Here is a 54,759-nt window from a genome sequence, read left to right as displayed (position 1 = left end):
CGGCGATATCTTCCGGCGCGGTGAGCGCATTCTTTTCGCCCACGATGGCAGAGAAACGTTCGATCAGAGCGGTATCCAGCATAGTCTGTCTCTTGAATTCAAAGGGAGGATCAGCGCGGGGCCGCCGCGCGTTTCAAACGGTCGTTGATGGCCTCTCCGAGACCTTCAAAAGGGATGGGTTCGACGGCAATCGTTGCAGCGCCCGTTGCATCAAGCCTGCGCATGAAGTCGAACAGATTGGCCGCCGCTTCGCGGAGATCGCCTGTCTCGCTGAGGTTCAGAACTACCGCCGCCCGGTCGCTCCCTGCAACCCGGTGCGGGCCGAAGGAGAGAAGCGCCTCGCCCGGCTTCACATCGCGCACGGCAAGCCGCATGGCCGCATCAGGCGCATAATGCGACGCCATCATGCCCGGCGCCTGAATTGCCGACATGTGGTCGGCTCGCACGAGCTTCTCGCCGATGACTGCCTCGATTTCTTCCGCAGCCAGCCCGCCCGGACGCAGCAGATGCACTTTATTGCCGTCAACCTTGACGATGGTGGATTCAACCCCAACACCGCACGGACCGGCATCGAGGATCAGATCAAGCTTGCTGCCCAGATCGCCCGCTACTGCTGCGGCGCTCGTCGGGCTGATGCGGCCCGACGTATTGGCGCTCGGTGCGGCGACGGGGCTATCCAGCGCAGTGATGACATCGCGCACGCGGCCAAGCGGCATACGGACGGCAAGGGTCGAAAGCCCTGCGGACACAAGAGGATGAATGGGACGCTCGGCATCTTGATGCGCCTTCAGCGGCAGCACTATGGTCAGCGGGCCGGGCCAGAACAGTTCGACAAGCTTGCGCGAAAGGTCGTCGAAAGTGACATAGCGCTCAGCCATGGGAATGCCGCTCACATGCGCAATCAGCGGGTTAAACTGAGGACGCCCCTTGGCTGCGAAGATACCGGCCACGCCCTCGCCGTTCGAAGCGTCGGCGGCAAGGCCATAGACCGTTTCGGTCGGAATGGCGACGAGACCGCCACGCCGCAGCACTTCCACCGCGCGCAGGACTGCCTCATCATCGAAGTTGACTATATCGGACACTGGTTCTCCGCCGCACGGGCGTCCCAAGGTTAAGCCCGTTCTGCCTACACAAGCTCAAGCCCCGGTGCAAGCGATGTGCAAGCAAGCTCGAACCCTATCCCGACACAATCACGGCAAGACGATCATGATTGCGCATGAAAATTGCGTTTTGTTAGGTTTTTCAGGGCATGATGATATTATTCATGCATGAGGTGAATAATGTTATCGCGATTTATCGCTATTTCGCTGACGGCTATCGGATTGCCCGCAATTGCTTCCGCAAACGGGGGCGAGCGAACGCCATCGGCCTATTATCAGGTCGGCTCCATAGATTATATCGGCTATGACGAGATCGGCGCCGACGGACTGCCGGTCTGCGGCCCCTGTGCTGAAAAGCAGGCCGCCGCGACGAAGGCGCAGAAGGAAATCGAAGCCCGCCGCAAGCGCGCCCGCGCCTATATGGCGCGCATGCAGGGCCAGCCAGTCCCCGACGACCTGCTTGAGCCCGCCGCTGCGCCAGCGGAGGATTTTGACCCTGCCAAGCCGGTGCGGGTCGTTGGCGATGCCTGGGCCGTGGCATCGGACGAAACCGACCTCGGTTCTCTCGACCTCAGACCCAGCTTGAAATAAAATAGCGCCTCCGTCGCGGGCCCTCATCCTGAGGAGGCCCGCAGGACCGTCTCGAAGGATCGAGAAGCCAAAATAGCAGAGTGCGACAAGCGCAGTGCGTTTCCCTCAGCCCTTCGAGACGCCTCCCTTCGACAAGCTCAGGGAAGCTCCTCAGGATGAGGGAAACAGGAGACGCACTCGACTGATTATCAGCCCGCGATTTTCGAGAAATCCGCCACCTTGCCGGTGGCTGTACGGATCAGGTCGAGCAGAGCCAGACGATTGGCGCGGACATTCTCGTCCTCGTCATTGACCAGCACCTTTTCGAAGAACGTATCGACGGGACCGCGCAGCTTGGCAAGCGCCGTCATCGCACCGTTGAAATCTTCGCGGGCGATCGCTTCCTCGGCATCCTTCGAAGCCAGAGTGACGGCTTCAAACAGCGCCTTTTCTTCCGCTTCACGGAGAAGGGAAGCGTCTACGCTGTCAGCAACCCTGGTGCCCTTCTTTTCTTCGGCGGCGAGAATATTGGCAGCGCGCTTGGTGCCTGCCAGAAGGTTCTTGCCGTCTTCCTCGTTGATGAAGACGATCAGCGCTTCCAGACGGCGGGCGACCAGCAGCAGATTGTCGGCCTCCGGCGTCAATACGGCATCAATGGCGTCGTAGCGTGCACCTTCGTCTTTCAGATGCACCTTGAAGCGGTCATGAAGGAAGGACAAAAGATCAGCCAGCAGCGGCTCGGACGATGCTTCCGCCTCGGCGCGAGCCTGCTTTTCATAGCTGGCCAATGCGTTGTCGACATCCTGTTCGCCGTCGATATCACCGGAGTTTTCTGCAGCAAGCTTGGCTTCAAATTCGCGTAGCTTGCGCTGGACCTGACCTTCTTTCAGCGCGGCAAAGGCCGACCGGAAGAGCGGAAGCAGCGGGAATTTCCACTCCTGCGACAGCAGGAGACGGATCACGCCCAATGCTGCACGGCGCAGCGCATAAGGGTCCTTCGACCCCGTAGGCTTTTCGTCAATTGCCCAGAAGCCGACCAGCGTATCGAGCTTGTCAGCAAGCGCGACGGCAACCGAAACCGGGTTCTTCGGCACGACATCGGACGGGCCTTGCGGCTTGTAGTGTTCTTCGATTGCAGCGGCGACGGCTTCGTCTTCGCCTTGAAGCAACGCATATTTGCGGCCCATTGCGCCCTGAAGCTCGGGGAACTCTCCGACAACTTCGGTCTGGAGATCGGCTTTGGCGAGAACGGCTGCGCGGGTGGCAAGCTTCGGATCGGCGCCGACCAACCGTGCGATCTGTGCAGCCAGTTCGCGAATGCGTTCAACACGAGCGCCTTGCGTGCCAAGCTTGGCATGGAAGGTCACATTCAGTGCATCCAGACGCGCCATGCGCTGATCGAGCGGCTTTTTCAGGTCAAGACCGAACTTTTCCGCCGAGGCGGCAAGCTTGTCGAGGTCGGGCAGGTCATGCTGATCGGTGTGCCAGAAATAGAGCGCATCCGACAGACGTGCGCGCACCACCTTGCCGTTACCGTAAGCGATTTCCGTGCCGCCATCGCGAGCCGCAACATTGGAGACAAGGATGAACTTGTTGGAAAGCGCTTGTATCTCCTCATGCTGAGGAGCTGGCGAAGCCAGCCTCGAAGCATCGCCTTGCTTGCGGGTGACAAAACACTTCTGGTTGGCGCGGATGGTGAGACGAATGACTTCCGGCGGAATGGCCAGAAACTCTTCCTCGAACTCGCCCATCAGCACGACCGGCCATTCGACCAGACCGGATACTTCTTCCAGAAGCCCATCGTCTTCGACCAGTTCAAGGCCGGAAGCGAAGGCGAGATTATGCGCGTCCTGCGAAATGATTTCCTTGCGGCGCTCTGCATCCAGAACCACGAAAGCCTTTTCAAGTTTTTCGACATAATCCTCGAAGCGGCGCACCTTGATTGCCTGACCGTCGCTCAGGAAACGATGGCCATAAGTGACATTGCCCGACTTGATACCATCGATATCGAAGTCGATGACCACGGTTTCCTCGGTTTCGGGACCGAAGGTGCAGAGGATCGACTGCAGCGGGCGCACCCAGCGTAATGCACCCGGCTTGGCCGAAGCCGCGCCCCAGCGCATGGATTTCGGCCACGGGAAATTGCGGATCGTCTGAGGCACCAGTTCAGCGACAATTTCTTCCGCAGCACGGCCCGGCTTGGTCAGATGGGCAACATAGAAATCACCCTTCTTCGGATCAGAATGCACATGCGCCTGCGTGACATCGGTGAGACCAGCCTTGCGCAGAAAACCCTGAATGGCCTGTTCGGGTGCAGTAACCGCCGGACCCTTGATGTCTTCATGAACGTCCTTGGAGCGTACTGTCAGACCACGAATGTCGAGCGTCAGACGACGCGGCGTCCAATAGGCGGTTGCGGCTTCATAGGTCAGGCCAGCATCAACCAGACCATCGGTGATCATCTTTTTCAGATCGCCTGCGGCCTTGCGCTGCATGCGGGCTGGAATTTCCTCGGAAAAGAGTTCGAGCAGTAGATCAGGCATCAGCGTGCGCCTCCGGCTTCCGCATTTTTATCATTGCCCGTCCTCGCTTCGCTGCGGTCGGACGGCAGCGCCTCACGCTTGAAATTGAAACCACCGGCATCCGTCAAAAGGAATGCCTCGCCGCACTGACGCGCAAGATTGCGCACGCGTAGAATATAGCTCTGGCGCTCGGTGACCGAGATCACGCCGCGCGCATCCATCAGATTGAAGACGTGGGACGCCTTGATGCACTGGTCGTAGGCCGGGAAGACACATTTATGGACGTTCCCTGTCGTGCCTTCGGCACTCCCCGCCTCTTGTGGAGCGCCAGCCTTCAGAATGGCTTCGCATTCACGCTCGGCATCGATAAAGTGCTGGTGCAGCATCTCCGTATTCGCAATTTCGAAATTGTAGCGGGAATATTCCTGCTCCGCCTGCAGGAATACATCGCCATAGGTGACCTTCTCGTCGCCTTCGAGGCCGTTGAAATTCAGTTCATAGACATTGTCTACACCCTGCACATACATGGCGAGGCGTTCAAGACCATAGGTCAGTTCACCGGAAACCGGCGAGCATTCGATGCCGCAGACCTGCTGGAAATAGGTAAACTGCGACACTTCCATGCCGTCGCACCAGCATTCCCAGCCAAGGCCCCACGAACCCGTCGTCGGGTTTTCCCAATCATCCTCGACAAAGCGCACGTCGTGAAGGTTCATATCGATGCCGATGGCCTTCAGCGAACCGAGATAGAGTTCCTGCAGATTGGGCGGGCTTGGCTTCAGAAGAACCTGATACTGGTAATAGTGCTGGAGACGGTTCGGGTTTTCACCATAGCGACCATCCTTCGGGCGACGCGATGGCTGAACATAGGCCACATTCCACGGGCGCGGTCCGAGCGCCCGCAAAGTCGTCGCCGGGTGCAACGTACCCGCGCCTACTTCCATGTCATAAGGCTGCAGAATGGCGCAACCTCGCTCCGCCCAATAGTTATGGAGCGTCAGGATCAAACCCTGAAAGGAACGGGTGGGATGCATATGTGCGGGCAACGTACTGGACACGGGGGTCAGGCCTTGTAATTGAAATGATGGCCCGGTCTAATTTGTCCGCCCCACATGGTCAAGCATGACATTTGATCGCTGAAAGCTCCGGCGGACAAATAATGCAGTCGGCGGCAGAGAAAAATACATGAGTTTACTGGAATAGAGCAATATTCTTTATCGCTAAACAGTAAATTAGATATATCAATTAACTATTACATGTACACTTAGTTTGACTTTCCTCAATTTTTTGCTATATGGCTTTCTATATTTTATATCTAATAGGTTTATATTATGAGCTGGAACGCGCCTGTAGCAATAAAAGTGAATGACTTATTATACAGTATACGGTCTACCCATAATGCCGAGTGGTTTATGCTTCAGCATTGGCCCTTGTTCGGCCATTCGGATCTGGAAGATGCGATATTGTCCTGTCTGTTGAGCTGGCCGGACAATGCCGCAGCAGAGCACCACGCAAGGGTAAAATTCATTCACGCTTGCGCCAACGCAGGCATCCTGATCATGACCGACCATGATTTGCGCCGCGATGACACCCAACAGCGAATAGCCGCAACGAGGCGCAAGAGGACTGTGGCCCGTAAATCGGAGCTGCCGCAGCCTCCGGCCCAGGTCTTTGAAGAACTGCGCTGACCATACCGGTAGCGCAGAATCTCTCAATCCTCAGCAGGCTTGTTGTCGACGGGTTTTTCCGCCTTGACCGATGATTGGCCTGGAACATCGGGAAGGCCCTTCTTCAGCTTTTCCTCGATCTTGACCAGATCTTCCGGTTCGGGCTTGCCTGCAATGGCATGGTTCCACTGGAACGTCGCTTCCAGAAGGCGCCCCACACGCCAATAGGCATCGCCCATATGATCGTTGATCGTCGGGTCTTCCGGACGAAGCTTGACCGCTTTTTCCAGTTCGACCACCGCCTCATCATAGCGGCCCAGCATATAATAGGCCCAGCCCAGCGAGTCGACGATATAGCCGTCCTGCGGGCGAAGCTCGACCGCTTTCTTGATCATGCGCAGCGCTTCATCGAGATTTTCACCTCGGTCCACCCATGAATACCCCAGATAGTTCAGCACCTGCGGCTGATCCGGATAAAGCTCCAGCGCCTTGCGGAAATTCGGTTCGGCCTTGTCCCATTGCTTCAGGCGTTCATAGGCAATGCCGCGCTGGTAGAAGACCGGCCAGTCCTTGCGTTCCGGCGACTTGATCTGTTCGACCGCAGCATCATAAATCTTCGCCGCATCGGCAAAATTCTTGTCCTGCGCATAGACGCCGCCAAGCGCCAGATAGGTGCGCATGTCGGTCTTGTCGCGGTCGAGCAGAACCTTCAGCTGCTTGACGGCTTCGGCAGACTGGCTGTTTTCCGCCAGATTGAGCGCACGCTGCATTTCCGCATCGCGGCGATAAGGCGATTTCTCCGGCACGCGGCCATAATAGTCGATGGCCTTTTCCGACTGGCGCAACTTGGCGGAAATATCGCCTAGCTGATAAAGCGTCGCGTCATTGTCCGGGCGCAGCGGTAACGACATCTGCAGATAAAGCTTCGCAAAGGCCTCAGCGCCGCTGCGGTTGATCGCTGTGCCAAGCGTATAGAGCGCTTCGGCAGCACCTTCCTGCGCGGTCTTGATCAAGCGGCCATATTTCTCGCCAGCTTCGATCTTTTCGCGCATTTCCGTGATCGTCATGCGGCCGTTCAGAAGCTCGGCTGCATCATTCAGCGTCTTGATCGCGCCTTCTTTGTCACCCTGACGAAGCTTGAAGGAGGCATAAGCCATCACGATGCGTTCATAAGTGTCGGGAGCGGCACTTCCGCCGGGCCGATCATCGATGGCCTGCTGATAGAAATCACGCGCTTCCTGCTTCTGGCCGGCAAGATCAGCTATCAGCGCGGAATTGTAGGTGCGGAACAGACCATACCATTCCGGTCCCTGCATTTTCTGGATATCGGCAAGCGCCTGCTTGGGATTGCCCTGCCCGACCTTCACCCACGCGTTCATGAAGCCCGTCGCAAGGCGATCCATATCGGATTGCAGCGACAGCATCAGAAGCGGCCCGACCTTGCGATATTGCTTGCGGTCGATGGCGTCGATGGCCAGCGCCACGCGCGAAAAACGCTCGATCTCCGGGACGTTCTTCAGTTCTTCCGCCAGAGGCAGCGCGTCCTTAAAGCGGCCTTCCGTCAGCAAGACCAGCAGCAGGTCCTGCTTGATCTGCGTGTTATTCGGATCGAATGCCATGGCTTGACGATAGAAATCGACGGCGGTGGCGAGATTATTGTCGGATTCAGCAGTACGTCCGGCAAGATAGGCCCCGGCAAACGAACCGGCGCGGACAGGGGCCGGTGCGGAATCGGTTGTCGCCTTGGCCAAAGCCCCGCTTGCCGGCATTGCAATTCCCGCTAGAAGCGAGAGCAGCAAACCATAAAGCGGGCGGTATTTCGATCCTTGCCGCATAAAGCCCTATCCTCTTCTCAAATCCCTGTGACAGATACCGGCAAGCAAACCTCAAGTGGCTCAAAAGCCGGGCACGCTGTCTCTTTGCCGGAAAAGGCACCCCAAGCATGGCCTTTTTGGGATGGTGGGGCAAGAAAAGCATCCGTGATGGGGTGCTTTTCCTGCGTATTATTGGCCCACAAGAAATACTGGCCAGCGTTTACGGCTGTTGCCGGGTCAGTTCACGCGGCTGATACAGAAATCGATGACTTCGATCAGCGCGTCCTTCTGAGGCGTTGCTTTCAAAGGCGCCAGAGCATCGCGGGCAATTTCGCCGAAATGCCGTGCGCGCTGCACAGTGTCGGCAATCGCGCCGTGCTTCGTCATCAGGCCGATGGCTTTTTCAAGCGAGGCGTCATCGCTCGCACCGTCTTCAATCGCGTGCTTCCAGAAAGCGCGCTCATCGTCAGTGCCGCGGCGATAGCTCAGAATCACCGGAAGTGTGATCTTGCCTTCGCGGAAATCGTCGCCGGTATTCTTGCCGAGATCGGCAGCCGAACCGCCATAATCGAGCGCGTCATCGACAAGCTGGAAGGCAAGACCGAGATTGAGACCGTAGTCGCGCAGCGCCGCGCGATCCGAACGCTGTGCACCGGCGATGATCGGTCCGACTTCACCGGCAGCCGAGAACAGCGCCGCAGTCTTGGCCTTGATGACCGCCAGATATTCGTCTTCCGTCGTTTCCATGTTCTTGGCTGCTGCAAGCTGCATCACTTCACCTTCGGCGATCACCGACGCTGAGGTGGCCAGAACGTCGAGCGCATCGAGCGAACCGACATCAACCATCATCTTGAAGGCCTGCCCCAGAAGGAAGTCGCCGACGAGAACGCTGGCCTGGTTGCCCCAGATCATGCGCGCCGTGCTTTTTCCGCGACGCAGATCGCTTTCATCGACCACATCGTCATGCAGCAACGTGGCCGTGTGCATGAACTCGACAGCAGTCGCGAGGCGCACATGGCCATCGCCTTCGTAGCCGAACATGCGAGCTGCCGCGAGCGTCATCATGGGACGCAGGCGCTTGCCGCCGGAGGAAATCAGATGATTGGCGACTTCCGGTATCATTTCGACATCGGACCCGGCCCGGGAAAGGATCATCTCGTTCACCCGCGCCATGTCGGCCTTTGTCAGATCGACAAGCGGCTGAACCGATCCTTCCTGTTTCTTTTTACCGTCCAGATTCAGAACCACACCCAATGCCATTTCTCCTAGCTGCCCGGCCACATTATTGAAACGGACCGGATTGCTCAAGACGCAACTGCCCCCAAAGCGCCCTCAAAGCGTTACTCTTCCGACGTCTGTTCACCATTGAAGGAAGCTGTTGTCAATGCGGTGCATTCGCTACAAACTGTTCAAATGATCGAACTTATCCGTACGAATGATTCCGTTCTGCTATCCTTTGCCGAAACCTTGATGAAAGAGGCCGGGATCGCTTATTTCGTTGCCGACACGAATATGAGCATCATCGAGGGCTCGTTGGGTGTATTGCCGCGCCGCCTTCTGGTCAGCGAAGAACAGCTTGAAGAGGCACGGCAGATTCTGATCGATGCCCAGATTGAACATGAACTGCGTGATCAATGAATTCGGAAACAAGTTCGGAAACTGAAGGTGAAGCCGGAGAAACACTCGACGTGTTTCATCGTGGGGCGTTTCATCTCGTCCAGCCTGCATTTAAAGGCCATCGCTCCGGTGTGGATGCAATGATTCTGGCAAGTGCCGTTCCAAACGGCTTTGTGGGACGTGTTGCCGATCTTGGCAGCGGTGCAGGCGCTGCCGGGCTTGCAGTCGCTTCCCGATGCCCTGACACCAATATCACCCTTGTGGAACGTTCTGCCTTCATGGCTGGCTTTGCCCGTAAAAGCATTGCGCATCCGCTGAATGCCGCTCTGGCAGGCCGTATCAGCGTGATTGAAGCCGACGTCGCCCTGAGAGGCAAGGCGCGCATCGCCGCCGGACTTGTCGATAACAGTTTCGATTTTGCCATCATGAATCCGCCCTTCAACGAAGCGCGCGATCGCAGCACACCCGATCCGTTGAAGGCGGAAGCGCATGTCATGCCCGAAGGCATGTTCGAACAATGGGTGCGCACTGCGGCAGCCATTGTGAAGCCCGGCGGCGACATTGCCATCATTGCCCGGCCCAGCTCCCTTTCTCCCGTCCTCGAAGCCCTGTCGGGACGGTTCGGCGGCCTGAAGATCATTCCCGTTCAGCCTCGCCCCGATGCGGCAGCTATCCGCATTGTCCTGACAGGCACACGCGGGAGCCGTGCCGGTCTTTCGCTGATGCCAGCGCTTGTTCTCCACGGCAGCGAGGGCCATGGCTTCACTCCACACGCCAACGACATCAATAACGGGCTCGATGCTCTGATCTAGAAACGTTGCTGTGCCAGCACAACCAAGTTGCGGTCCAGATCGTATAATCTCAGGATCATCATATAGAGCGCCGTGCGTCCATTCGGACGCACAAAGGTCGCTCTAACTTATTGAATCTACGCATCGTTCTTTCCAAAATCGATTCTGGTTTTTGGGCCGATGCTGTAGTCGGCGGCTTCGACATTTCCGGGGCGAAAATAGGTGTAAGCACCATCGCGGTCTCCTCCCGGATCGGATAGCATGGCAGCATTTCAGAAGTTCCGGCGATTCAATCGTATCGATTTCAGGCCGCACAGGTAATTTTTATTGAAACCCTGTGGTCGAGCCAATATTCCTAAATCGCAATTTTCGTTCTGCGGCTCCCCGCCGCCCTTTTCCGAAAAAGCGCAAACAACAAACGACAAGAACAGGCAACGGGAACCGATGAACCACAGCCCAAACAAAAGCCGTCCCGTATCGGTCATGCGGCGCTTCCTCGATAGCGAATCTGCTGGCGGCATCAGTCTTATGGTCGCGGCGGCGCTTGCGCTCATCGTGGCCAATTCGTCCTTTTCACAAATCTATTTCGAGACGCTGCGCGCCCATATCGGCCCGCTGAGCCTGACGGACTGGATCAATGATGCCTTGATGGCGGTGTTCTTTCTGCTCGTGGGGCTGGAAATCAAACGCGAGTTCCTCGACGGGCAGCTGGCAAGCTGGCCGAACCGCATGCTGCCCGGCATTGCTGCCGCGGGCGGCGTCATCCTGCCAGCCATCATCTTCACCCTGTTCAACTGGCACGATCCGGCCAAGCTGCGCGGCTGGGCTGTGCCATCGGCAACCGACATCGCCTTTGCGCTCGGCGTGCTGTCGCTTCTGGGGTCGCGGGTTCCCTCCAGCCTCAAGGTGTTTCTGGCGACGCTCGCCATTCTGGACGATCTCGCCGCCGTCGTCATCATCGCCATTTTCTATACGGCTGAAATCTCCATGCCATATCTTGGTGGAGCTTTTGCTGCCGCTATCGTTCTGTTCGCCATGAACCGGATGGGCGTGATGAAGCTCCTTCCCTACCTGATCGGCGGAGCGGCGCTCTGGTTTTTCGTGCTGAATTCCGGCGTTCACGCAACGGTTGCAGGCGTGGTGACCGCGCTGATGATTCCGCTGAAGCCCGCGCCCGGCAAGCCTGACGATATGACCTCGCCGCTGCATGTGCTGGAACATGCATTGGCCAAGCCTGTTGCTTTCATCATCGTGCCCATTTTCGGCTTCGCCAATGCAGGCATATCGTTCGCCGGTCTCGACGCCTCGGTGATGAGCGACACGCTCACCCTCGGCATCATGCTTGGCCTCTTCATCGGCAAGCAGCTCGGCGTTTTCGGCGCGGCCTGGCTCGCGATCAAGACCGGCCTTGCGCAAAAGCCGCTCGGGGCCACATGGATTCAGCTTTACGGCGTGGCGGTCCTGTGCGGGATCGGCTTTACGATGAGCATCTTCATCGGCCTCCTCTCCTTCCCGTCCGAACTCATGCAAGCGGAAACCAAGATCGGCGTGCTGGCCGGTTCGGGCCTGTCGGCCATTTGCGGCTATATTCTGCTGCGGTTGGTCACAAAGCCGAAAAAATCCTGACGGAAACGACACACCGCCCGGAAAACAAAATTTCCGGGCGGTTTTCTTTGTGTTTCCCATATCGCTTCCTACATTTGGCTGGAATCATTTCTACACGCAGGAGTTCACCTTGCCCGGTTTATTGACGCGCCTTGTTCCACGCCGCTTCCGCCCGGTTTCCATCGAGATACCTGTCGTGCGACTGCATGGCGCCATCATGTCCGGTGGGTCTGCCTTCCGTCCGATGCTTTCACTGGCGTCGACGGCGGCAGTTCTTGAAAAGGCATTCAACGACAAGGAAGCGCCTGCCGTCGCCATTTCACTCAACTCACCCGGCGGTTCACCAGTACAGTCCCGACTGATCTACCGGCGTATCCGCGATCTCGCCGCCGAGCATCAGAAGAAGGTCTTTATCTTCGTTGAAGATGTTGCCGCCTCGGGTGGCTATATGATTGCGCTGGCCGGTGACGAAATCATCGCCGATCCTTCATCCATCGTGGGCTCCATCGGCGTTGTGTCGGCCTCGTTCGGTTTTCCCGAGCTTTTGAAGAAGATCGGGGTCGAGCGCCGTGTCTATACGGCAGGCTCCAACAAGGTGACGCTTGACCCGTTCCAGCCGGAGAAGAAGGCCGACATCGAGCGACTGAAATCATTGCAGCTTGAAATCCATGAAACCTTCATCGACATGGTGAAGGAACGGCGCGGAACCAAGCTTGCGGAAGACAAGGATCTGTTTACCGGCCTGTTCTGGACCGGCATCAAGGCGCAACGGCTTGGCTTGATTGATGGGCTTGGCGATATGCGCAGCTTCCTGCGCAAGACCTATGGCGACAAGGTCAAGCTCAAGCTCGTCGAACAGAAGCGCGGCCTTCTGGGACGCAAAATGCCCGGCGTAGATATGGCACTCGGTAATCTTGAACCGGCTTCCATTGCCGCAAATCTCGGCGAAGGGCTGCTTTCGGTAGCTGAAGAAAAGGCACTTTGGGGCCGTTATGGCCTCTAAAGGCCGAGCAGAGGCAAAATCAGCATCGATTTTCGCACCAATGCTTTGAATTCCTTCGTTTCACCATGATATGGTGTCAGAAAGTGGGGCGGGCCGCTTCCCGCCCCTTCATGAACATCCGGCGTTTCGACCGTTGCGATCCGGCAATCCGAAGTGCAACCCTTAAGGATTTGAGGCCATGCCCCAGCTCATCTTTCTGCTGCTGATCATCGCCGCCGCCTGGTACGGCTACCGCTCGTTCAAGCGTGAAGCCTCGCGCGTGTCCCAGCGTGTGCGCCAGGCGGAAAAGGAAGCGCAGAACCGGGCCCACGGTACGCTCGTGCAGGACCCTAAAACCGGCGAATATTACGTCAAGAAGGACTGACCTTTTCCGCAGGAAAGGTTGCCGACGAAGCGGCTTGGCCGCTCGCCGCAACCGAACCGTCTGCTTTCTCCATTCGCAGCCTCAACCGAAATGACCCTTTCCCCGAAAACCGAAACATCCGCACAGGCCGAGGATGCGCAGGCGGTGACACGCCTGGCTCCGGCCAAGATCAATCTGGCACTGCATGTGACGGGGCGTCGTGACGATGGCTACCATCTGCTCGACATGCTGGTGGTCTTTGCGCGCTATGGCGACATCATTCGCGTCAGCCCTGCCGATGAGGACGGTTTCACGGTCGGCGGTCCTTTTGCAAAGGGCATACCGCTCGATGGCGGCAATCTGGTGCTCAAGGCCCGCAACGCCTTGCGCGACCATGCGCAAAGGGTCTTGCCGCCCGTTACCATCCATCTGGAAAAGAACCTGCCGATTGCCTCGGGCATCGGCGGCGGATCGAGCGATGCTGCAGCAACGCTGCTCGCACTTGATGCGTTGTGGGGCCTCGATCTCGGTTTCGGGCAGCTCGCCGCGATGGGGCTGCATCTTGGCGCCGACCTGCCCATGTGCCTGCACGGCGCATCGAAGGGCACGCCCCTGACCGCGCGCGGCATCGGCGAAGACCTCGCTCCTGTCGCCGGGTTTCCGGCCTTGCCCATGCTGCTCGTCAATGATGGAACCGCTATGGCAACGCCGGATGTCTTTCGCGCGCTCGACAAACGCGATCACCCAGCGTTGAACCTTCCCTCCCATACAGATATCGAACGCCTTTGCGCTTATCTGCAAACAACTCGCAACGATCTTCTTGCCCCAGCGCTGAAACTTGCGCCCCAGATCGGTGACAAGCTTGACCTGCTTCACGCAAGCGGAGCACTCTACGCACAGATGTCGGGTTCAGGCGCAACCTGCTATGCAATCTTTGACGACATGGCAGCCACCGAACAGGCAGCCGCACGCCTTTCAGCCGAGAAGCCTGACTGGTTCGTCATCGCGACCCAAAGCGTCCCTTCCCGAAAATAATCTCTGAACGACCTCCTTTCTGAATGCCCATAAAATCGTCCTATTGTTCACTCTGATTGGACAATATATTCGGACAGACTGTTCGCACTTTTTGAACAAAAAGCCTTCTACAACTGTTTCGTGAATGCCGACACATAAATCAACACATTGATTATATTATATTTTTATTTGAAAATTATCGTCACGCCAAAAAATATGCCGCACAAATGTGTGATCAACAAAACATTTTCGTGACTGGAACTTTCGCTCACTGTCACCCATTTCAGGTACATCGGAACGACGAACAAAACGCCGCTCCACTTTCCAAGGAGATAGGAAAATGAAAAAGATTGTTCTTGCTGCTGCCGCCCTTGCTCTTAGCGCCGGTGCTGCCTTTGCAGAAAACCCGCATGTTGGCGAACCTGCCGATCTTTATGCAAACGACCGCACACCGGTCGCTTCCCAGAAGGTCGACTACACAGCTCCTGCCTCGATCAAAGCTCCTGTCTATCAGGACGGTTCGGCTCATCGCTTTGGCGACGCATCGCCTTCCTCTTACCAGAACTAATTCAGTCAGCATGTCTGGCGAAAAAGGCGGAGTTTCCAGCTTCGCCTTTTCTTTTTGCTCAATCCTCGTCGGGCGGTAGAATGGGATGCTTGAGGCGGACGGTTTTCAGCCGCTGTGGAAGCTGATCAAACGCCACGCCATCGAGCAGCAGCGGCTTTATCACGTCCAACCGAACCAGAAGCCCGGCATCAAGTGTCGCCTTGTGACCGAAGATTTTACGGACCGTGCCGAAGCCGCTATCTTCCGGCAGCGAAAAGCGTGCAACATCGCCATCGCTTTCCATGTGACGCCGGAGGACTTCCTCCCAGCCCTCCTGTGGAACAGCGCCCGGCTTCAGCAACAGCACCCATGGCGTGCGGATCTCATCGAGCGCCGCCTCAATATCCATTTCGGCATAAAAGTCACAGCCTGCACCAAGCGCAACGAGGGCGGTTTCGTCCGATGAGCCGCGATCCACGACCGTAACACGGCGCAGCAACCCCTCCACGACAGCCGGCACCAAAGCCGAAAGCGTGTGGGCCAGCGCTCTTTCTGAATTCAGGGTTTCGATGATGACGGACAGCATGCGCGCTTCATATATCAAGAATGCGTGAACGGAAAGCTGCTGCGCATATGTTCTTGATTTGTTCCGTACCTTGCGATAGGAATAGATTCATCAGAATAGAGTCGCATGGCAGCACGGTGCGCACAACAGAACAGTTTTTCGCTGTTCCGCGTTTGCTTTCACCGTGCCTGTACAACGCCCGATGTTTCCATTCAGGGAGACTAAAATGGAAGTGATCCAGCAGGCAGATATCATCAAGCAGGCCGACAGGGCCGCCTTCGGCAGTGGGCGTGCGGATCACGCCAATGCGGTGATTGGTGAAGCTGGCCTGCGCATCGACCATGCCCGCAGGCGCGGGCGCGGCGCAGGCATCAATCCGACCGGGCGCTTTGAGCCGACGACGCGGCATGAGTTCGATGACGGCTGGACCACGCTTGAGGAACTGCCGCCGTTCAGGACCGACGTACAGATCGAAAAGCCGCGCACGATCATCACACGCAACGATTCACCCGATATCAACTTCGACCGCTCGATCAATCCATATCGGGGTTGCGAGCATGGCTGCATCTATTGCTTTGCCCGACCGACCCATAGTTATATGGGACTTTCAGCTGGTCTCGATTTCGAATCCCGCCTGTTTGCAAAGCCGGATGCCGCACGCCTTCTGGAGCGCGAGCTGGCCAAACCCAATTATCAGCCGAAAACAATAGCCATCGGCACCAATACCGACCCCTATCAGCCGGTCGAGAAGAAATGGCGCATCATGCGCGAAATTCTTGAAGTGTTGGAGGCCGCCAATCATCCGGTCGGCATCGTGACCAAATCCGCCCTGGTCGTGCGTGACATCGATATTCTGAGCCACATGGCCGAGAAAGGGCTGGCCAAGGTCGCCTTGTCGGTCACGACGCTCGACGCTCATCTGGCCCGCACGATGGAGCCGCGCGCCTCGACGCCGACGCTACGGCTTCAGGCCATTCGGAAACTGACCGATGCGGGCATCCCCGCTTCCGTCATGATGGGACCGGTCATTCCGGGTATAAACGATCACGAGATAGAGCGCATTCTGGATGCCGCCTATGCGCAAGGTGCGCGCGAGGCGGGCTATGTTCTGCTGCGCCTGCCGCTCGAAGTCGCGCCTTTGTTCAAGGACTGGCTGCTGCGCAATTATCCGGATCGTTATCGTCATGTCATGTCACTGGTGCGTTCCATGCGCGACGGCAAGGATTATGATGCCGAATGGGGCAAGCGGATGCGCGGCACTGGCCCCTATGCGTGGCAGATCGGACGCCGTTTCGAGATTACCGCACGCAAGCTTGGCTTCAATGCACGCCGCCTTCAGTTACGTACCGACCTGTTCGAACCGGTCGAAAAAGGAGGCAAACAGCTTTCGCTGTTTTAGAGAGTTTCCCAGAGCGGGAAACCGGCCTGATCCGCCCAGCAGCTGCATTTCTGGCGAAACATGTAGTGCAATGATTGATTGAGTTTCCGTCTGATTGTCCCTCAGACGGAGGGGCTACCTGCTTTCACGCCACCGTCCTCGAGCAGGGCCCTTGCGGAGAATCGGAAGCAATGCGAGCATTACCGCCAAATGAAACGCTCGGCTTCTGATTCTCCGCTCCTTTTTGAAATCCCGCTCGCGCCTGACTTTTCCGAAGAGAAAAGACTGCTTTCGCGCGGACTGAAACACATCGTCGGCATCGATGAAGCCGGGCGTGGCCCTCTGGCTGGTCCTGTGGTTGCCGCTGCGGTTGTTCTTGATATTGATGACCTTCCAGACGGTCTGGACGATTCCAAACGGCTCACGACGGCAAAACGCGAGGCGCTTTACGAAATCATTCTGACAAAAGCCATCACCGTTTCGGTTGCAAGCCTCAGCGCACGCAGCATCGATGGGAGCGATATCAGGAAAGCCGCACTGGAAGCCATGCGTCGCGCTTCTGTCGGCCTGACCTTGCGGCCATGCCATGCACTGATCGATGGGCGCGATGTTCCGCCGGGGCTTTCCTGTCCTGGTTCGGCCCTGGTCAAAGGCGATCAGCGCTCTGTCTCCATCGCCGCCGCATCCATCGTAGCCAAGGTGACACGCGACCGCATGATGATCCGTGCGGGAGCGGCACATCCACCTTACGGGCTGGAGGTTCATGCAGGTTACGCGACCGTGAAGCATCGCGCTGCAATCGAAAGCGCGGGGCCGGTTCCCGGTATCCACCGTTACACTTTCGCGCCCATCAAAGGCCGTTATAGCGTTTAAACAGTCGCCAGCTTGGCCGCGAAGCCGAAGAGCAGAGCGGCAAAGCCCCAACGCTGGACCGCTTGTATAGCAGGATAACGTTTGAACAGGTTGCCAAGCGACGACCCCGTCAAAGAGTAGATCGTGTCGAACGACAATCCCACTACAGTCATGATCGCTCCCAGCAATGCAAACTGGAGCGTGATGCTGCCGTGTTCCGGATGAACGAACTGCGGCAGCAAGACCGAACAAAACAACAGGGCTTTCGGGTTGAGCAGATTTGTTAGCAGGCCCTTGCGGGCCGAAGCCAAATAGGAACGGCGTTCGCGCGCGCCGCCGGCTGTATCCACAGTGGGCAATGGGTGGCGCAGAATGCCAATGGCAAGCCAGACCAGATAACAGGCACTTATGATCCGAACGAACTGAAACGCGACAGGGAAAGCATGCAGAAGCGCAGCGAGACCTAGTGCTGCAAGAACCACATGGCAGGCGCGAGCGATTGCAAGCCCTGCTGCCGCCGCCAGCGCATGCGCCCTGCCCTGTGCAGCACCTGTCTGGAGCAGCAGAATCATGTCAGGTCCCGGAATAAGAAATGCAGCAGCCAACGCGCCTGCATATAACCACATCTCGCTCATCGATATTGCCCAGAAAAGAGGATGCCAGCCAAATCGCGACGCAAAGCAGCTGTGCGCCTGAAACTATGCGGAGATCTATGCGCATGTCCTTGCGATTTGTGGCGCGCGATTACGATTTTGTGGTATATTCTGCCAGTATTCAAACCATCATTGTCGGATCATGCCAAAACTTAAACTGGACGCCATCGACCGCAAGATACTGACCGCGCTTCAGCAAGATGCGCGGCTCTCCAATGTGCAGCTGGCGGAGAAAATCGGCCTGTCACCCTCTCCATGCCTGCGGCGTGTCAAGATGCTGGAAAAGGCAGGAGTCATTCAAGGCTATCACGCAGCGCTGGATCGTAACGCGGTCGGGCTTGGATTGACCGTTTTCGTCGGTATCCGCGTAGAGCGGCATCATGAGGAAACTGCAACGGCTTTTCGTATCTCGGTGCAGAATCTCCCGGAAGTCTTCTCCTGCCATCTTGTGTCGGGGGAAGCCGATTTTTTGTTGCAGGTCGTCGTGGCTGATCTCGCTGCCTATGAACGCTTTCTATCCGGCACGCTGTTGCGGCTTCCTGGCGTGATCGACATTCGGAGCAACTTCGCCATTCAGACGGTCAAGTCACAGGGAGAGTTGCCGCTTACACATCTGGCAGACCTCAAGGACTGACCTCACTTCGTACCGCCGGAGGGCCATCATGCCGGATATTGTCAATGCGGTTCTCGTCGGCCCCAAGGGCATTCTTCTTGGGCGCCGCAGCCCAGATCGTCGTGCCTATCCAGATCGGTGGAGTTTACCGGGCGGTCATGTTGAAGCGGGCGAGAGCTTTGAAAGCGCGCTCCAACGGGAAATCCACGAGGAACTCGGATTAACGATCCGGTTGTTCTCGCTCCTTACCACCATAGAGGTCGCAAATCCGGTCGCGTCATTCCACCTCTTTACGGTCACCGCCTGGGACGGCCACCCCACCATTCGCGACCGGGAACACACGGAACTGCGATGGTTCAGGCCGGCGGAAGCCTGCGCATTGGATGACCTTGCTTTGGAGGAATATCGACCGTTGTTTGACAAACTGGGCGGCATGGCTGCCAGCCTCTGATCGGACTGCATTGAAATCGATTTCTCAACCCAAGCCAACAAAAAACGCCGCCCTTTTGAGGCGGCGTTTCTCTGAAACTATATGAGCCGAGATCAATTCAGGTTCGACTTGACCTGTGACAGAGCATCCTTGAACAGGTTGCCTGCGACTTTCGTGTCGACCTTGTCGGCAACGATCTTGCTGGCTGCGGCGACCGCAAGGTCGACTGCCGAAGCGCGGACAGCATTGATGGCATCGACTTCGGCCGTTGCAATCTTCTGCTCGGCGAGTTTGTTGCGGCGAGCAACATATTCTTCCGTCGCACGCTTGGCGTCTTCGAGAAGCGCCTTGGCTTCGCGCTCGGCAGAAGCAACGATGTCGCCTGCTTCCTTCTCGGCTTCCTTGCGCTTGCGATGATATTCGGCCAGCAGCTGCTGGGCTTCTTCACGAAGCGTGCGGGCTTCTTCCAGTTCGTTCTTGATGCGGTCAGCGCGCTCGTCCAGCGAACGACCGATCATGCCCGGTACTTTCAGATAGGCCAGGATTGCCAAAAAGATGATGAGGCCAATCAGTGCCCAGAATGTAGCGTCCATTGTCCTCTCCTCAGGCGTTAGCGGCCTTGACGGCTGCTGTTACCGAAGCCTTGTCAGCCTTGGTGCCCAGAAGCTGTTCGACGATCTCTGCCGTGGTTTCCTCGGCAATGTTGCCGACGTCGTTCATGGCCTTGGCCTTGATCGCGGCGATACGTTCTTCGGCTTCCTTGAGCTTGCCTTCAAGTGCGGCTTCGGCCGTGGCGCGTTCTGCGTCGGCTTCGCCCTTGCCCTTTTCACGCGCGGCTTCGGCGATCGAAGCAGCCTTGGTGCGGGCCTGGGCCAGTTCCTGCTCATAGGCAGCAATAGCGTTGTCGGCATCCTGCTTGAGGCGGGCTGCCTGCTCGAGATCCTGAGCGATACGGTCGCGACGGGTTTCGATCACGCCGCCGATACGCGGCAGAACCACGCGCGACATGAACAGATAGAAAAGCCCGAACGTGATCGCGAGCCACAGGAGCTGCGAAGCGTAATGGGTGGAATCAAACGGCGGGAATACGCCGCTGCCGTGTCCGGCATCGTTGGCGACCCCGGTCTCGGTGTGCACAGCATCGGCTGCGCCGTGCTCGCCAGCAGCAGGTGCCGGCTGCGATTCGGTGGCGGTTTGGGCAAACGCCGTGGACACGAACATCCAGATTTCCCCTTTAATCCAGCACGATCTGATCCAGATGGAGAAGGATCATGCCTTACTCAGACGTCATATGCAAAGGCCAGCCGCGCTGCATTTGAAGATACAGATCGCGGCCAGCCCGTTTCTTGCGACCGTTGATTAGACGGCGAAGAGGAGCAGAAGCGCGATGAGCAGCGAGAAGATGCCCAGAGCTTCCGTAACGGCGAAACCGAACACCAGACGGCCGAACTGGCTGTCAGCAGCGGACGGGTTGCGCAGAGCGCCGGAGAGGTATTGGCCAAAGATATTGCCGAGGCCGAGAGCCGTACCGGCCATACCGAAACAGGCGAGACCGGCGCCGATGTACTTTGCTGCTTCCGCTTCCATGTTAAGCTCCTTCTGGATTGAATATAAGCGCGGATTTCAGTTCTGGCGGTCGCCCGCCGGCTTGAACTCAGTGTCCCGGATGTACTGCGTCGTTGATGTACATGCAGGTGAGAACGGTAAACACGTAGGCTTGCAGGAAGGCTACGAGGAATTCGAGTGCGGTAATCGCGACCGTCATGATCAGCGGCAGGACAGCGCCGCCGATACCGATCGGCCCAAGGGCCGCCAGCGAAACGACGAAGCCCGCAAAGACCTTGAGCGTGATGTGGCCAGCAAGCATGTTCGCAAAAAGACGAACCGAGAGGCTGATCGGACGCGACAGGAACGAGATGATTTCAATGGCGACAACCAGCGGCACGATTATGCCCGGAACACCGCTCGGCACGAACAGCTTGAGGAAGCCGAAACCGTGCTTGAAGAAACCATAGATAATGACCGTTGCGATGACCAGCACGGCGAGCGCGAAGGTCACGATGATCTGGCTGGTGACAGTGTAGAAATACGGGAAGAGACCCAGGAAATTCGCGACCAGCACGAACATGAAGAGCGAGAAGACGAAGGGGAAGAACTTCATGCCCTTCGACCCTGCCGAATCTCTCAAGCTGGTGGCCACGAATTCGTAAGCCATTTCAGACACCGACTGAAGACGGGTCGGGATGAGACCGCGACCCGAAGACGTCAGGTAAAGAAAGCCCGAAGCAAGCACGACGGTTGCGACCATGAAGGCCGAAACATTCGTGAACGAAAGGTCCACGCCGCCTACGTCGATGGGAATCCACCGGGAAACCTGGAACTGATGGATCGGATCGTTCGCCACCTTAACCTCGTCTGTCTTCCCTGCCCGAAGGCAATTTGGCCTGCCCGAAGGCAATTCAACCTGCCTGAAGGCGTTTCAGTCTTGGGCCTGACGGCCCATTGTTCACTTACACTTGAACGAACTTTACCGTGAAGCCCGTCAAGTCCTATTTCTTGTCGCTCTTTTCCGCGCTAGATTTGATGTTACCCTGTTCGGCAACATATCCAGCGGAACGAAGCACGTTGAGGACGCCCGCACCGAAGCCCAGAAGGAGAAATACGATCAATCCCCAGGGCGACGTACCGGCGACACGATCAATGAACCAGCCAATCAGCGCACCAACCACAACCCCCGCGATAAACTCGCTGGAAATCTTCATGGCCTGCGCGACCGAGCTTGCAGTCGCCGATCGTTCCTCTTCGGAAGCCGGTTGCTTGAGCACACCCTTCTTGGCCAGTTCGGCCTCCAGGCGGTTCAAACGCTGATCCAGCTCCCCGGAACCGGGTTCGTCCTTCGCATTCTTGATGGTACCGGATGGCTTTCCGGGTTCAGTCCCGCACGCCATTGGCAGCTCCTTTTTTTCAAGAAATACGAGGATTTCAATCCCATTTCCAAGTTGCGCGCAACATATTGACACGCCGCCCGCTAGTCAAGGCGGTGCGGGCTTTGCTCCAAAAGGTTTTTTATCCAGCAATGTCAATTAGTTAGGTATTGGTGCGACTCATTTTCCGACCAAAGCATCAGATTGGCCACATTATTGGCTAAAAAAACGGAATCGATTTTGGGCGGTCACACCCTGTTCGGCTGAGGATGAAAGTCGACCTTATGCGCCTGTTCGGCCTTTTAGTCCGCTAACAAAAACGTGAGTTGAAGCCAGTCAGTCTCGCCATTGCGCGAGAACGGAGCGATCAGCTCCATCCGCCGCCATAGGTACGGTAGAAAATGTGGAGGCCGATTTTCGCAACCTTCTTCATGGTTGGAGCCCAGAATGGGCGAACATAGGTCGCGTGGTAATGGGTGGCGGAACCGACTTCCGGCAGCCAGATCTGACCGGCGGATACCGTCTTCGCCACCTGCTGCGCCATGCGCCATTGCGGCATTTCGGTCACGCGATGCTTCTGGCCGTCGCAGGCAAACGAAAACTGGCAGGCATTGAGCCAGTCGCGATTCTGGTAAACCACGCCGCAGATCGATCCCGGATAGGCCGGGTTGCGGACCCGGTTGAGAACGACCTGGGCGACGGCAACCTGACCCTTCACCGTTTCGCCGCGCGCTTCATAATAGACGGCTTCGGCAAGGCACTTCTGCTCGCTCTTGCTGAAAGCAGAAGGCGGCAGCGGCGTTGCTGCCCATTCATGGTCCTTCTCGCCGATAGGCGGTACGAAACGACCTTCATCCATCTGCGGCTTCAAAATGCTTTCGAAAGGCGATGTCTTGCCATAATCCGGCGTTGCAGGCGCATAACCAAGGGCCAGCACATCCGGCCGGTCATTGGTAATGAGCTTGGCAAGCTGGGTCGGCATTTCGGCGCGCGGCTTCGGTGGCTTGACCGCATGGAACGCCATGGTAATGGCAACTTCCTTGCCTTCCAGCTTATTGGAGAAGGCCATTTTCGCGTCCGTCTTTTCCGGCGGACGCGTAATCATGCTGATCTTGTCGAACATGCTGCCTGCGGTGAAAGCCTTGGCAGGCGCTTTTGGTTTCACCGAGACGAGACGGCCCGTCTTGTCGGCACGATTGATACGGTTTTCATCCGGGTTCGGATCGTCCGGACCAAGCTTTGCCGTCTTGCGTCCGCCGGAAAGCGCAACACGGCCGATACCCGGCACTTCGATCCCGTTGGTAGCGATGCTGCCTGTGACTGTGGTGGCATCCACGAACGGCATTTCAGCCTGATGCACCGAGCCTACCGGCGCCTTGGCAACAAAGGCAGTCCAGCGGTGCGATCCCAGATCAGCCGACGGCACCAGGCTTGCCATGTCCTGAAAGGCAATCGCATTGGAATTGAAGAGATAGGTCATGGCTGCCAGCATCAGCGGCACCAGACGATGCGGCTTATGAACTGTCTGGCGTGGCTTTGCCCTTACGGCGTAATAGCGCCCCTCTTCCGGGCAATAGCCCGTGACAGGGTAATGCCACACCGGCTCGGCAACGGCCTTCCTTCGACCAAACAGCGCTCGTAAAGATACAAGACGCACCGCACACTCCACTCACACGAACTAAACTGGTGCGGCGATAACGAAGTATTAACCTTGTCCATTGGGTGGAGGACGCGCTTGCAGCCCCCGCTAATACAGTCATTATCAGCAGCGCATTAACCATGAACGAATATGGTTAATGCAGGGTTTAAGCGAATTCAGCTGCGATGAAGGAGGTGCATCATGGATAGGATCACAGGTGGATGCCTGTGCGGCAATGTTCGCTTTGAAGCATCAGGACAGCCATATCGGGTCGGCATCTGCCATTGCCTCGACTGTCGCAAGCATCACGGAGCGCTATTTCATGCTTCGGCGATATTCCCTGAGGCTGCGATTACAGTCCAAGGAGAAACCCGCGACTATGCGGGACGCCATTTTTGTCCACACTGCGGCTCTCCGGTTTTCGGGCGCAGTGCCGATGAAATCGAACTCAATCTCGGTTCGCTCGATGCGCCGGATCAGTTCAAGCCAACCTATGAACTCTGGACGATCCGTCGCGAATCCTGGCTTCCGCCTTTCCCGAACATGAAGGGCTATGAGCGTGACCGCGATGGCTCGAGCCGCTTTGAGGATTAGAGCGCATCCCGAAAAGTGTGAAACGGTTTTCGGAAAAGATGCGCGGTTCAAAACAAAGGATTAGAGCGTCTTTTCTTTCGTGACAGTCGTTCTATTTGCGATAATGATATTGTTCTTCAAAGCTTCGGGGAGGGAATTTATGCGGGGATTGAAGCTCGGGATTATCGGAGTGGTTTTCGGTTCTTTTGCGGCTATTGCCACGGCGCAGGCCGATGACTGCCAGAACGCCAGTTCGCAGGCCGCACTCAATGAATGCTATGGCAAGGCCTACAAGAAATCGGATGCCGAGCTGAACAAGATCTTCAAGACCTTGCAGCGCCGCGCCGACGATGCGGACCTGAAGAAAAAGCTGGTTCAGTCGCAACGGGCCTGGATCGCCTTTCGCGACGCCGAATGCGATATGCAGACAGTTGGCGGCGGCAGCATTTCCGGCATGGCTTATTCGATCTGCCTGTCCGACCTGACGACGGAGCGCGTCAACGATCTCAGGAAATACCTGAAATGCGAGGAAGGCGACAGCAATTGCCCCTTCCCCGCCGCCAGTAACTGATCAGTTCTGGCTCTCATAGGCGGCATCGAAGAATGCCTTTTCCAGTTCGACCGCACGCCGGAAGAACTGCTGGCATTGTTCTGCCGCCTCCGGGCCGACCCGGTTAAGTTCCGAGCGCAGGAAACCCACGAACTCCACGAAATATGGATTATCGTGCAACACAATCCATTCCGCGAAAATGAAATCGTCGGGCAGAGGCTTGGCTGCTTTTTCCGCCCAGTCGAGATAAAGCCATTCGGCAACCGTCAGCACCGACAGGCAGGCCGCATAGGAGCCGGACCGCGCAGCCTCAAGCATCAGTTCCTTGAATGCAGCGGTTGGTGCTGCATCGGGCGTATCGAAACGCTCGGCGTCGGAGACTGCGAGTTTTGCAAAGGCACGTTCGAAATATGAATTCTCGTCGCTGCTGATCATGCCTATGAAACGGCCCAATATCAGCTTGGCTTCCATCCGGTCGCAATTGACGAGCGTTCCGCCCAGCAATGACAGAAAGCAGTCGATAAACCGATGGTCCTGCACCAGATAGCGCGTCATGACATCGGGCGCGACCGTACCCGCATAGATTTCGCGAACGAGGCGATGGCCGACGGCTTGCGACCAGAATGGTTCGGCGCTTTGCCGCAGGCGTTCAGAAAAGGCTTCGACGGTGCTGTCTGACACGATGATCTCCATTTCTTTGAACAGAAAAACTGCTCGGCCAATGTTTACTATTTTACTGCCCAGCGGTCGATATCCGCGCTCTGCCCGATCAATGCGAGCCCGTTGGCGATGGAATCGAACTGGTTCGAGCTGGTCACCACCGCGTCAGGGAAGCGGCTTTCAAACACGGTGCGGATGACCGGCACGAAAGAGGTGCCGCCGGTGAGGAAAACGCGGTCGATAGACGACGTTTCAAGTTCCGCTTTGTCCACCGCCTGCTGCACCGACTGTTCGATCTGACGTACATCGTCCGCGATCCAGTTTTCGAAATCGTTACGCGTGATATCGGAACGGATTTCGAAGTCGTCGGCCTTGAAGTGTAGTTCCGACATGCGCTGTGAGGAGAGGCGTATCTTGAGGTCCGAAACGGCGCGGTAGATTTCATAGCCGTAGTCATTCTCGATCAGGTTGATGAAATGTTCGAGCGGCTTCGGATCAACCGCTTGCCGGGCCAGTTCATCCAGATCGCGAATGGTCGCCGGAGAGTTCATCAGGAACAGCGTGTTCCAGCGCGCGAAATTTGCATAATAATGGTTCGGTATCGTCAGCCTTTTGCCGAAGGACTGGTACTCCGTACCCTTTCCAAGCAGTGGCGACACGGCATTGTCGATGATGCGGTAATCGAATGTGTCGCCCGCGATACCAAGGCCGGTCTGGCTGAGCGGCATGAAGCTGAGGCCATCCTTGCCGACTTCAAACCGCACGATGGAAAAGTCGCTCGTACCGCCGCCAAAATCGGCCACCAGAACAGTCGATGCTGCCTTCAATTCCTGTGCATAGAAATAAGCCGCCGCGACCGGCTCATAGACATAGTGAATATCGGTGAAGCCGAACGCCCGGAATGCCTTTTCATAGCGCTGCATAGCCAATGCTTCATCCGGTGAAGCGCCCGCAAAGATCACCGGCCTGCCAATAACCACGCGATTGCCCTTCGGCGGCAGGCGGTCGCCCAACCGTGCCGCAACCGTTTCGAGAAATGTCTTCAGAATATCCTCGAACTTGAACCGCTTGCCGAAAACCGGTGTGTCGGTGAAGGATTTCGATGCCGCGAATGTCTTGAACGATTGCAACATGCGCGTCGAATGCGGCGCATTGACAAATACATCCATCGCCCAAGGTCCGCTTTCAACGGTGCGCTCGCCAGTTTCGCGATCCTGCCAGAAGCAAAGGATCGAGCGATAACCGGTAATCTCGACTCCATCCTTCGGCACACTCAGAACGGCTGTCGTGCCGTCAGGCGCCGCAACAGAAATAACCGTATTGGTCGTGCCAAAATCGATGCCCAATGTCACGCCGTCAAAACGGCTCTGGTCAGCCTTCGTCATCACTGCACCTTTTTGGAGGAAATCGGAGAGCGGGCGAATTAGCAGCCACACAAGCCAAGCTCAACCTGAAATTACCAAATTAAGTGCTGGTCATGATCACAATCGCGACGTCGCTATGCGGATGAGAAAAATTTCCGGTCGCGCAAATGTTAATGCGTGTTTCCAAAGTTTACATGACCTCTCTCTTCTGCCTGTTAGGTTTCTGCGCCGCATCTGGAGTGGTTCGTCTTTCACTCACACCCCCTGAACTGCTCCGCTTATTTGTTTTCACCGCCTTCGCAATGCCGGATGTTTTCCATCCGGCTTCGCTATGTTCAAGGTCAACCAACAGATGAAAGCGATACTCATGGCGTTTCTCTCACGTACGGTTCTTGCCACTGTCCTGCTTTCGGCGAGTGCGCTTCCCCACGCTGCGTTTGCCCAGGAGACGGCCAGTCAGCCGATAGCAAGCGGTTATCACAGCAGCGGTCAGGCCACCGCAGAAGTGAGCGGTGTCGTAGCAGATGGCGACAAGCTGACCGTCAAGGTCCGCTTCATCAATGCCAGGGAGGGCGGGAGCGTTTCGACGACGCTCTACACCGCGCTGTCGGACAAGGATTACGAGAATGACTATTATCTTCTCGCAGGCGACAAGAAATATCTTCTGCTGAAAGATTCCGAAGGCAAGCCGCTTGCTCCGGCATCGGTTTCCCTGTTCGGCACCGGTCACGTCGTCGGTGTCTGGCACGGCGTCTTTCCCGCTCCACCGAAGGGCCAGAAGGTGACGCTCTATATCAAGGGGGTCGAGCCGCTCGGGCCTTTCGCCGTTCCCGCCGAATAGGGGCTGACCATGACCAATCAGATCATAGGCTGCATCGCATTCGGGCTTGCCGCACTCTGCCTGCCGTCCATAGCGGCGGCACAGAATACGGACAACAGCGCCTATATTCGCGACCTTGTGCCTGAAATCCGCGATCTGGTTTCAGCATCAGGCAGCACCGACGGCAAAGCGCGCGGGCTGTCCGGTGCGGCCCAAGAGATTGTCGAGAAGAGCGGCAATATCACCATGCGGGAAACGGATGACAGCATCGTCCTTTCCGTAACCAGCGATATTCTGTTCGATTTCGACAGCGCCAAACTGACCGGCAAAGCCAAGGCGACGCTGGCCGATATTGCCAGAATATTGGAAAGCATGCCGGATTCTGCCGTTCGTGTTGTGGGGCATACGGATTCCAAAGGGTCCGACAGCTACAACGATAAACTGTCGAAAAACCGCGCCGATGCGGTTACCAGGTTTCTCGTCGGCAATGGTGTTCAATCGGCACGGTTGAAACCGGAAGGGCATGGCGAAAGCGAGCCTGTCGCACCCAACGAAATCAAGGGCAAGGACAATCCCGATGGTCGGGCGCAGAACCGGCGTGTCGAATTTGTGCTGCCTAAGGCGTGATGCCGTCTCACCCCTTCAAACAAAAAAGCCCGGAGCGATCCGGGCTTTTTCTCTCTATGGCGTTTATTTCTTTTTCTTCGCGCGGCCTGCGAACGGATTATCCGAAGTGCGCAATGAAAGCCTTATCGGCACACCCGGCATATCGAAAGTTTCACGCAGACCGTTGATGAGATAGCGCACATAGGATTGCGGCATCGCATCGGGGCGCGAGCAGGACACGACGAAGCCCGGCGGGCGGGTCTTCACCTGCGTCATATATTTCACCTTCAGGCGGCGGCCTGAAACTGCCGGTGGCGGCTGATGCGCGATAACGCCTGCCAGCCAGCGATTGAGACGCCCGGTCGAAACGCGACGGTTCCAGATTTCGTGGGTCTTGACGACATTCTCCATGAGCTTGTCGATGCCCTGCCCGCGCTCGCCGGAAATCGGCACGGCGCGGAGCCCGCGCACCTGCGGCAGCAGGCGGGCCGTTTTTTCGTAAAGATCGGCAAGAACCATCTGGCGGTCCTCAATCAGATCCCATTTGTTGAACGCGATGATCGGCGCGCGGCCTTCACGGATGATGAGATCGGCAATCTGCAGGTCCTGCTTTTCAAACGGGATCGTCGCATCAAGCACGATGATGACGACTTCCGCAAAACGGATCGCACGCAGGCCGTCAGCAACCGAAAGCTTTTCGAGCTTTTCCTGCACGCGCGACTTGCGGCGCAAACCGGCCGTGTCAAACAGCTTGATCTTGCGGTCACGCCATTCCCAATCCACCGAGATCGAGTCACGGGTGATGCCTGCTTCCGGTCCGGTCAGCAGGCGGTCTTCACCAAGCATCGTATTGATGAGCGTCGACTTGCCCGCATTCGGGCGTCCGACAATGGCGATGCGCAACGGCTTGGTCGCATCATAGGCCGGGATTTCTTCTTCATCCGGGTCTTCGATGTCGTCGCCGATCAGTTCACCGACAGCCTTCGGCGTGAAGACCTCGTCTGCAGCTTCCTCTTCCTTCTCATCGGCAAAGACGCGCTCTTCGCCCAGAAGCTCGACAATGGCGTCGCGCAGGTCGGGCATGCCCTGACCGTGTTCGGCAGAGATCGGGCACGGTTCGCCAAGGCCAAGCTGGAAAGCGTCATACATGCCGGATTGCGCGCCGCGTGCTTCCGCCTTGTTGGCGACCAGCACGACCGGCTTGCCCGAACGGCGTACCACTTCGGCAAAGGTGCTGTCGGTCGGCGTCAGGCCGTTCTTGGCATCGACGACGAAAAGGATCACGTCGGCTTCCTGAATGGCAGCCTCGGTTTGCGCGCGCATGCGCGCTTCCAGGCTGTCATTGGCAGCTTCTTCAAGACCTGCCGTATCGATGACCTGAAACTTCAGATCGTAGAGCTTGGCATCGTGGATGCGCCGGTCGCGCGTTACGCCCGGCAGGTCATCGACCAGCGCCAGCTTGCGGCCGACGAGGCGATTGAACAGCGTGGACTTGCCGACATTGGGACGCCCGACGATGGCGACTGTGAAACCCATGGGAGAGGATGACTCCAGAAATTATGATTACGTATTTTGCGCGTCAGGCACCTTGACGCCTGCGCTGCGCATCAGATCGAGCATCGTATTGGAACGCTGGCGGATATTGGCCGGAGCAAGACTGTCATTGGCGATCTGCTGGAACAACTTGACCGCATCGTCGAAACGCTCGGCCTTCCAGGCAGCCAGACCCAAGGCTTCCCGTGCGCTGGAACGCATCGGATTACCGTCGGCGGAAAGCGTCTCGACGCGCTTGGCGACGTCGTCATAGGAACCGCTGTCGACCAGCAGATAGCCGGCACGCAGGCGAGCGACATCGCGAAGCGGTGCAGGCACGGCGTTGTCGGCAGCGACGTCATCGAAAGCCTTCACGGCACCGGCGGCATCGCCCTTGTCCGCGAGAACCGATGCGGCGCGCAGACGTGCCAGCACCGGATAGGAGCCGTAGCCGGTCTTTTCCAGATCGTCGAGCGCGGCCAGCGCTTCGTCGTTCTTGCCTTCCGAGGCGAGATCCAGCGCGGCAAGGAACTTGTCGCCGGAAGCGGAAGCCTTACTGTCGGTCCAGTGCTGATAACCGACCCAGCCAGCCGTGCCCAGAACAATGGCCACAGCGCCGCCGATCAGCAGGGGACCGAAGTTCTGCCAGATCTGCTTTGCCCGTTCCGAACGGATTTCCTCGTTTACCTCGCGAATGAAACTGTCGTCTGCCATGGACCTGCCGCTAAAGCCAAATTGATGTTGGTATTTATTCGTTCTGGCGCTTTTAGTCGTATTTCGCGCCATATGTAAGACCCGTCTGCGAAATAAGCCGAAACACGTGTCACAAAGTGCATTTCGGTCCGACAATAGCCTTATTCAAGGACTAGCCACAGAATTTCTGGAACTGTTCCTCCCCCGCTTCGTTTCGTGATTCATGCGCTTTCTGTCCCCCCGCCCTGTTCTTCTATCCGCTTTCGTTCTGGCCAGTTGCACCGCTCAGGCGGAACCCGTGTCCGCAAAGCCGCAATATGTGCTGATTTCCTTCGACGGCGCGCATGACAATGCGCTGTGGAACCGCTCCCGCACGCTGGCGAAGAAAAACAATGCCCGCTTCACCTATTTCCTTTCCTGCGTCTTCCTGATGACCAAGCAGGATCGGCGCGATTACAAGCCGCCCTATAAGCGGGCGGGATCGTCCAATGTCGGCTTTGCGCTCAGCCGCGATGAAGTCGTCGCCCGCCTTGGCAATATCTGGCAGGCGCATCTGGAAGGAAACGAGATAGCGAGCCATGGCTGCGGCCATTTCGACGGCACCGACTGGTCTACCGCCGACTGGGACAAGGAGATCAAGGAGTTCCGCCGCATTACCGCTGACGCCTACAAGAATAACGGCATCGACGGCGAGCCGGAAGGCTGGCGCGATCTCGCGTTGAAAGGTATCGACGGTTTCCGCGCGCCCTATCTCGCCGCATCGAAGCCGGTGCAGGACGCGCTGAAGGCAAACGGCTTTCGCTATCAGGCGTCCTCGATCACACGCGGCCCCGAAGAGCCGATCCTTTCCGGTCAGTTCGCTTCATTCGGATTGCCGCTTGTTCCGGAAGGCCCGTCACAGCGCCCTATCGTGGCGATGGACTATAATCTCTATGTCCGCCACTCGAAGGGCAAGGAAGCGCCGCAGCAATCGGCAGCTTTCGAGGAGCGAGCCTACAAGGCTTTCCGGGCGGCATTCGACAGGCAATATGCGGGCAAGCGCATTCCGCTGCAGCTCGGCTTTCATTTCGTGCTGATGAATGACGGCGCCTATTGGCGCGCCATGGAACGGCTGGTGTCGGAAGTCTGCACCAAGCCGGACGTCAAATGCACCACTTACAGCGATTATCTGGACAGTCTCGACAAAGATGCCGTCCAAGCAGGCCAGAACAGATCCTGATCCTGTAAGGTTTCAGTCCTGTACCTTTGCAGCGCGTCCCGCCATGATACCGAGGACCGCAACGACCACCAGCGAGAACGCTGCGGCCAGACTTGCCGAAGTGAATGAACCGGACCGCTGCGCCATGAAGCCTGCAACCAGCGGGCCGATGATCTGGCCGATACTGAAGCAGACCGTCATCCGCGCCAAAGCGCGTTTGGGAGAAGCCGGTGCAAGTGTGCGGGCGATCTGCAATCCGAAAGCCGTCAATGCCATGAAGGTGATACCCAGAAGCGCGCCGCCTGCCAGAGGCCCGAGCGGCGGTGCCAGAACCACACTTGCAGCAACGCCGACGGCTTCGAGAATGGCCGCCAGGGCGAATGCGTTGAAGAGGCCGAACGCCTTCGCAGCCGGTGCCCAAAGCCAGATCGAGGGCGCGGCCGCCAAACCGGTCACTACCCACACAAAAGCTTCCATAAGCGGGCCACCATCGGTCGCGCGCACGATTGCAATGAGGAAAGTTGCTGTGATGACATAGCCAAAGCCGAAAATGCCATAGGCCAGCGCCAGCGCATTGAAGGCGAAGCTTTTGGGGAGCGGCGGTTCACGCGTGCCGCTGTTTGCACCCACCGGCCCTTCCCTGACGAAAGCCGCAACCAGAACAACCATCACGATGGTCAGAACCGCAGCACCGATCCAGTCGGCGCGCCAGCCCTGCCCAACAAGGCGGATCAGCGCCACCAGAACGGCAGAAAGTGCAATGCCGCTGCCGACGCCGCCGAAATGCAGCGCTCCAAGCCCGGCTCGTTCTGCCGCAGTGACATGGCTCAGCACGATTGCCGTGCAAAGAATCATCGTCACCGCACTGACGAAACCAGCGGCAAAGCGGATGATGGAGAACAGCCAGACACCGTCAAAGAGCGCCATGGCAGCGCATAATAATCCGCTGACGATCAGGCCTGCGATCACGCTTGCCCGTTCGATACCCGCAGACCAACCGTAGCCGGCGACCACTGCCCCCAGCAGATAGCCGATATAATTTGCCGATGCGATGAAACCTGCATCTGCAGCCGTGAAGCCGACATCAGCCATCATTCCCGGCAGGATCGGCGTATAGATGAAACGCCCTATCCCCATGGCAGCGGCCATGGCCAGAAACCCGCCGAAAGCATAGCGGACGGCGGTGCGATGTTGTGACGATTCAGGCTTGGTGATTTCCAGGGAGGTCATTCACGGGAAAATAAACCTCAACTATCCAAGAACAATTGAATTTTTCTGATCGGATCGATCACACGGATTGAGGTCGAAACCACAGAGTTGGGTTTGAACTCTGCCGCAGCAGACCTACAATAGACAATAGATTGATTGCATTCTCTTGATGGAGGGGCAGGATGAATAGATCAGGACTATCCTTTTGTCTGTTGACCGCCGTTGCGATCACCACGGCAGGGCCAGTTCAGGCGCAGGACCTGAAGACGATGGACGAGGTCGGCAGCGCGCTCAACGCCTGCTGGTCGCCGCCCTCAGGCAGCAAGAATTCTGCCGTTACCCTCAGCTTCAGCTTCAAGCGTGACGGAAGCCTGATCGGCCCACCGCGCCCCAGCGCGATCAATGTCGAGGGCGACGACAAGGTCAAAAAGGCATTCGTGAATGCTGCAATTGAAGCCGTGGAAAAATGCACGCCGCTGAAGCTCGCACCCTCGCTGGCAGAGGGCATAGGCGGCAATGTCTTCACAATGCAGTTTCATTCGGCGGATTGATCATGCCTGACAAGGCAGTCCGCAAATGTCTGCTGGAGGATCACGTCGCACCATACGATGATCCCATCGCCTTCACACAAGGCCAGACAATATCCCTGACTGGAGAAGCCGAAATCTGGGACGGCTATCGGTGGCTATGGGCTGTGGGAGCGGATGGCCGTGCGGGGTGGATTCCCGATAACAGCGTTATGGTCACGGATAACACGGTTGTCACTGTCCGCGACTACTCGGCAATGGAACTGACTTGCAACAGAGGGACCATCCTCCACGTCATCGAAGAAACGCATGGATGGGCATGGTGCAGCGCGCCCAATGGATTTTTCGGTTGGGTGCCGGTGAACAAACTTGCCTGACATTTTCGCCAGTTTTGGGCCAGCGATAAGTTTCCCTTGCGAATCGCATAAGTGCGTGCTTATGTGATTGCATGAATGAGAACGATATATTCAACGATGTATTCAGGGCACTTGCCGACCCGACCCGCCGGATGATTTTCGAAAAGCTGGCAGCGGGCAGCATGAACGCCAGTGCGCTGCGGGAGGGCATGGAAATCAGCCAGCCCGCCATGTCGCAGCATCTGGCCGTGTTGCGCGGTGCAGGACTGGTGCGTGAGGAACGTGAGGGGCGTTTCGTCAATTATGAAGTCGATCCGAACGGACTGACCATCATCGCCAATTGGCTTGCCAAATACCGCGCCTACTGGCCGGAACGCATCGATGCTCTCAAAACCTTGCTGAAGGATATGGACCAATGACCGACCGGCAGGAAGAACCACGCGAAAAAGGCATCGAGCTTGAATATGAGCTGGATGCCGCGCCGCAGAAAGTCTGGCGCGCGATCAGCATTCCGGAGTTTCGCGAAAACTGGCTTCCATCCGAGGCATTGGCTGATCCGGAGCCTGCATCCTGCAAGCCCGGCGAGGAGATCAGCTACCGGATGCGGGAAAGCGAACCGCCCTTTCTGGAAAGCACGGTAACGTTCCGCATTGCACCGGGCATTTCCGGCGGCACCTTTCTGCGCGTCATCCATGAACTGAACGACACGCGCCTGAAGCGCGTCGCAGCGCTTGCCGCCAACAGCAACCGGGCGCCGATGATGCGCGCAGCCTAAACTATCCACCTCCCTGAAGTTCTGGAAAAGAGGAGTTCGCCGATGCGCGAAACGATGCAGCTCGTCCCTATGGTCGTCGAACAGTCGAGTCGCGGCGAAAGGTCGTTCGATATCTATTCGCGGCTGCTGCGCGAAAGGATCATCTTTCTCAATGGCGAAGTGAACGACACCGTATCCGCGCTTATCTGCGCACAATTGCTGTTTCTGGAAGCGGAAAACTCCAAACAGCCGATCAATCTCTATATTAACTCGCCGGGCGGCGTTGTGACCAGCGGTCTCGCGATCTATGACACGATGCGCTATGTCCGTGCGCCGGTGCACACGCTTTGCATGGGAACGGCCCGTTCCATGGGCTCTTTCCTGCTGATGGCGGGTGAGCCCGGCCATCGCGCAGCTCTTCCCAATGCGAACCTGCTTGTCCACCAGCCTTCCGGCGGCTTTCAGGGGCAGGCATCGGACATTTTCATCCATGCCGAGGAAGCCCAGCGAACCAAGCGGCTGATGACGCGTCTTTATGCCGAACATTGCGGACGCACCTATGAAGAGGTGGAACGCGCCCTCGACCGCGATAACTTCATGACTGCCGAACAGGGACTCGAATGGGGATTGATCGACCGCATTCTGGAACGGCGGGAAGTCGCTGAAGCTTGAAGACGAGAAGATATTCTGTCTTCTGCCATCGTTGTATATGTTCGTCAGGAACAGTATCAACGAATGATGGTCGGAAATCACGTAACAATCCCTGACGAAGCGACAAAGGCTCTGACCGTTTTGCGGGAAAGTCTGGGGCAATCTTTGCAGGCCGTGTATCTGCACGGCTCTGCCGTAAATGGCGGCCTTCACCCCAATAGCGATGTCGATCTGCTCGCGGTCTGCGACCAGCCTCCCGCACTGGAAGCCGGCGCGCGTCTCGTTGACAAGCTCATGCAGATATCAGGTCGGCATCCGGCCAAACCCGGCACGCCCAGATGTCTGGAAGTGATGATTTTTCTAGAGCAGGATCTCGCCGCACTCAGCTATCCTGCGCGTTGTACATTCATCTATGGCGAATGGTTGCGCGACGAATTCGAGGCGGGAACCGTACCGCAACCGCACACTGATCCAGAATACACATTGGTGCTCGCGCAAGCCGGTCAGGAAGCCATAAGCCTCCTCGGCCCGGCGCGAGAACACCTTCTGCCACGGGTGCCGCTTGACGATGTGCGACGGGCGATTGCTGACGCCTTGCCCGGCCTGCTTGGCAATCTTCAGGGTGACGAGCGCAATGTGCTGCTGACGCTTGCGCGCATGTGGTACACACTCGAAACCGGGAAATTTACCCCGAAAGATGCAGCTGCCGAATGGGCACTGCCGCTTGTTTCGCCCGAAACCGCAGCAGCCCTTGCGCTCGCGCAGGCGGCCTATCGGGGCGCGGCTGTTGACGACTGGCAGAACCGCCCCAAGCTCGCCCGACAAGCGGCGGATGAGCTGGCGCATCATGTGCGGTCGCTTCTCTGAAAATCGTCAGGCTGCGGCTCCGTCCTGCTTTTGCTGCCGTTTGGGCACGGGAAGACTGTCCGGAATATCAGAATGCAGGAAATGCAAAAGCGTGTCCTGAACTGACGATAGCCGGTGCGCGCAATCACGCCAGCCGAACGGAATGTCCTTTGGCATGGGAGAAATCCGGCTTGGCTCCTGCCCCTCCTCAAGCTCGCAATTGGCAATGACCACCTGCAAGGCTTCCATCAGCCAGGGCGGCGGCGGCGCCTCTTTCTTTCGCAGTGCATTGCCCAGCGCTTCGCCGAACAGCAGCGCCGATGCGTAAAGACGGATGCCGCGCCGGTCATACCGGCCCGCCATTTCCGTAACCTCGCGCGCCACCAGCCGCCCGCGCAGTGACCAGCGCGCATTGCTGCGCGCCAGTGCAATACCGTCGCCCAGTGCGATCACCGCCCGGTGCGCCGATGTGAACTGGTTGATAGCGCTTTGCGCCCGCACCGGGTCCTGTTTTTCGAGCGCTGCAGCCGATTGCTTGAGCCCATTTGCAAGACGATCAAGCAAGCCGCGAACAGCTCTGTCGATCAGAAGTACCGGGCTTGGCGTCATCAATATCTGGCTGAACAGCAGGCCAACACCGGCACCGACGAGAACATCGATCAGCCGCGTCACGCCCGCAACCTGCGGCCCCATAGCAAGAACCAGAATCGCCGAAACGCCCGACTGGATGGCAATTGCCGGAGCCATTCCGAAAGAGGTCGCCAGAACCATCGCAATGAAGGTCACTATGCTTGTGTGGAAGACCGGGACCGTTTCGGGCAAGAGCAGAGAAAGCTCGCCGACCAGCACGCCCGTCGTGACGCCTACCATCACCCCTATTGCCTGCTTGCCATGGTTTGGCAGGTTCGGCGCAAGGCAGATCACGGCCGTGACCATGGCAAAGACAGGTTTCGGCTGCCCCAAAGCCAGCTGGCAGATCAGCCAGGCGACACCACCGGCGAAGGAAGCGATCAGGGAATCGCGCCAGCTCGCAGACCATTGCTGGACAACCTTGTTCGCGCGCTGCCGCATAGACTTCTCCATCTGCTTATCGGCAGCTATCTATGGCAGTACTCCTCCACCTCAAGGCTTGAAGAAGTTTTCGTACTGGTCCGGCTTGAAACCGACCGTCAGCTTTCCATCCTTGTCGAGAACCGGGCGCTTGACCATGGAAGGCTGCGCCAGCATCAGTGCCCGCGCCTTGGCGGCATCGACGTTCTGGCGTTCTTCCTCGGGAAGTTTGCGAAACGTCGTTCCGGCCCGGTTGAGCAATTGCTCCCACGGAATGTCCTTCAGGAAGCGGTCGAGCGTTTCGCCGTCGAGCCCTTCCTTCTTGTAATCGTGAAATGCGTAGTCGATGCCATGGTCTTCAAGCCAGGTGCGCGCCTTCTTCATCGTGTCGCAGTTCTTGATACCGTAGATGGTCACGCTCATATCCGACTCCTTCGATCATTTTGTTGCGATCAAAGGCTATCGAAACCCCGGTTTCAACCTCTATCTGGAATCGTGAAAGATTATGCCCAGCGTATGCCGCTTGCCCGACCTTATGCGGCTGACGCCGTGCCGCATCCTGACGCGATAATCGCCGCGTGTGCCTTGCATCGGGCGGTCATTGACCGCGAAAACCACACCGTCGCCTTGTCGGAGCGGCACGACTTCCGCCCGGCTTTGCATACGGGGACGCTGTTCGGTCAGCACGAACTCCCCGCCCGTAAAATCCCTCTCCGGTTCGGAAAGCAGAATCGCAACCTGCAACGGAAAAGCGATATCGCCGTAAATGTCCTGATGCAGGCAATTATAGTCACCCTCTACATATTGCAGGATGAGCGGTGTCGGGCGGGTCTGGCCCGCCGCGTGGCACCGGTCCAGAAATTCGTCATGGGTCGGTGGAAAACGGATATCCGATCCCAGTCTCTCGCTCCATCGATTGGCGATGGGCGCAAGCTGAAAATAAAGCTTCTGGCGCAGATTCCAAATTAAGGCAGGAATGGGATTTGCGTAATATTTGTATTCTCCGCGCCCAAAACCGTGTTTTCGCATCGAAATAACGGTTCGAAATGCGGCGAAATCACAATAGCCGACGGCTATTTCGCGGCAATCCTGTGGCGAAATTATGTTTTCGAGGATTGAGGCACCGAACTCGTCCAGTTCGGCGCCAATTTTTTGCCAGTCATAGGCAGGGATATTTGCCGCCTGAGAGGGTTCATTTTTGTTCATGCCTGGCTCTCCCGCTTCAGGAGATCGCGCTTGCGCTCGACGCCCCAGCGATAGCCAGAGATGTCGCCATCGTTGCGCACAACCCGGTGGCAAGGAACCGCGACGGCAACCTTGTTGGCCGCGCAGGCCTGCGCCACTGCGCGTACCGCTTTCGGCGCGCCAATGCGTTCGGCAATCTCAGTATAACTTACTGTTTTTCCAACAGGAATTTCACGCAATGCCTGCCAGACACGCTGCTGGAACGCTGTTCCCTGCAGATCAAGCGGCAGGTCGAGCCCGATGCGCGGCGCTTCGACAAACCCGACCACTTCCGCCACCATATCCTCGAACTCACGGTCCGCACCAATGAGATTGGCCTGCGGAAACCGCTTTTCCAGATCGCGGATCAGTTCTTCCGGGTCATCGCCCATCAAAATAGCACAGACGCCCTTGTCGCTTGCAGCCACCAGCACGGCACCGAGTGACGACTGGCCGATGGCGAAACGAATCTCCGCATTCTTGCCGCCCTGCTTGTAAGCCTTTGGAGTCATTCCCAAAATCTTATCCGAAGCCTCATAAAAGCGGCTGCTGGAATTGTAACCGGCATCATAGATCGCGTCGGTTACGCGGATTTCCGGGGCATCGAGCGCCGCCCTCATTTTCCTCGCACGATGCGCATCGGCATAGGCTTTCGGGGTCAGCCCTGTGAACTCTTTGAATACACGATGGAAATGGGCAGGGCTCGCCTTTACGGAAGCCGCTATTTCTTCAAGCGAAGGCACTTCTTCCGCCGTCTCGATGAAGCGGCAGGCGCTCGCGACCATATCAGCATAACGGGTGCTGTTCTGTGTCGCCAATGTCTCTGAGAGATGCGGCTTGCAGCGCATGCATGGCCGGAAACCGGCGCGTTCCGCATCCTCGCAACCCTCGAAGAATTGCACATTTTCGCGCTTTCCACGCCGCGAGGGGCATGATGGGCGACAATAAACGCCTGTGGTGCGCACCGCATAGACAAATGCACCGTCCGACGCCTTGTCGCGATCAAGCACCTTCTGCCAGCGATTTTCGTCAGGGTCGTGGGTCTTCATGGTCATAAGGTTCATGTCCGTATTCCTTCAATATGAGCATGAAGGAAGGCTAATGCCACCGCCTCGAAGCTACACTCCGCTGCTTGCTTTCAAATTCGAAACAGTGCCGTTGCACAGTCTGTTCACAAATAAGGATCATGCAAGCTTCCCGCTTTTATATCATGATGAGAAAGGTAAACAGGGAGAAGACCATGACGACAATCGGCTTCATCATCGATGGCAAGGAAACGGCATCCGCATCGGGTAAGACATTTGATCGAAAAGACCCGGTCACCGGAAAAGTCGCCACCACCGCGCCTGCGGCCAACCTCGCCGATGTCGATGCGGTCGCAAAATCTGCCGCAAAAGCCTTTGAAAGCTGGTCTGAAACCGGACCGAACGAACGTCGTTCGCTTCTGAACAAGGCAGCGGACCTGATGGAAAGCCGGGCCGACGAATTCACCCGTCTCATGCTCGAAGAAACCGGTGCAACCGCCCCATGGTCGGGCTTCAACGTCCATCTTGGGGCCGGTGTGCTGCGCGAAGCCGCAGCGCTCACCACACAGATTACCGGCGAGATCATCCCTTCGGACAAACCCGGCATCGTTTCCATGGCCGTGCGCCAGCCGGTTGGCGTGGTGCTTGGCATGGCGCCATGGAATGCGCCGATCATTCTCGGCGTGCGCGCTATTGCGGCAGCACTTGCCTGCGGTAACACGGTTATCCTGCGTTCGTCCGAATCCTGCCCCGGCGTTCATCACCTGATCGTCAAGACACTCAACGATGCTGGCTTCCCTGCCGGTGTGGTCAATGTCATTTCCAATGCGCCAGAAGATGCGCCGGAAATCGTTGCGGCTCTCGTTGCCCATCCATCCATCCGCCGTATCAATTTCACCGGCTCCACCCATGTCGGCAAGATCATCGCCAAGCAGGCGGCAGAACATCTGAAGCCGGTGCTGCTGGAACTGGGTGGCAAGGCACCTTTCATCGTGCTGGAAGATGCCGATCTGGATCAGGCTGTCGATGCCGCAGCTTTTGGCGCATTCATGAATCAGGGTCAGATCTGCATGTCGACGGAACGCTTCATCGTGCATGAGAAGGTGGCTGACGCCTTCGCGGAAAAGCTTGCCGCCAAGGCAATATCCCTGCCTGCCGGCGACCCGCGCGGCAATGTCGTCCTCGGTTCGCTGGTCGACCTCAAATCAGCCGAGCGCATGGACGCCCTCATCAAGGATGCGGTGGCGAAAGGCGGCAAGGTTCTGGCGGGCGGCAAGCGCGAAGGTTCCATCGTCGAGGCGACGATCATCGATCACGTGACGCCGGACATGGATATCTATACGCAGGAATCCTTCGGGCCGGTAAAACCCATTATCCGCGTCAAGGATGCCGACGAGGCGATCCGCGTGGCCAACGACACCGAATATGGCCTCTCATCGGCGATTTTCAGTCAGGATGTGAAGCGGGCATTGGCGCTTTCGAAAAAGCTTGAAACCGGCATCTGTCATATCAACGGCCCGACGGTTGCCGACGAAGCACAAATGCCTTTCGGCGGGGTGAAGTCTTCCGGCTATGGCCGCTTCGGTGGAAAGGCTGTCATCAACGAGTTTACCGACCTGCGCTGGGTCACCATCGAAGGCCCACAGCATTATCCGTTTTGAAACAGAAAGGGCGGTGTTTTACCCGCCCTTTCGTTAACCGTGCCAGTTCAAGACTTTCGCGCTTCCTTGATCGCCTCGATCAGTTCCGGCTCCTTCATGACGCCGCCATAAAGCTTGGTGCCGATGACGAAGGAAGGCGTGCCGCCGAAATTGAAGGCTTCGCCCTGATCCATATTGCGTTCAAGAATGGCATTGATGCGCTTTGAATCGGCTTTATAGGCTGCGTTGAGCTTTGCCGGATCGAGCCCACCCTTCTTCAGGGCCGCATCCACCTGTTCCGGCGTGAGACGACCCGGCGTTGCCATCAAGGCTTCCATGGCCTTCACATAGTTGCCGGATTTTTCCGCAGCCAGAACGAGACGCGCAGCATAAGCCGACGTGTCGCCGAAGATGATCCAGTCCTTCATGACAAGGCGAACATTGCCGTCATTCTTGACCACACGCATCAGCTCGCCATGCCCCTTCTTGCAATAAGGGCATTGGTAGTCGAAATATTCCACGATGGTCACATTACCGTTCGGGTTGCCCAGAACCGGAATTTCCTTGTCGTAAAGCACTTCCGCAACCGTCGGCACGCGCTGCGCAAGGCTTTCGCCGCCTGAAATCGCAATCGTTGCGGCTCCGGCTGCGGTTGCGGCCAGTATCTGACGACGGTTCATCATGAGCTAACTCCTTTACCCGACTGGGATTTATCCAACACGACGACACGCGCACCGGCGGTAGCGCGCTTGTAGAGATCGAGGATGTCCTGATTGTAGAGACGTATGCAGCCGGACGACGCAGCCTTGCCGACGGACCAGGGCTCGTTGGTGCCATGAATGCGGTAAAGCGTGTCCTTGCCATCCCGATAAAGATAGAGCGCGCGGGCACCGAGCGGATTGCGGATGCCGCCCTCAAGACCTTTCGCGTATTTTGCGTAATGCTCCGGATTGCGCTTGATCATATTGGCTGTCGGCGTCCAGCGCGGCCACTGCGATTTGTAGGCGACCTTTGCATCGCCTGAGAAAGTCAGACCGGCGCGACCAACCCCCACCGAATAGCGGATCGCCTTGCCGCCGGGCTGCACGAGGTAGAGATAGCGCGCATAGGGATCGACCACGATGGTCCCAACCGGTTCCGTCGTGGCATAATCAACTTCCCGGCGCAAATTGCGATCCGCAATCTTGCTGACATCAAGCGCCGGAATAAGATTGCCGCGATCATTGACCGCACCATACATGGCTTCATATTCACTCTTGGCCGTTTGCACTTCTGGCGCCAGTTCGCTGACTGGTTCGACAGCAACAGGCTCCGGTGTAAAGGCCACCGGCTGCGGCATGGTGACGGCAATCGGCCGATCCGCGGATGCAGTCGAGCATGCTGCGGCAGCAAAAGGCAGACAGGCAACCACGGCTACCCGCAACAGCGTTCTGCACGCATTTCGCTTTTCATTCACTACGGTCAAAACCCCAGCCCCCGGTCCATCTTAAAATCCTTACATCTTTATTTCTGGTCGGCGTTCACAAGGTCGACCGAACGTTCGATAGAGGCGGTTGTGACATCGCCCACCAATCTGGTTCCCTCCAGTTCCTTGCTGACGCGATTGAAGAAGATCATTGTCGGCGGACCCGCCACGCCAAGCTTTGCCATCAGATCGGCATTGCCGCTGGTGAGCTGCGAAATATCCGCCTTGACCAATTGATAGCCATCCAGCGCCTTCTTCACGCTCGCGTCGGGCAAAACCCGGCGCTCCACGGTGGAACAGCTTACGCACCAATCCGCCGTGAAATAGATAAGCGTCGGCTTGTCGCCGCGCACACTGCCAAGTTTCTCCTGAAGGGAAGAAACAGTCTCGACCGGCGCAAATTGCAGCGCGGCCAGATTCTGGTTGCCGCCACGGTTAGCGAATGCGGCCAGCGGTTGCAACGGGTCTTTTCCGCCTGAAGCCACGCCGAGCATCAAAATGACACCATAGACGAAAGCTGCCGTGCCGATTGTGCGCGCCACGACGCTGCGCCCCGGAATTCTGAGAAAGGCGAAACTTGCAGCCCCGAAAAGCAGAAGCGCCCACAGCACCATGTCCACACCAGGCGGCAGAAGCGGAGCGGCCATGAAGATTGCGGTCGCCAGAAAACCGAAGCCGAAAATCTGCTTCACCGTTTCCATCCATGCGCCTGCACGCGGAAGCGTGCCCGCGCCGAGTGTGGCAAAAGCAATAAGCGGCAATCCCTTGCCGATGCCGAGCGCAAAGAGCGCGGAAGCGCCCAGCGCGACATTGGCCGTCTGCGCGATATAGAGCAGCGCCCCTGCAAGCGGTGCCGTCACACAAGGGCCGACAATCAGCACCGACGAGAAACCGAGAATGGCAGCCGACCGCTTGGAACCTGTTCGCTGCTGGCCATGGGGGCCAGTGCGCGAAGAAATCGCGCTGACCCATGAATTTGGAAGCTGTATCTGGAACAGGCCGAACATGGAGAGCGCCAGAAGCGCGAATAGTCCGGCCAGCGCAAGCGCCGTCCATTTCGATTGCAGTACCATTTGCAGGTTCTGGCCCGACCAGCCTGCAATTGCGCCCACCAAGGCAAAACCCAGTGCCAGGCTGACGACATAGACAGTGGAAAGCACGAAGCCGCGCTTTGCCGTCAGCTTCTCACCTTCGCGGGCCAGCGTTCCGGCCAGGATGGGATAAATGGGGAAAACGCACGGCGTAAAAGCAAGCAGAACACCGAAAGCCAGAAATGCCGCGATCACCAGCGCGGTGCCGCCCTGATCGAGCAGTCCTTCGACCATGCCCTTTTCAGGCGCAAGGGTGAACGCCGTATTCTGCTCCACGGGTTGCACAGCAGCCGGAGCAAATGCCGATGCCTGGGTCAGTGCCTTGGCCTTCTGCCCCATTTCGCTCGATATGGCGAGGGTGACCGGATCGACGGTTCTGGTTTCCGGACGATAACAGATACCGTCTTCCTGACAGCCCTGATAAGTCAACTCCAGCGGCTGTGCATCTGCTTTCACGCTTGCAGTGGCATGGGTGTAATAAACTTCAAGCCGCCCGAAATTAGGATCGTCCTTGGGCGTGCCGGGCTGCGTATCGACGGCAAGTGCATTCCCCTGCCCGTCCTTTGCTTCTATATGATCGCGATAAAGATAGTAACCGTCAGCGATCTGCCAATCGAGTACGAGACGGCCATCCGTATCCTTCGTGACATTGAGGCGAAACGCCTGATCGACCGGCAGCGGGTTCGCTGCCGATGCCGGACCGAGCGCGAGAAACAAGCTGATGAATAAGCCGGCAAGGCTGGCAAAGAAACGCATTACAATTTTCCGCATAATTCGATTCGGGACAAATTGATCCATGTTGCAAAAGGCGAATGTCCCCGCCACCTTAAGGCAGCCTTAAGCTGGCGCGGTGAAAAGCCCGCGTGCTTCTAATTGTCAAAGAAGGCGGAAACAGGAACTCATGCGCATACTCGTGGTAGAAGACGACACGATCCTCCTCGACGGACTGACTGTAGGGTTGGGGCTTGCCGGTTTTACCGTGGATGCCGTTTCGAATTGCGGCGACGCGGAAGCCGCCCTTGCCGCACAGAAATATCATGCCGTGGTACTCGACCTGATGCTGCCGGACGGCTCCGGCCTCGACATCCTCAAGACGATGCGGCGCGGCCGCGACGAGACGCCGGTCCTCCTGCTGACCGCTCGCGATCAGGTGCCCGAGCGCATTGCAGGACTTGATGCGGGTGCCGATGATTATGTCGGCAAGCCCTTCGATCTGCACGAGCTTGCAGCCCGCGTGCGCGCGGTCGCCCGGCGCGGTGCGGGGCGCGCCAATGCCCTGCTTGAATGGCGCGGCGTCGAACTCGATCCGGCGGAAATGTCGGTCCGTTTCCATGGTGAACCCGTCAGGCTGACCCGGCGCGAATTCTCGATCCTGCGCGCCTTGATGGAACGGCCGACCGCCACCTTCTCCAAATCCTCGCTGGAAGAAGCGCTTTATGGCTGGCAGGAGGAAGTGGAGAGCAATGCGGTGGAAGTTCATATCCACCACCTGCGCTCGAAACTCGGTTCCGATTATATCGAAACGGTGCGCGGGGTCGGCTATCGTCTCGCGGGGGCAAGCACATGAATTCCATTCGCAGCCGCCTTACCGGTATCCTGATCGGCGTCACCTGTCTTGTCTGGCTTTTCGCAGTGGTGTGGATCCACATCAGCACCCAGTCACAGCTTGAAAAAGTGCTCGATGCGCGCCTGATGGAAGCCGCGCGCATGGTCAATTCGCTTTTGACCGAGCATCGCGTGGAGGTTGGGCCGGAAGGAGATGGCGGGCAGTTGTCGCTGAAGCCGATGCCGGATTTTCCGCTCTATGACCGGCAGCTGTTCTGCCAGATATGGGCGCTCGACGGCAAGCTGGTGGGCCGCTCCGAAAGTGCTCCCGGCGTGCGGCTCACCAACGTGGCGAACGGCTTTTCCAATACCGAAGTCGCTGGCGAACGGTGGCGAGTCTTCGCGGTCGAGAATACCCAGCTCGGCCTGCGTGTCATGGTCGGTGACAGTCTGAGTGTTCGTGAAAGGCTGGTGCAGAATGTCGTGACCGGCCTTGTCCTGCCAGCGCTGCTGATGCTGCCTGTTCTGGCGCTTATGATCTGGCTGTGCGTACGACGTGGCCTCGACCCGCTGAGCCGCCTTGCATCCGTGCTTTCCGAGCGTCAGGCGCAGGATTTGCGACCGCTTTCCGAACAGAACCTGCCCAAGGAGATTGCGCCCGCCGTCACCGCGCTGAACGGGCTTTTCCATCGCGTCGAAGAGGCGCGCGAGCGTGAGCGCAACTTTGCTATTTTCGCTGCACATGAACTGAAGACGCCGCTGGCCGGGTTGAAGACGCAGGCGCAGATTGCCGAAGGGGCAAAGGACGAAACAATGCGTGCCAATGCGGTGCGCCAGATTGCGGCGGGCGTCGACCGTACCAGCCGCCTCGTCAACCAGCTTCTCGATCTCGCCGCACTGGAAACCAGTGACGAGATCGAGACGCTCAGGCCCGAGCCCGCCTGCCAGATTCTGCTATCGATCTCCACTGACATGCGGATGCTTGCCGCACATCGCGGCGTTTCCATCGAATTGCCGGAAGCGATGCCGCTTGTGCAATTGCCCTCGCCTCACCTCTTCACGCTTGCTGTCCGCAACCTGATTGAAAATGCCATCAATCACTCGCCCAGGGATGGCATCGTTCGCTGCCGGATCGAAGCCTCAGCGGGCAAAGTCAAGCTCACCGTCGAAGATGATGGACCCGGCATTCCCGAAAGCGAAATGCCGCGTGTGACAGAGCGTTTCTTTCGGGGTGCGCATCGCAACGAGACCGGCAGCGGTCTGGGCCTTGCTATCGTCAGGATGGCCGTGGAACGGCTGGACGGGGAATTGCACCTCGCCAACCGCCAGCAAGGCGGCTTGCGGGCTGAATTCGTTGTTCCAGCCCCTGATAACCCGTCCCGGGACAGCCGGCCCCTGACAGGATGAGCAAGCCGAGGGCGGGACTGTTGGGGTCCCAATTTGTCACAGGTCTTTCCAGCGCTCTTTGATTTAGATCAATGACTCTATGCCGCTTGATGCGGGATAGGAGAGCTATCGCTAATGCTGCCCATCCGGGGCGGCTTTCGTCATGCGCTGCGAGGGGATTTCATGAACTACGCCGCTGGAACAGTCCTTTCCGGTCTGGGAGCACTTTTTGCCGTGCTTCTGGCCGGATTTTCCCATGATGAGCTGTTCAGAACCCATATGTGGATTCTGTTCGCTACACTGGCCATCTTCACCATTCTTCTAATGCGAAATGCCAACTATGGCCTGACGCCGAAAAAGGTCGACCAATCCACCTATATGGATGGTCCGATCCGCTATGGTGTCATCGCAACAGTCTTCTGGGGTGTGATCGGCTTTCTGGTCGGTGTAGTCATTGCCGCACAGCTCGCCTTTCCCGATCTCAACCTGCAGCCTTATCTGAACTTCGGCCGCCTGCGTCCGCTGCACACTTCGGCGGTTATCTTCGCATTCGGCGGCAACGCGCTGATCTGCTCGTCATTCTATGTCGTGCAGCGTACCTGCCGCGCCCGCCTCTTTGGGGGCGATCTTGCCTGGTTCGTGTTCTGGGGCTACCAGCTTTTCATCGTGATGGCCGCAACCGGCTATCTGCTCGGCATCACGCAGAGCCGCGAATATGCCGAACCCGAATGGTATGTCGACATCTGGCTCACCATTGTCTGGGTCGCCTATCTGGTCGTCTTCCTCGGCACGATCCTGAAGCGCAAGGAGCCGCATATCTATGTGGCGAACTGGTTCTACCTGTCCTTCATCATCACCATCGCCATGCTGCACATCGTCAACAACCTGGCGATCCCGGTTTCCTTCCTTGGCGTGAAGAGCTATTCCGCCTTTGCCGGCGTTCAGGATGCGGTGACGCAATGGTGGTACGGCCATAATGCCGTTGCCTTCTTCCTGACAGTGCCGTTCCTGGCCATGATGTACTATTTCGTGCCGAAGCAGGCAGAGCGTCCGATCTATTCCTACCGCCTGTCGATCGTGCACTTCTGGTCGATCATCTTCCTCTATATCTGGGCCGGCCCGCACCATCTGCATTACACGGCTGTTCCCGACTGGGCGCAGACGCTCGGCATGGTGTTCTCGATCATGCTCTGGATGCCATCCTGGGGCGGCATGATCAACGGCCTGATGACGCTTTCGGGCGCATGGGACAAGGTTCGCACCGATCCGATCATCCGCCTGATGGTTGCAGCTATCGCCTTCTACGGCATGGCGACCTTCGAAGGCCCGATGCTGTCGATCAAGGCCGTCAACTCGCTGTCGCATTATACCGACTGGACCATCGGCCACGTTCATGCGGGTGCGCTCGGCTGGAACGGCATGATCTCGTTTGCCGCCGTCTACTATCTGGCGCCGAAGCTGTGGAACCGTCAGCGGCTCTATTCGATCCGCATGGTCAACTGGCACTTCTGGCTGGCGACGCTCGGCATCGTTCTCTACGCGGCTGCCATGTGGGTTGCCGGTATCCAGCAGGGCCTGATGTGGCGCGAATACGACGATCAGGGCTTCCTCGTCTATTCCTTCGCGGAAACCGTGCTCGCCATGTTCCCCTATTACGTCATCCGTACGCTTGGCGGTGTGTTCTATCTCGCTGGCGGACTGCTGATGGCCTGGAACGTCTATCAGACCATTCGCGGCAATCTGCGCAATGAAGCCCCCATGGGCGGTGCGCAGCCTGCAACTGGCGCCACCGTGCAGCCTGCCGAATAAGGAGCGTGTGATTTATGTCGATACTAAAGAACCACTCCAAGCTGGAGAAAAATGCAACGCTGCTGCTGATCGCATCGCTCGCCGTGGTTACGGTTGGTGGCATCGTTGAAATCGCACCGCTCTTCTATCTCGAAAATACCATCGAGAAAGTGGAAGGCATGCGCCCCTATTCGCCGCTGGAACTCGCGGGCCGTGACGTCTATGTGCGTGAAGGCTGCTACCTTTGCCACAGTCAGATGATCCGTCCATTCCGCGACGAAGTGGAACGCTACGGTCACTACAGCCTTGCGGCGGAATCCATGTACGATCATTCGTTCCAATGGGGTTCCAAGCGCACCGGTCCGGACCTTGCGCGCGTCGGCGGACGCTATTCGAACGAGTGGCACGTGCAGCACCTTATCCGCCCGCGCGACGTGGTGCCCGAATCGGTCATGCCGAGCTACGCCTTCCTGAAGGACCGTCCGCTGGACGCCTCCAACATTGCAGGCAATCTGAAAGCCAATGTGGCAGTCGGCGTACCTTACAGCCAGGAAATGATCGACAGCGCGCTTGACGATCTGAAGGCTCAGGCAACGCCTGACGCCGATACATCCGGCGTCGAGGCACGCTATCCCAAGGCCAAGCTCGGCGATTTCGACGGCAATCCGCAGATGATCTCGGAGATGGACGCGCTCATCGCCTATCTCCAGATGCTCGGCACGCTGGTCGATTTCTCGACCTACGACCAGTCCCCCAAAGCGAGATAAAGCGGAGATTTAGCGATGGATTACAACACCATGCGCACTTTCGCCGATAGCTGGGGTCTGCTCGGCATGGCGCTCTTTTTCCTCTTCGTCGTCTTCTACGCCTTCCGGCCAGGCAGCAAGCAGATAGCCGACCACGCGAAGGACATTCCTTTCAAGGATGACGCAAATGACTGACAAGCAAATCGACGATGTCACCGGCGTAGCGACAACCGGCCACGAATGGGATGGCATCAAGGAACTCGACAATCCAATGCCCCGCTGGTGGCTGTGGACATTCTACGCCACCATTTTCTGGGCGATTGCCTATGTCATCGCCTATCCGGCCTGGCCGCTGATCTCCAGTTCCACTGGCGGCATGCTCGGCTGGTCGAGCCGTGGCGCTTTCTGGGAAGAAACGGCCAAGATCGACAGCGAGCGTCAAGGCATCATCGACCAGATCAAGGCCAAGGACGTGCAAGAGATTCTGGCTGACGAAAACCTTCGTCAATATGCGATTGCCGGTGGCGCCGCCGCCTTCCGAGTCAATTGCGTGCAGTGCCACGGTTCCGGCGCTCAAGGTGCCCCCGGTTATCCGAACCTCAATGATGATGACTGGCTGTGGGGCGGCTCCATCGACGACATCCTGACGACCATTCGTCATGGTGTGCGCTCGCAGGATGATGCCGACACCCGCGTTTCCGAAATGCCGGCTTTTGTCGACGTGCTGGAACCGCAGCAGATCCGTGATGTTGCTGCCTATGTGGTCAGCCTCTCCGGTACGCCGCATAATCCGGAATTGGTACCGGAAGGGCAGAAGGTGTTCGCCGAAAACTGTGCTGTCTGCCATGGCGCCGATGCCAAGGGCCTGCGCGAGTTCGGTGCCCCGAACCTGACCGACGCCATCTGGTTCTACGGTTCTGGCGAAGACGCAATCGCGCGCCAGGTCGCGCATCCCAAGCATGGCGTCATGCCCGCATGGGAAACACGCCTCGGCGATGCCACCGTCAAACAGCTTGCCATCTTCGTCCATTCGTTGGGTGGCGGCGAATAGCTGGGGCACAAGCCCCAGCTACAGGGCAGTAAGGCAATAGGGCAGTAAGGCAGTAGGGAAATGAGGAACTAGGGACAGTATTGATCGCGGCCATCACATACTGCCCTATTGCCTCACTGCCCTATTGCCCTCCTCTCCCCAAGGAGCAAAAAAATGTCAGACGATGTCGAACGCATAGACGTTCAGGCAGTCAACTCCCCCAAGACCCGCCAATCGCTTTATGCGGCGCGGGTGAAGATTTTTCCGAAGCGTGTGCAGGGCGAGTTCCGGCGCTTCAAATGGATTGTCATGCTCATTACGCTGGGCATCTACTATCTGACGCCCTGGTTACGCTGGGATCGCGGCCCCTATGCGCCCGATCAGGCGGTGCTGATCGATCTTGCCAACCGCCGCTTCTATTTCTTCTTCGTCGAAATCTGGCCGCAGGAATTCTACTACGTTGCGGGCCTGCTCATCATGGCGGGCCTCGGCCTGTTTCTCGTGACCTCTGTCGCGGGCCGCGCCTGGTGCGGCTACACCTGCCCTCAGACCGTCTGGGTCGATCTCTATCTGGTTGTCGAGCGCGCCATCGAAGGTGACCGCAATGCGCGCATGAAGCTCGACAAGGCCCCATGGACTTTCGACAAGGTCTGGAAGCGGGTTGCCAAACATTCCATCTGGCTCGTTATCGGCGTGCTGACCGGCGGCGCATGGATTTTCTATTTCGCCGACGCGCCGCAGCTGCTCAGGGATTTTGTGACAGGTCATGCCGCGCCCGTCGCCTATTTCACCGTCGCCATCCTTACCGCCACCACCTATATATTCGGCGGACTGATGCGCGAGCAGGTCTGCACCTATATGTGCCCGTGGCCGCGCATCCAGGCCGCGATGCTGGACGAAAATTCGCTCACCGTTACCTATAATGACTGGCGCGGCGAACCGCGTTCACGCCATTCCAAGAAGGCGATTGCCGCAGGGGAAACCGTGGGCGATTGCGTGGATTGCAATGCCTGTGTCGCCGCTTGTCCGATGGGCATCGACATTCGCGACGGTCAGCAGCTCGAATGCATCACCTGCGCGCTGTGCATCGATGCCTGCAATTCGGTGATGGACAAGATCGACAAGCCGCGCGGTCTCATCTCCTATGCGACACTGGCCGATTACAACTCCAACATGGCGCTCGCCACCAATAATGGCACGGCGCCCATCGACCCGACGCGTGTCTATAAGGCGCCGAACAGCTTCTCGGACAAGGTGCAGAACCTCTCCTGGAAGAAGGTGTTGCGCCCGCGCAGCATGTTCTACTTCGCCGTATGGGCGCTGATCGGCCTGACGCTCGTCATTTCGCTCTCGACCCGCCAGCGCATCGGCATCAACGTGCTGCATGACCGCAATCCGCAATATGTGCTTCTGTCGGACGGATCGATCCGCAACGGCTACACGGTCAAGCTGCTCAACATGATCCCGACGCCGCGCACCTTCCGACTTTCCATCGAGGGGCTGCCCGGAGCAACGCTGACCGTTCAGGATGAAACAGCGGATGCAGACGGCAATTACAACGTGCCGGTGGAGCCGGACCGTCTGAAGACGTTGCGTGTCTTCGTCACCATGCCGCATGATGCGATTACCGATCTGCGCCGCGACTATGAAATCGAGGTGCGTGACGCGAACGGCGCAGAACATGCACGCTACAAGGCAACTTTCATGGCACCGGAGGGCAGATAATGTCGATCAAGTCGAAAACCGCAGGCACATTTACCGGCTGGCATATGCTGGGCATCATGCTCGCTTTCTTCGGTGTCATTATCGCGGTCAACCTGACCATGGCCTATAATGCCATCCAAAGCTGGAGCGGGCTTGTCGTCCAGAACACCTATGTCGCCAGCCAGGAGTTCAACGACAAGGCGCAAACCGGCAAGGAGCAGGCCGCCCTGCAATGGCAGTCGAAGCCCGCCTTTGAAAAAGGCATATTCACCTGGCAGCTGGCCGACCGTGAAGGCAAGGCCGTCGCGATGACCGGCGGCACGGTTGAATTCAAACGCCCTGTCGGCGACGTAAATGATACCAAGGTCACGCTGACCGTTCGCGAACCCGGCGTTCTGACTGCGCCGCTGGAACTTGGCGAAGGCGCGTGGATCATGGAAGTGAATGCAGATGCAGGTCTTGAAGACCCCTATCGGCACATCATCCGCGTTCTGGTGAAGGATGGGAGGATGCTATGAGCTGCTGCGTCGAGAATGCACAGATAGCAACTGTCGTTCAGGCCGTTTCGGCAGATGAAATGCAGGTGGCGAGTCGTGCGCTCGGTGACGGCTTTCGCCAGCTCGACCTGTCGGTTCCCGGCGTTCATTGCGGGTTGTGCATCAAGAATATCGAGGAAACGCTTGGCAGGATCGCGGGCGTTGCCTATGTCCGCGTCAACCTGACGGCGCGCCGTGTAACCGTACGCTGGAAAGATGGCGAGACGCCGCCCGATGTTGTCGATCCGCTGCGCTGGCTCGGTTATGAAGCCCATATTTTCGACATGGCGCAGGACAAGGACCCGACCTTCACGCGGCTGCTGATCGCGCTTGGCGTCGCGGCCTTCGCTTCCAGCAATGTGATGCTCCTGTCCGTCGCCGTATGGTCGGGAGCCGATGCCGCGACACGCGACATGTTTCACTGGATTTCCGGTCTCATCGCCCTGCCGACACTGATCTATTCCGGCCGGATTTTCTATGTTTCCGCCTGGAATGCGCTGCGCGCACGACGCGTCAACATGGATGTGCCGATTGCGCTAGCCATCACGCTTGCCTTCGGCATGAGTGTTTATGAAACCCTGAATCATGGCCAGCATGCCTATTTCGATGCATCGGTGACATTGCTCTTCTTCCTGCTGATCGGCCGTACGCTTGATTATATGATGCGCGCCCGCGCCCGTTCCGCCGTGCGCGGCCTGGCACAGCTGGGCTCGCGCGGCGCCGTTGTCATCGGCGAGAATGACGAGCGCAATTACCTGCCGGTCAACGAAATTCGCCCCGGAATGCGTATCATTCTTGCGGCTGGCGAGCGTGTTCCAGTCGATGCCAAGGTGGAAGAAGGCCGTTCGGAACTCGATTGCGCCATTGCATCGGGTGAAAGCGATGCCGTGCCTGTCGGCCCCGGCTCGGATATCCGCGCAGGCACGCTCAATCTTTCCACGCCGCTTGTCATCCGCGCGACGGCGGAAGCCAAGGATTCCTTCCTTGCCGAAATGGTGCGACTGATGGATGTGGCCGAAGGCGGGCGCGCCTATTATCGCCGTCTTGCCGACCGCGCTTCCGAGCTTTACGTGCCGATGGTGCACACGATTGCCTTTGCGGCCTTTGTCGGCTGGATGTTCTACACCGGCGGCGACTGGTATCGCTCCATCTATATCGCGATCTGCACACTCATCATCACCTGCCCCTGCGCGCTCGCCCTTGCGGTGCCGATTGTGCAGGTGGTCGCGGCCCGCCGCCTGTTTGAAAACGGCATCATGATTAAAGACGGCTCCGCCATGGAGCGGATGGCCGAGGTGGACACCGCCATTTTCGACAAGACCGGCACATTAACCCTCGGTCAGCCGAGACTGATCAATGCAGATGCCATTGATCGCCACAATCTCGAAATTGCCGCCGAGCTGTCGCTTTACTCGCGTCATCCGCTGTCGCGGGCGCTTGCGCTGTTCTCGGGCGCAAAACCCGTGACCGCCTTTACCCGTATTGAGGAAGTGCCGGGAGCGGGCATCGAAGCAGAACTGAACGGTTCCATCTATCGGCTCGGCAAGCGTGACTGGGCGGACAGTAGCGCCGCCCTGTCCCATGCCGATGGCCCAGAGACCTGCCTTTCCATCGACGGCAAACTGGTTGAGACCTTCCGCTTCGAAGACCAGCCACGCGAGGACGCTGCCGGAGCGATCGCCACACTGAAGCGCAACGGCCTGAAGCTTGACATCATTTCGGGTGACAGGCTGCCTGCCGTCGAGAGGCTTGCGGGTTATCTTGGTGTTGACAATTTTCAAGCCGAAGTCCTGCCCGCCGACAAGTCGAAGCTGGTGCAGGAACTGTCAGCCGAGGGGCGCAAGGTCCTGATGGTCGGCGACGGCCTCAACGATGCGCCCGCACTCGTCGCAGCCCATGTTTCCATGGCTCCTGCGACCGCTGCCGACATTGGCCGCAACGCTGCGGATTTTGTCTTCCTGCGTGAAAGCCTGTCTGCCGTGCCGCTCGCCTTTGCCGTATCAAAGGAAGCAGGCCGGTTGATAAGCCAGAATTTTGCACTTTCCATCGGCTATAATATCATAGCCGTGCCGATTGCGATTTTCGGCTATGTCACACCGCTGGTGGCCGCACTTTCCATGTCGCTGTCGTCCATCGTGGTCGTCAGCAACGCATTGCGGTTGCAGGCGGGAAAACAAAAGCAACAGACGCAGAAAGCCATCGCGCCTGTTGCCGTCATCAAGGAAGCGCACAAATGAGCGGGCTTATCTTTCTCATTCCCATCGCGCTGTTTCTGGGCCTGCTTGGCCTTGTCGCCTTTCTCTGGTCGTTGAAAAACGGCCAGTATGACGATCTGGATGGAGCGGCAAACCGTATTTTGCTCGATGATGAAACTAGTCCGTTATCAAAATCGCGCGTAGATCATTAACATTGGTGCCCGTTGGTCCCGGCACGAACAGGTCGTCAATGGCGTCGAATGCCGTCCATGCATCATTGGCATTGAGCCGCGCTGCGCCGTCCTCGCCCGCCTGTTGCAAGCGCAAAATGGTGGAACCATCGGCAA

Annotated in this window: 61 protein-coding genes and 1 pseudogene (2 of these 62 only partly in view); 35 read left to right on the top strand and 27 right to left on the bottom strand. The window is 57.8% G+C overall.

Features of this window, described 5'->3' with window-relative positions:
* Positions 1-82, bottom strand: partial view of an FAD-binding oxidoreductase gene (locus tag JNC70_RS07100; RefSeq protein WP_104756455.1) — the start only. The gene continues 1,331 nt to the left of window position 1, outside the view; only the first 82 of its 1,413 coding nucleotides appear in the window; the start codon lies at positions 80-82; its stop codon lies off the left edge, out of view.
* 28 nt (positions 83-110) lie between these two features.
* Entirely contained in the window at positions 111-1,082 is a 972-nt protein-coding gene (locus tag JNC70_RS07095; protein WP_104756456.1) for an L-threonylcarbamoyladenylate synthase, read from the bottom strand.
* A gap of 198 nt (positions 1,083-1,280) precedes the next feature.
* Here JNC70_RS07095 and JNC70_RS07090 point away from each other — a divergent pair, with 198 nt between their 5' ends.
* Positions 1,281-1,691, top strand: coding sequence for a hypothetical protein (locus tag JNC70_RS07090; protein ID WP_104756457.1), 411 nt, complete (start codon positions 1,281-1,283; stop codon positions 1,689-1,691).
* A gap of 188 nt (positions 1,692-1,879) precedes the next feature.
* Here JNC70_RS07090 and glyS read toward each other — a convergent pair whose 3' ends face one another.
* Positions 1,880-4,213 (bottom strand): glycine--tRNA ligase subunit beta, encoded by a 2,334-nt coding sequence (glyS, locus tag JNC70_RS07085; protein ID WP_104756458.1) that lies wholly within the window; start codon positions 4,211-4,213, stop codon positions 1,880-1,882.
* A 71-nt stretch (positions 4,214-4,284) separates the two neighbouring features.
* A pseudogene (locus JNC70_RS07080) lies at positions 4,285-5,226 on the bottom strand (glycine--tRNA ligase subunit alpha); the annotation flags it as partial.
* Between the two features lie 297 nt (positions 5,227-5,523).
* Here JNC70_RS07080 and JNC70_RS07075 point away from each other — a divergent pair.
* Complete coding sequence (locus JNC70_RS07075) at positions 5,524-5,880, top strand: DUF982 domain-containing protein (RefSeq protein ID WP_104756459.1); 357 nt, start codon at positions 5,524-5,526, stop codon at positions 5,878-5,880.
* A 23-nt stretch (positions 5,881-5,903) separates the two neighbouring features.
* Here the strand turns inward: JNC70_RS07075 and JNC70_RS07070 are convergent, their stop codons facing one another.
* Positions 5,904-7,694: a tetratricopeptide repeat protein gene (locus JNC70_RS07070; protein WP_104756460.1), complete on the bottom strand. Its 1,791-nt coding sequence runs from the start codon at positions 7,692-7,694 to the stop codon at positions 5,904-5,906.
* Between the two features lie 216 nt (positions 7,695-7,910).
* Positions 7,911-8,927, bottom strand: coding sequence for a polyprenyl synthetase family protein (locus JNC70_RS07065; RefSeq protein ID WP_010658340.1), 1,017 nt, complete (start codon positions 8,925-8,927; stop codon positions 7,911-7,913).
* 159 nt (positions 8,928-9,086) lie between these two features.
* Here JNC70_RS07065 and JNC70_RS07060 point away from each other — a divergent pair, with 159 nt between their 5' ends.
* The 7 genes from JNC70_RS07060 (at position 9,087) to JNC70_RS07030 (ending at position 14,614) form a co-directional block, all read left to right on the top strand.
* Entirely contained in the window at positions 9,087-9,311 is a 225-nt protein-coding gene (locus JNC70_RS07060) for a putative signal transducing protein (protein ID WP_104756518.1), read from the top strand.
* Positions 9,308-10,102, top strand: a complete 795-nt coding sequence (locus JNC70_RS07055; RefSeq protein WP_104756461.1) for a tRNA1(Val) (adenine(37)-N6)-methyltransferase — start codon at positions 9,308-9,310, stop codon at positions 10,100-10,102. Before JNC70_RS07060 ends, JNC70_RS07055 begins: the two co-directional genes overlap by 4 nt.
* A 423-nt stretch (positions 10,103-10,525) precedes the next feature.
* Positions 10,526-11,707: a Na+/H+ antiporter NhaA gene (gene nhaA, locus JNC70_RS07050; RefSeq protein ID WP_104756462.1), complete on the top strand. Its 1,182-nt coding sequence runs from the start codon at positions 10,526-10,528 to the stop codon at positions 11,705-11,707.
* A gap of 109 nt (positions 11,708-11,816) precedes the next feature.
* Positions 11,817-12,689: a S49 family peptidase gene (locus tag JNC70_RS07045; protein ID WP_104756519.1), complete on the top strand. Its 873-nt coding sequence runs from the start codon at positions 11,817-11,819 to the stop codon at positions 12,687-12,689.
* Positions 12,690-12,867: 178 nt separating this feature from the next.
* Complete coding sequence (locus JNC70_RS07040; protein WP_006466164.1) at positions 12,868-13,053, top strand: membrane protein; 186 nt, start codon at positions 12,868-12,870, stop codon at positions 13,051-13,053.
* Positions 13,054-13,143: 90 nt separating this feature from the next.
* Positions 13,144-14,067, top strand: coding sequence for a 4-(cytidine 5'-diphospho)-2-C-methyl-D-erythritol kinase (locus JNC70_RS07035; RefSeq protein WP_104756520.1), 924 nt, complete (start codon positions 13,144-13,146; stop codon positions 14,065-14,067).
* A 319-nt stretch (positions 14,068-14,386) separates the two neighbouring features.
* Entirely contained in the window at positions 14,387-14,614 is a 228-nt protein-coding gene (locus tag JNC70_RS07030; RefSeq protein ID WP_104755730.1) for a hypothetical protein, read from the top strand.
* A 58-nt stretch (positions 14,615-14,672) separates the two neighbouring features.
* Here the strand turns inward: JNC70_RS07030 and JNC70_RS07025 are convergent, their stop codons facing one another.
* On the bottom strand, positions 14,673-15,179 hold the full coding sequence (locus tag JNC70_RS07025) for a glycosyltransferase family protein (RefSeq protein WP_104756463.1): 507 nt from the start codon (positions 15,177-15,179) through the stop codon (positions 14,673-14,675).
* A 205-nt stretch (positions 15,180-15,384) separates the two neighbouring features.
* Here JNC70_RS07025 and JNC70_RS07020 point away from each other — a divergent pair, with 205 nt between their 5' ends.
* Both JNC70_RS07020 and rnhB read left to right on the top strand, forming a co-directional pair.
* Positions 15,385-16,557, top strand: a complete 1,173-nt coding sequence (locus JNC70_RS07020) for a PA0069 family radical SAM protein (protein ID WP_104756464.1) — start codon at positions 15,385-15,387, stop codon at positions 16,555-16,557.
* 189 nt (positions 16,558-16,746) lie between these two features.
* Entirely contained in the window at positions 16,747-17,409 is a 663-nt protein-coding gene (rnhB, locus tag JNC70_RS07015) for a ribonuclease HII (protein WP_104756465.1), read from the top strand.
* Here the strand turns inward: rnhB and JNC70_RS07010 are convergent.
* Positions 17,406-18,023, bottom strand: a complete 618-nt coding sequence (locus JNC70_RS07010; protein WP_104756466.1) for a LysE family translocator — start codon at positions 18,021-18,023, stop codon at positions 17,406-17,408. The genes rnhB and JNC70_RS07010 overlap by 4 nt on opposite strands.
* A gap of 160 nt (positions 18,024-18,183) precedes the next feature.
* On the opposite strand from JNC70_RS07010, the gene JNC70_RS07005 reads away from it, so the two are divergent.
* Positions 18,184-18,675: an Lrp/AsnC family transcriptional regulator gene (locus JNC70_RS07005; protein ID WP_104756467.1), complete on the top strand. Its 492-nt coding sequence runs from the start codon at positions 18,184-18,186 to the stop codon at positions 18,673-18,675.
* 28 nt (positions 18,676-18,703) lie between these two features.
* On the top strand, positions 18,704-19,105 hold the full coding sequence (locus JNC70_RS07000; protein WP_104756468.1) for an NUDIX domain-containing protein: 402 nt from the start codon (positions 18,704-18,706) through the stop codon (positions 19,103-19,105).
* A gap of 92 nt (positions 19,106-19,197) precedes the next feature.
* Here JNC70_RS07000 and JNC70_RS06995 read toward each other — a convergent pair whose 3' ends face one another.
* The 6 genes from JNC70_RS06995 to JNC70_RS06970 form a co-directional block, all read right to left on the bottom strand.
* Complete coding sequence (locus JNC70_RS06995; RefSeq protein WP_104756469.1) at positions 19,198-19,677, bottom strand: F0F1 ATP synthase subunit B; 480 nt, start codon at positions 19,675-19,677, stop codon at positions 19,198-19,200.
* 10 nt (positions 19,678-19,687) lie between these two features.
* On the bottom strand, positions 19,688-20,305 hold the full coding sequence (locus tag JNC70_RS06990; protein WP_104756470.1) for a F0F1 ATP synthase subunit B: 618 nt from the start codon (positions 20,303-20,305) through the stop codon (positions 19,688-19,690).
* A 138-nt stretch (positions 20,306-20,443) separates the two neighbouring features.
* Positions 20,444-20,671 (bottom strand): F0F1 ATP synthase subunit C, encoded by a 228-nt coding sequence (locus tag JNC70_RS06985; RefSeq protein ID WP_002963544.1) that lies wholly within the window; start codon positions 20,669-20,671, stop codon positions 20,444-20,446.
* 67 nt (positions 20,672-20,738) lie between these two features.
* On the bottom strand, positions 20,739-21,488 hold the full coding sequence (locus tag JNC70_RS06980; protein WP_104756471.1) for a F0F1 ATP synthase subunit A: 750 nt from the start codon (positions 21,486-21,488) through the stop codon (positions 20,739-20,741).
* Between the two features lie 145 nt (positions 21,489-21,633).
* Positions 21,634-22,032 (bottom strand): AtpZ/AtpI family protein, encoded by a 399-nt coding sequence (locus tag JNC70_RS06975; RefSeq protein ID WP_104756472.1) that lies wholly within the window; start codon positions 22,030-22,032, stop codon positions 21,634-21,636.
* Positions 22,033-22,375: 343 nt separating this feature from the next.
* Positions 22,376-23,665 (bottom strand): cell wall hydrolase, encoded by a 1,290-nt coding sequence (locus JNC70_RS06970; protein ID WP_104756473.1) that lies wholly within the window; start codon positions 23,663-23,665, stop codon positions 22,376-22,378.
* A gap of 183 nt (positions 23,666-23,848) precedes the next feature.
* Here JNC70_RS06970 and JNC70_RS06965 point away from each other — a divergent pair, with 183 nt between their 5' ends.
* Together JNC70_RS06965 and JNC70_RS06960 are read left to right on the top strand one after the other, a co-directional pair.
* Positions 23,849-24,241 carry a GFA family protein gene (locus JNC70_RS06965; RefSeq protein WP_104756474.1) on the top strand — a complete coding sequence of 131 codons (393 nt, stop codon included), beginning with the start codon at positions 23,849-23,851 and terminating at the stop codon, positions 24,239-24,241.
* A gap of 139 nt (positions 24,242-24,380) precedes the next feature.
* The gene (locus JNC70_RS06960; protein ID WP_104756475.1) at positions 24,381-24,791 is read left to right on the top strand and encodes a lysozyme inhibitor LprI family protein; all 411 of its coding nucleotides are present in this window, start codon (positions 24,381-24,383) and stop codon (positions 24,789-24,791) included.
* Here JNC70_RS06960 and JNC70_RS06955 read toward each other — a convergent pair whose 3' ends face one another.
* Entirely contained in the window at positions 24,792-25,463 is a 672-nt protein-coding gene (locus JNC70_RS06955) for a TenA family protein (RefSeq protein WP_104756476.1), read from the bottom strand.
* A gap of 35 nt (positions 25,464-25,498) precedes the next feature.
* Positions 25,499-26,815: an Hsp70 family protein gene (locus JNC70_RS06950; protein WP_104756521.1), complete on the bottom strand. Its 1,317-nt coding sequence runs from the start codon at positions 26,813-26,815 to the stop codon at positions 25,499-25,501.
* A gap of 331 nt (positions 26,816-27,146) precedes the next feature.
* Between JNC70_RS06950 and JNC70_RS06945 the strand changes: the two genes are divergently transcribed.
* Together JNC70_RS06945 and JNC70_RS06940 are read left to right on the top strand one after the other, a co-directional pair.
* Positions 27,147-27,635, top strand: coding sequence for a hypothetical protein (locus JNC70_RS06945; RefSeq protein WP_104756522.1), 489 nt, complete (start codon positions 27,147-27,149; stop codon positions 27,633-27,635).
* Between the two features lie 9 nt (positions 27,636-27,644).
* On the top strand, positions 27,645-28,241 hold the full coding sequence (locus JNC70_RS06940) for an OmpA family protein (protein ID WP_104756477.1): 597 nt from the start codon (positions 27,645-27,647) through the stop codon (positions 28,239-28,241).
* Between the two features lie 63 nt (positions 28,242-28,304).
* On the opposite strand, the gene der is transcribed toward JNC70_RS06940, so the two are convergent.
* Entirely contained in the window at positions 28,305-29,756 is a 1,452-nt protein-coding gene (der, locus tag JNC70_RS06935; protein WP_104756478.1) for a ribosome biogenesis GTPase Der, read from the bottom strand.
* 27 nt (positions 29,757-29,783) lie between these two features.
* A complete protein-coding gene (locus JNC70_RS06930) occupies positions 29,784-30,467 on the bottom strand; it encodes a tetratricopeptide repeat protein (RefSeq protein ID WP_104756479.1) in 684 nt (227 codons plus the stop codon).
* Positions 30,468-30,669: 202 nt separating this feature from the next.
* Between JNC70_RS06930 and JNC70_RS06925 the strand changes: the two genes are divergently transcribed.
* Complete coding sequence (locus JNC70_RS06925; RefSeq protein WP_104756480.1) at positions 30,670-31,665, top strand: polysaccharide deacetylase family protein; 996 nt, start codon at positions 30,670-30,672, stop codon at positions 31,663-31,665.
* Between the two features lie 12 nt (positions 31,666-31,677).
* Here JNC70_RS06925 and JNC70_RS06920 read toward each other — a convergent pair whose 3' ends face one another.
* Positions 31,678-32,874, bottom strand: a complete 1,197-nt coding sequence (locus JNC70_RS06920; protein WP_104756481.1) for a YbfB/YjiJ family MFS transporter — start codon at positions 32,872-32,874, stop codon at positions 31,678-31,680.
* A 161-nt stretch (positions 32,875-33,035) separates the two neighbouring features.
* Here JNC70_RS06920 and tolA point away from each other — a divergent pair, with 161 nt between their 5' ends.
* The 6 genes from tolA (at position 33,036) to ant(9)-Ic (ending at position 36,008) form a co-directional block, all read left to right on the top strand.
* The gene (gene tolA / locus JNC70_RS06915; protein ID WP_104756482.1) at positions 33,036-33,404 is read left to right on the top strand and encodes a cell envelope integrity protein TolA; all 369 of its coding nucleotides are present in this window, start codon (positions 33,036-33,038) and stop codon (positions 33,402-33,404) included.
* A gap of 2 nt (positions 33,405-33,406) precedes the next feature.
* The gene (locus tag JNC70_RS06910) at positions 33,407-33,757 is read left to right on the top strand and encodes an SH3 domain-containing protein (protein WP_104756483.1); all 351 of its coding nucleotides are present in this window, start codon (positions 33,407-33,409) and stop codon (positions 33,755-33,757) included.
* A 71-nt stretch (positions 33,758-33,828) separates the two neighbouring features.
* Positions 33,829-34,155 carry an ArsR/SmtB family transcription factor gene (locus JNC70_RS06905; RefSeq protein ID WP_104756484.1) on the top strand — a complete coding sequence of 109 codons (327 nt, stop codon included), beginning with the start codon at positions 33,829-33,831 and terminating at the stop codon, positions 34,153-34,155.
* Positions 34,152-34,511: an SRPBCC family protein gene (locus JNC70_RS06900; protein WP_104756485.1), complete on the top strand. Its 360-nt coding sequence runs from the start codon at positions 34,152-34,154 to the stop codon at positions 34,509-34,511. The genes JNC70_RS06905 and JNC70_RS06900 overlap by 4 nt, the downstream gene beginning before the upstream one ends.
* Before the next feature lie 42 nt (positions 34,512-34,553).
* Positions 34,554-35,162 (top strand): ATP-dependent Clp protease proteolytic subunit, encoded by a 609-nt coding sequence (locus tag JNC70_RS06895; protein WP_104756486.1) that lies wholly within the window; start codon positions 34,554-34,556, stop codon positions 35,160-35,162.
* 63 nt (positions 35,163-35,225) lie between these two features.
* Positions 35,226-36,008: an aminoglycoside nucleotidyltransferase ANT(9)-Ic gene (gene ant(9)-Ic / locus JNC70_RS06890; RefSeq protein WP_245414777.1), complete on the top strand. Its 783-nt coding sequence runs from the start codon at positions 35,226-35,228 to the stop codon at positions 36,006-36,008.
* Positions 36,009-36,014: 6 nt separating this feature from the next.
* Here the strand turns inward: ant(9)-Ic and JNC70_RS06885 are convergent, their stop codons facing one another.
* Genes JNC70_RS06885 through ada form a run of 4 tightly spaced genes read right to left on the bottom strand, consistent with a single transcriptional unit; the run spans position 36,015 to position 39,325 of the window.
* Positions 36,015-37,058, bottom strand: a complete 1,044-nt coding sequence (locus tag JNC70_RS06885; protein WP_104756487.1) for an FUSC family protein — start codon at positions 37,056-37,058, stop codon at positions 36,015-36,017.
* 51 nt (positions 37,059-37,109) lie between these two features.
* Complete coding sequence (locus JNC70_RS06880) at positions 37,110-37,460, bottom strand: ArsC family reductase (protein ID WP_104756488.1); 351 nt, start codon at positions 37,458-37,460, stop codon at positions 37,110-37,112.
* 60 nt (positions 37,461-37,520) lie between these two features.
* Positions 37,521-38,243, bottom strand: a complete 723-nt coding sequence (locus JNC70_RS06875) for a 2OG-Fe(II) oxygenase (RefSeq protein ID WP_104756489.1) — start codon at positions 38,241-38,243, stop codon at positions 37,521-37,523.
* On the bottom strand, positions 38,240-39,325 hold the full coding sequence (ada, locus tag JNC70_RS06870; RefSeq protein ID WP_104756490.1) for a bifunctional DNA-binding transcriptional regulator/O6-methylguanine-DNA methyltransferase Ada: 1,086 nt from the start codon (positions 39,323-39,325) through the stop codon (positions 38,240-38,242). The genes JNC70_RS06875 and ada overlap by 4 nt, the downstream gene beginning before the upstream one ends.
* Positions 39,326-39,501: 176 nt before the next feature.
* Between ada and JNC70_RS06865 the strand changes: the two genes are divergently transcribed.
* Positions 39,502-40,947, top strand: coding sequence for an aldehyde dehydrogenase (locus JNC70_RS06865; RefSeq protein ID WP_104756491.1), 1,446 nt, complete (start codon positions 39,502-39,504; stop codon positions 40,945-40,947).
* Positions 40,948-40,994: 47 nt separating this feature from the next.
* Here the strand turns inward: JNC70_RS06865 and JNC70_RS06860 are convergent, their stop codons facing one another.
* The 3 genes from JNC70_RS06860 to dsbD all read right to left on the bottom strand — a co-directional run bounded on the left by JNC70_RS06860 (position 40,995) and on the right by dsbD (position 44,238).
* Entirely contained in the window at positions 40,995-41,609 is a 615-nt protein-coding gene (locus JNC70_RS06860; RefSeq protein ID WP_071633616.1) for a DsbA family protein, read from the bottom strand.
* Positions 41,606-42,352, bottom strand: a complete 747-nt coding sequence (locus tag JNC70_RS06855; RefSeq protein WP_245414779.1) for a L,D-transpeptidase — start codon at positions 42,350-42,352, stop codon at positions 41,606-41,608. The genes JNC70_RS06860 and JNC70_RS06855 overlap by 4 nt, the downstream gene beginning before the upstream one ends.
* A gap of 77 nt (positions 42,353-42,429) precedes the next feature.
* Positions 42,430-44,238 carry a protein-disulfide reductase DsbD gene (gene dsbD / locus JNC70_RS06850; protein ID WP_104756493.1) on the bottom strand — a complete coding sequence of 603 codons (1,809 nt, stop codon included), beginning with the start codon at positions 44,236-44,238 and terminating at the stop codon, positions 42,430-42,432.
* A gap of 145 nt (positions 44,239-44,383) precedes the next feature.
* Here dsbD and JNC70_RS06845 point away from each other — a divergent pair, with 145 nt between their 5' ends.
* The 10 genes from JNC70_RS06845 to ccoS all read left to right on the top strand — a co-directional run bounded on the left by JNC70_RS06845 (position 44,384) and on the right by ccoS (position 54,624).
* Positions 44,384-45,049 (top strand): response regulator, encoded by a 666-nt coding sequence (locus JNC70_RS06845; protein WP_104756494.1) that lies wholly within the window; start codon positions 44,384-44,386, stop codon positions 45,047-45,049.
* A complete protein-coding gene (locus tag JNC70_RS06840) occupies positions 45,046-46,434 on the top strand; it encodes an ATP-binding protein (RefSeq protein WP_104756495.1) in 1,389 nt (462 codons plus the stop codon). Before JNC70_RS06845 ends, JNC70_RS06840 begins: the two co-directional genes overlap by 4 nt.
* A 162-nt stretch (positions 46,435-46,596) precedes the next feature.
* Positions 46,597-48,222: a cytochrome-c oxidase, cbb3-type subunit I gene (ccoN, locus tag JNC70_RS06835; protein ID WP_104756524.1), complete on the top strand. Its 1,626-nt coding sequence runs from the start codon at positions 46,597-46,599 to the stop codon at positions 48,220-48,222.
* Between the two features lie 14 nt (positions 48,223-48,236).
* Positions 48,237-48,968 (top strand): cytochrome-c oxidase, cbb3-type subunit II, encoded by a 732-nt coding sequence (gene ccoO, locus JNC70_RS06830; RefSeq protein ID WP_104756496.1) that lies wholly within the window; start codon positions 48,237-48,239, stop codon positions 48,966-48,968.
* 15 nt (positions 48,969-48,983) lie between these two features.
* A complete protein-coding gene (locus tag JNC70_RS06825) occupies positions 48,984-49,142 on the top strand; it encodes a CcoQ/FixQ family Cbb3-type cytochrome c oxidase assembly chaperone (protein WP_010658290.1) in 159 nt (52 codons plus the stop codon).
* Positions 49,135-49,998 carry a cytochrome-c oxidase, cbb3-type subunit III gene (gene ccoP, locus JNC70_RS06820; RefSeq protein WP_104756497.1) on the top strand — a complete coding sequence of 288 codons (864 nt, stop codon included), beginning with the start codon at positions 49,135-49,137 and terminating at the stop codon, positions 49,996-49,998. The genes JNC70_RS06825 and ccoP overlap by 8 nt, the downstream gene beginning before the upstream one ends.
* A gap of 153 nt (positions 49,999-50,151) precedes the next feature.
* Positions 50,152-51,702: a cytochrome c oxidase accessory protein CcoG gene (ccoG, locus tag JNC70_RS06815; RefSeq protein ID WP_104756498.1), complete on the top strand. Its 1,551-nt coding sequence runs from the start codon at positions 50,152-50,154 to the stop codon at positions 51,700-51,702.
* Positions 51,702-52,199 carry a FixH family protein gene (locus JNC70_RS06810; RefSeq protein ID WP_104756499.1) on the top strand — a complete coding sequence of 166 codons (498 nt, stop codon included), beginning with the start codon at positions 51,702-51,704 and terminating at the stop codon, positions 52,197-52,199. Before ccoG ends, JNC70_RS06810 begins: the two co-directional genes overlap by 1 nt.
* Positions 52,196-54,454 carry a cation-translocating P-type ATPase gene (locus JNC70_RS06805; RefSeq protein WP_104756500.1) on the top strand — a complete coding sequence of 753 codons (2,259 nt, stop codon included), beginning with the start codon at positions 52,196-52,198 and terminating at the stop codon, positions 54,452-54,454. Before JNC70_RS06810 ends, JNC70_RS06805 begins: the two co-directional genes overlap by 4 nt.
* Complete coding sequence (gene ccoS / locus JNC70_RS06800; RefSeq protein ID WP_104756501.1) at positions 54,451-54,624, top strand: cbb3-type cytochrome oxidase assembly protein CcoS; 174 nt, start codon at positions 54,451-54,453, stop codon at positions 54,622-54,624. The genes JNC70_RS06805 and ccoS overlap by 4 nt, the downstream gene beginning before the upstream one ends.
* On the opposite strand, the gene JNC70_RS06795 is transcribed toward ccoS, so the two are convergent.
* Positions 54,590-54,759, bottom strand: the end of a protein-coding gene (locus JNC70_RS06795; RefSeq protein WP_104756502.1) for a glycerate kinase type-2 family protein. Its footprint extends 1,105 nt past the window's final position; only the last 170 of its 1,275 coding nucleotides appear in the window; the start codon falls outside the window, past its right edge; the stop codon is at positions 54,590-54,592. The two genes, ccoS and JNC70_RS06795, sit on opposite strands and share 35 nt — an antisense overlap.

Origin of the sequence: Brucella oryzae (assembly GCF_041929965.1) — a bacterium.
Lineage (GTDB): Bacteria > Pseudomonadota > Alphaproteobacteria > Rhizobiales > Rhizobiaceae > Brucella > Brucella oryzae.
This window is presented reverse-complemented; position numbering and strand designations above follow the sequence as displayed.

What these genes read in the sequence shown, in the direction of transcription:
- JNC70_RS07090 (WP_104756457.1), top strand. Translation starts at nt 1,281, where the DNA reads ATGTTATCGCGATTTATCGCTATTTCGCTGACGGCTATCGGATTGCCC.
- glyS (WP_104756458.1), bottom strand. Translation starts at nt 4,213, where the DNA reads ATGCCTGATCTACTGCTCGAACTCTTTTCCGAGGAAATTCCAGCCCGC.
- JNC70_RS07075 (WP_104756459.1), top strand. Translation starts at nt 5,524, where the DNA reads ATGAGCTGGAACGCGCCTGTAGCAATAAAAGTGAATGACTTATTATAC.
- JNC70_RS07070 (WP_104756460.1), bottom strand. Translation starts at nt 7,694, where the DNA reads ATGCGGCAAGGATCGAAATACCGCCCGCTTTATGGTTTGCTGCTCTCG.
- JNC70_RS07060 (WP_104756518.1), top strand. Translation starts at nt 9,087, where the DNA reads ATGATCGAACTTATCCGTACGAATGATTCCGTTCTGCTATCCTTTGCC.
- JNC70_RS07055 (WP_104756461.1), top strand. Translation starts at nt 9,308, where the DNA reads ATGAATTCGGAAACAAGTTCGGAAACTGAAGGTGAAGCCGGAGAAACA.
- nhaA (WP_104756462.1), top strand. Translation starts at nt 10,526, where the DNA reads ATGAACCACAGCCCAAACAAAAGCCGTCCCGTATCGGTCATGCGGCGC.
- JNC70_RS07040 (WP_006466164.1), top strand. Translation starts at nt 12,868, where the DNA reads ATGCCCCAGCTCATCTTTCTGCTGCTGATCATCGCCGCCGCCTGGTAC.
- JNC70_RS07035 (WP_104756520.1), top strand. Translation starts at nt 13,144, where the DNA reads ATGACCCTTTCCCCGAAAACCGAAACATCCGCACAGGCCGAGGATGCG.
- JNC70_RS07030 (WP_104755730.1), top strand. Translation starts at nt 14,387, where the DNA reads ATGAAAAAGATTGTTCTTGCTGCTGCCGCCCTTGCTCTTAGCGCCGGT.
- JNC70_RS07025 (WP_104756463.1), bottom strand. Translation starts at nt 15,179, where the DNA reads ATGCTGTCCGTCATCATCGAAACCCTGAATTCAGAAAGAGCGCTGGCC.
- JNC70_RS07020 (WP_104756464.1), top strand. Translation starts at nt 15,385, where the DNA reads ATGGAAGTGATCCAGCAGGCAGATATCATCAAGCAGGCCGACAGGGCC.
- rnhB (WP_104756465.1), top strand. Translation starts at nt 16,747, where the DNA reads ATGAAACGCTCGGCTTCTGATTCTCCGCTCCTTTTTGAAATCCCGCTC.
- JNC70_RS07010 (WP_104756466.1), bottom strand. Translation starts at nt 18,023, where the DNA reads ATGAGCGAGATGTGGTTATATGCAGGCGCGTTGGCTGCTGCATTTCTT.
- JNC70_RS07005 (WP_104756467.1), top strand. Translation starts at nt 18,184, where the DNA reads ATGCCAAAACTTAAACTGGACGCCATCGACCGCAAGATACTGACCGCG.
- JNC70_RS07000 (WP_104756468.1), top strand. Translation starts at nt 18,704, where the DNA reads ATGCCGGATATTGTCAATGCGGTTCTCGTCGGCCCCAAGGGCATTCTT.
- JNC70_RS06995 (WP_104756469.1), bottom strand. Translation starts at nt 19,677, where the DNA reads ATGGACGCTACATTCTGGGCACTGATTGGCCTCATCATCTTTTTGGCA.
- JNC70_RS06990 (WP_104756470.1), bottom strand. Translation starts at nt 20,305, where the DNA reads ATGTTCGTGTCCACGGCGTTTGCCCAAACCGCCACCGAATCGCAGCCG.
- JNC70_RS06985 (WP_002963544.1), bottom strand. Translation starts at nt 20,671, where the DNA reads ATGGAAGCGGAAGCAGCAAAGTACATCGGCGCCGGTCTCGCCTGTTTC.
- JNC70_RS06975 (WP_104756472.1), bottom strand. Translation starts at nt 22,032, where the DNA reads ATGGCGTGCGGGACTGAACCCGGAAAGCCATCCGGTACCATCAAGAAT.
- JNC70_RS06965 (WP_104756474.1), top strand. Translation starts at nt 23,849, where the DNA reads ATGGATAGGATCACAGGTGGATGCCTGTGCGGCAATGTTCGCTTTGAA.
- JNC70_RS06960 (WP_104756475.1), top strand. Translation starts at nt 24,381, where the DNA reads ATGCGGGGATTGAAGCTCGGGATTATCGGAGTGGTTTTCGGTTCTTTT.
- JNC70_RS06955 (WP_104756476.1), bottom strand. Translation starts at nt 25,463, where the DNA reads ATGGAGATCATCGTGTCAGACAGCACCGTCGAAGCCTTTTCTGAACGC.
- JNC70_RS06950 (WP_104756521.1), bottom strand. Translation starts at nt 26,815, where the DNA reads ATGACGAAGGCTGACCAGAGCCGTTTTGACGGCGTGACATTGGGCATC.
- JNC70_RS06945 (WP_104756522.1), top strand. Translation starts at nt 27,147, where the DNA reads ATGAAAGCGATACTCATGGCGTTTCTCTCACGTACGGTTCTTGCCACT.
- JNC70_RS06940 (WP_104756477.1), top strand. Translation starts at nt 27,645, where the DNA reads ATGACCAATCAGATCATAGGCTGCATCGCATTCGGGCTTGCCGCACTC.
- der (WP_104756478.1), bottom strand. Translation starts at nt 29,756, where the DNA reads ATGGGTTTCACAGTCGCCATCGTCGGGCGTCCCAATGTCGGCAAGTCC.
- JNC70_RS06930 (WP_104756479.1), bottom strand. Translation starts at nt 30,467, where the DNA reads ATGGCAGACGACAGTTTCATTCGCGAGGTAAACGAGGAAATCCGTTCG.
- JNC70_RS06925 (WP_104756480.1), top strand. Translation starts at nt 30,670, where the DNA reads ATGCGCTTTCTGTCCCCCCGCCCTGTTCTTCTATCCGCTTTCGTTCTG.
- JNC70_RS06920 (WP_104756481.1), bottom strand. Translation starts at nt 32,874, where the DNA reads ATGACCTCCCTGGAAATCACCAAGCCTGAATCGTCACAACATCGCACC.
- tolA (WP_104756482.1), top strand. Translation starts at nt 33,036, where the DNA reads ATGAATAGATCAGGACTATCCTTTTGTCTGTTGACCGCCGTTGCGATC.
- JNC70_RS06910 (WP_104756483.1), top strand. Translation starts at nt 33,407, where the DNA reads ATGCCTGACAAGGCAGTCCGCAAATGTCTGCTGGAGGATCACGTCGCA.
- JNC70_RS06905 (WP_104756484.1), top strand. Translation starts at nt 33,829, where the DNA reads ATGAATGAGAACGATATATTCAACGATGTATTCAGGGCACTTGCCGAC.
- JNC70_RS06900 (WP_104756485.1), top strand. Translation starts at nt 34,152, where the DNA reads ATGACCGACCGGCAGGAAGAACCACGCGAAAAAGGCATCGAGCTTGAA.
- JNC70_RS06895 (WP_104756486.1), top strand. Translation starts at nt 34,554, where the DNA reads ATGCGCGAAACGATGCAGCTCGTCCCTATGGTCGTCGAACAGTCGAGT.
- JNC70_RS06885 (WP_104756487.1), bottom strand. Translation starts at nt 37,058, where the DNA reads ATGCGGCAGCGCGCGAACAAGGTTGTCCAGCAATGGTCTGCGAGCTGG.
- JNC70_RS06880 (WP_104756488.1), bottom strand. Translation starts at nt 37,460, where the DNA reads ATGAGCGTGACCATCTACGGTATCAAGAACTGCGACACGATGAAGAAG.
- JNC70_RS06875 (WP_104756489.1), bottom strand. Translation starts at nt 38,243, where the DNA reads ATGAACAAAAATGAACCCTCTCAGGCGGCAAATATCCCTGCCTATGAC.
- ada (WP_104756490.1), bottom strand. Translation starts at nt 39,325, where the DNA reads ATGAACCTTATGACCATGAAGACCCACGACCCTGACGAAAATCGCTGG.
- JNC70_RS06865 (WP_104756491.1), top strand. Translation starts at nt 39,502, where the DNA reads ATGACGACAATCGGCTTCATCATCGATGGCAAGGAAACGGCATCCGCA.
- JNC70_RS06860 (WP_071633616.1), bottom strand. Translation starts at nt 41,609, where the DNA reads ATGATGAACCGTCGTCAGATACTGGCCGCAACCGCAGCCGGAGCCGCA.
- dsbD (WP_104756493.1), bottom strand. Translation starts at nt 44,238, where the DNA reads ATGCGTTTCTTTGCCAGCCTTGCCGGCTTATTCATCAGCTTGTTTCTC.
- JNC70_RS06845 (WP_104756494.1), top strand. Translation starts at nt 44,384, where the DNA reads ATGCGCATACTCGTGGTAGAAGACGACACGATCCTCCTCGACGGACTG.
- JNC70_RS06840 (WP_104756495.1), top strand. Translation starts at nt 45,046, where the DNA reads ATGAATTCCATTCGCAGCCGCCTTACCGGTATCCTGATCGGCGTCACC.
- ccoN (WP_104756524.1), top strand. Translation starts at nt 46,597, where the DNA reads ATGAACTACGCCGCTGGAACAGTCCTTTCCGGTCTGGGAGCACTTTTT.
- ccoO (WP_104756496.1), top strand. Translation starts at nt 48,237, where the DNA reads ATGTCGATACTAAAGAACCACTCCAAGCTGGAGAAAAATGCAACGCTG.
- JNC70_RS06825 (WP_010658290.1), top strand. Translation starts at nt 48,984, where the DNA reads ATGGATTACAACACCATGCGCACTTTCGCCGATAGCTGGGGTCTGCTC.
- ccoP (WP_104756497.1), top strand. Translation starts at nt 49,135, where the DNA reads ATGACTGACAAGCAAATCGACGATGTCACCGGCGTAGCGACAACCGGC.
- ccoG (WP_104756498.1), top strand. Translation starts at nt 50,152, where the DNA reads ATGTCAGACGATGTCGAACGCATAGACGTTCAGGCAGTCAACTCCCCC.
- JNC70_RS06810 (WP_104756499.1), top strand. Translation starts at nt 51,702, where the DNA reads ATGTCGATCAAGTCGAAAACCGCAGGCACATTTACCGGCTGGCATATG.
- JNC70_RS06805 (WP_104756500.1), top strand. Translation starts at nt 52,196, where the DNA reads ATGAGCTGCTGCGTCGAGAATGCACAGATAGCAACTGTCGTTCAGGCC.
- ccoS (WP_104756501.1), top strand. Translation starts at nt 54,451, where the DNA reads ATGAGCGGGCTTATCTTTCTCATTCCCATCGCGCTGTTTCTGGGCCTG.